Source organism: Pseudomonas sp. KnCO4 (assembly GCF_045344305.1).
Lineage (GTDB): Bacteria > Pseudomonadota > Gammaproteobacteria > Pseudomonadales > Pseudomonadaceae > Aquipseudomonas > Aquipseudomonas anuradhapurensis.
Genome location: NZ_CP174199.1, coordinates 4977622 through 5034808, shown reverse-complemented (window position 1 = coordinate 5034808; position 57187 = coordinate 4977622). Strand labels below are relative to the sequence as shown.

General features: G+C 63.4%; 50 protein-coding genes, 2 tRNA genes and 1 pseudogene (2 of these 53 running past the window's edge). 37 read left to right on the top strand and 16 right to left on the bottom strand.

Going from position 1 to position 57187, the window contains the following annotated elements:
- Nucleotides 1-1521, top strand: partial view of a DNA topoisomerase IV subunit A gene (gene parC / locus ACJA3S_RS23300; RefSeq protein ID WP_406820140.1) — the 3' portion only. 738 nt of this gene lie to the left of the window's left edge; the window shows 1521 of its 2259 coding nt (coding positions 739-2259); its start codon lies beyond the left edge, outside the window; its stop codon occupies nt 1519-1521.
- Nucleotides 1522-1693: 172 nt separating this feature from the next.
- Nucleotides 1694-2404 carry a membrane integrity-associated transporter subunit PqiC gene (locus ACJA3S_RS23295; protein WP_406820139.1) on the top strand — a complete coding sequence of 237 codons (711 nt, stop codon included), beginning with the start codon at nt 1694-1696 and terminating at the stop codon, nt 2402-2404.
- A 202-nt stretch (nt 2405-2606) separates the two neighbouring features.
- On the opposite strand, the gene ACJA3S_RS23290 is transcribed toward ACJA3S_RS23295, so the two are convergent.
- Complete coding sequence (locus ACJA3S_RS23290; protein WP_406820138.1) at nt 2607-4064, bottom strand: histidine kinase; 1458 nt, start codon at nt 4062-4064, stop codon at nt 2607-2609.
- Between the two features lie 134 nt (nt 4065-4198).
- Here ACJA3S_RS23290 and serB point away from each other — a divergent pair, with 134 nt between their 5' ends.
- The gene (gene serB / locus ACJA3S_RS23285) at nt 4199-5413 is read left to right on the top strand and encodes a phosphoserine phosphatase SerB (RefSeq protein WP_406820137.1); all 1215 of its coding nucleotides are present in this window, start codon (nt 4199-4201) and stop codon (nt 5411-5413) included.
- 148 nt (nt 5414-5561) lie between these two features.
- Here serB and asd read toward each other — a convergent pair whose 3' ends face one another.
- From asd to ACJA3S_RS23270, 3 genes are read right to left on the bottom strand one after another with little or no spacing between them, the layout of a single operon-like run.
- Nucleotides 5562-6431, bottom strand: a complete 870-nt coding sequence (gene asd, locus ACJA3S_RS23280; RefSeq protein ID WP_406822299.1) for an archaetidylserine decarboxylase — start codon at nt 6429-6431, stop codon at nt 5562-5564.
- Nucleotides 6422-7240, bottom strand: coding sequence for a rhodanese-like domain-containing protein (locus tag ACJA3S_RS23275; protein ID WP_406820136.1), 819 nt, complete (start codon nt 7238-7240; stop codon nt 6422-6424). Before ACJA3S_RS23275 ends, asd begins: the two co-directional genes overlap by 10 nt.
- A gap of 44 nt (nt 7241-7284) precedes the next feature.
- Nucleotides 7285-8820, bottom strand: a complete 1536-nt coding sequence (locus tag ACJA3S_RS23270) for an HDOD domain-containing protein (protein WP_406820135.1) — start codon at nt 8818-8820, stop codon at nt 7285-7287.
- Nucleotides 8821-8950: 130 nt separating this feature from the next.
- Between ACJA3S_RS23270 and motA the strand changes: the two genes are divergently transcribed.
- Together motA and motB are read left to right on the top strand one after the other, a co-directional pair.
- Nucleotides 8951-9802 carry a flagellar motor stator protein MotA gene (gene motA / locus ACJA3S_RS23265; RefSeq protein WP_406820134.1) on the top strand — a complete coding sequence of 284 codons (852 nt, stop codon included), beginning with the start codon at nt 8951-8953 and terminating at the stop codon, nt 9800-9802.
- Nucleotides 9803-9805: 3 nt separating this feature from the next.
- Nucleotides 9806-10819 carry a flagellar motor protein MotB gene (motB, locus tag ACJA3S_RS23260; protein ID WP_406820133.1) on the top strand — a complete coding sequence of 338 codons (1014 nt, stop codon included), beginning with the start codon at nt 9806-9808 and terminating at the stop codon, nt 10817-10819.
- 176 nt (nt 10820-10995) lie between these two features.
- Here motB and rsgA read toward each other — a convergent pair whose 3' ends face one another.
- On the bottom strand, nt 10996-12027 hold the full coding sequence (gene rsgA, locus ACJA3S_RS23255; protein WP_170033024.1) for a small ribosomal subunit biogenesis GTPase RsgA: 1032 nt from the start codon (nt 12025-12027) through the stop codon (nt 10996-10998).
- Between the two features lie 145 nt (nt 12028-12172).
- On the opposite strand from rsgA, the gene orn reads away from it, so the two are divergent.
- Both orn and ACJA3S_RS23245 read left to right on the top strand, forming a co-directional pair.
- Nucleotides 12173-12715 (top strand): oligoribonuclease, encoded by a 543-nt coding sequence (gene orn, locus ACJA3S_RS23250; protein WP_406820132.1) that lies wholly within the window; start codon nt 12173-12175, stop codon nt 12713-12715.
- A 100-nt stretch (nt 12716-12815) separates the two neighbouring features.
- A complete protein-coding gene (locus tag ACJA3S_RS23245) occupies nt 12816-13427 on the top strand; it encodes a trimeric intracellular cation channel family protein (RefSeq protein ID WP_170033022.1) in 612 nt (203 codons plus the stop codon).
- Nucleotides 13428-13566: 139 nt separating this feature from the next.
- On the opposite strand, the gene queG is transcribed toward ACJA3S_RS23245, so the two are convergent.
- The gene (queG, locus tag ACJA3S_RS23240; protein ID WP_406822298.1) at nt 13567-14631 is read right to left on the bottom strand and encodes a tRNA epoxyqueuosine(34) reductase QueG; all 1065 of its coding nucleotides are present in this window, start codon (nt 14629-14631) and stop codon (nt 13567-13569) included.
- Nucleotides 14632-14696: 65 nt separating this feature from the next.
- On the opposite strand from queG, the gene ACJA3S_RS23235 reads away from it, so the two are divergent.
- From ACJA3S_RS23235 to ACJA3S_RS23170, 14 genes and pseudogenes are all read left to right on the top strand, one after another.
- On the top strand, nt 14697-15557 hold the full coding sequence (locus ACJA3S_RS23235) for an NAD(P)H-hydrate dehydratase (RefSeq protein ID WP_170033021.1): 861 nt from the start codon (nt 14697-14699) through the stop codon (nt 15555-15557).
- A 2-nt stretch (nt 15558-15559) separates the two neighbouring features.
- A complete protein-coding gene (gene tsaE, locus ACJA3S_RS23230; RefSeq protein WP_406822297.1) occupies nt 15560-16018 on the top strand; it encodes a tRNA (adenosine(37)-N6)-threonylcarbamoyltransferase complex ATPase subunit type 1 TsaE in 459 nt (152 codons plus the stop codon).
- Nucleotides 16019-16029: 11 nt separating this feature from the next.
- A complete protein-coding gene (locus ACJA3S_RS23225) occupies nt 16030-17460 on the top strand; it encodes an N-acetylmuramoyl-L-alanine amidase (protein ID WP_186686448.1) in 1431 nt (476 codons plus the stop codon).
- Nucleotides 17457-19355 (top strand): DNA mismatch repair endonuclease MutL, encoded by a 1899-nt coding sequence (gene mutL, locus ACJA3S_RS23220; RefSeq protein WP_406820131.1) that lies wholly within the window; start codon nt 17457-17459, stop codon nt 19353-19355. The genes ACJA3S_RS23225 and mutL overlap by 4 nt, the downstream gene beginning before the upstream one ends.
- A 1-nt stretch (nt 19356) precedes the next feature.
- Nucleotides 19357-20328, top strand: coding sequence for a tRNA (adenosine(37)-N6)-dimethylallyltransferase MiaA (gene miaA, locus ACJA3S_RS23215; protein WP_406820130.1), 972 nt, complete (start codon nt 19357-19359; stop codon nt 20326-20328).
- A gap of 94 nt (nt 20329-20422) precedes the next feature.
- Complete coding sequence (gene hfq, locus ACJA3S_RS23210; RefSeq protein WP_015272006.1) at nt 20423-20683, top strand: RNA chaperone Hfq; 261 nt, start codon at nt 20423-20425, stop codon at nt 20681-20683.
- Between the two features lie 12 nt (nt 20684-20695).
- Nucleotides 20696-21997 (top strand): ribosome rescue GTPase HflX, encoded by a 1302-nt coding sequence (gene hflX, locus ACJA3S_RS23205; RefSeq protein WP_170033016.1) that lies wholly within the window; start codon nt 20696-20698, stop codon nt 21995-21997.
- Between the two features lie 96 nt (nt 21998-22093).
- Complete coding sequence (gene hflK / locus ACJA3S_RS23200) at nt 22094-23275, top strand: FtsH protease activity modulator HflK (RefSeq protein ID WP_170033015.1); 1182 nt, start codon at nt 22094-22096, stop codon at nt 23273-23275.
- Nucleotides 23275-24144, top strand: coding sequence for a protease modulator HflC (gene hflC / locus ACJA3S_RS23195; RefSeq protein ID WP_406820129.1), 870 nt, complete (start codon nt 23275-23277; stop codon nt 24142-24144). Before hflK ends, hflC begins: the two co-directional genes overlap by 1 nt.
- A 300-nt stretch (nt 24145-24444) precedes the next feature.
- Nucleotides 24445-25632 carry an ATP phosphoribosyltransferase regulatory subunit gene (locus ACJA3S_RS23190; protein ID WP_406820128.1) on the top strand — a complete coding sequence of 396 codons (1188 nt, stop codon included), beginning with the start codon at nt 24445-24447 and terminating at the stop codon, nt 25630-25632.
- 56 nt (nt 25633-25688) lie between these two features.
- Entirely contained in the window at nt 25689-26981 is a 1293-nt protein-coding gene (locus tag ACJA3S_RS23185; RefSeq protein ID WP_170033012.1) for an adenylosuccinate synthase, read from the top strand.
- A 629-nt stretch (nt 26982-27610) separates the two neighbouring features.
- Nucleotides 27611-28303 (top strand): annotated as a pseudogene (locus tag ACJA3S_RS23180) (methyl-accepting chemotaxis protein); the annotation flags it as partial.
- A 21-nt stretch (nt 28304-28324) separates the two neighbouring features.
- Nucleotides 28325-29209, top strand: coding sequence for a methyl-accepting chemotaxis protein (locus tag ACJA3S_RS23175; protein WP_406822296.1), 885 nt, complete (start codon nt 28325-28327; stop codon nt 29207-29209).
- Between the two features lie 173 nt (nt 29210-29382).
- Complete coding sequence (locus ACJA3S_RS23170) at nt 29383-29853, top strand: DUF2867 domain-containing protein (RefSeq protein ID WP_406820127.1); 471 nt, start codon at nt 29383-29385, stop codon at nt 29851-29853.
- A gap of 32 nt (nt 29854-29885) precedes the next feature.
- Here ACJA3S_RS23170 and ACJA3S_RS23165 read toward each other — a convergent pair whose 3' ends face one another.
- The 4 genes from ACJA3S_RS23165 to ACJA3S_RS23150 all read right to left on the bottom strand — a co-directional run bounded on the left by ACJA3S_RS23165 (nt 29886) and on the right by ACJA3S_RS23150 (nt 32957).
- Nucleotides 29886-31451: an iron ABC transporter permease gene (locus ACJA3S_RS23165; RefSeq protein ID WP_170033009.1), complete on the bottom strand. Its 1566-nt coding sequence runs from the start codon at nt 31449-31451 to the stop codon at nt 29886-29888.
- On the bottom strand, nt 31451-32464 hold the full coding sequence (locus ACJA3S_RS23160) for an extracellular solute-binding protein (RefSeq protein ID WP_170033008.1): 1014 nt from the start codon (nt 32462-32464) through the stop codon (nt 31451-31453). Before ACJA3S_RS23160 ends, ACJA3S_RS23165 begins: the two co-directional genes overlap by 1 nt.
- A gap of 231 nt (nt 32465-32695) precedes the next feature.
- Nucleotides 32696-32782 (bottom strand) — tRNA-Leu (locus ACJA3S_RS23155).
- Between the two features lie 88 nt (nt 32783-32870).
- Nucleotides 32871-32957: transfer RNA gene (locus tag ACJA3S_RS23150), tRNA-Leu, on the bottom strand.
- 271 nt (nt 32958-33228) lie between these two features.
- On the opposite strand from ACJA3S_RS23150, the gene rnr reads away from it, so the two are divergent.
- The 8 genes from rnr (at nt 33229) to ACJA3S_RS23110 (ending at nt 42976) form a co-directional block, all read left to right on the top strand.
- On the top strand, nt 33229-35805 hold the full coding sequence (rnr, locus tag ACJA3S_RS23145) for a ribonuclease R (protein ID WP_170033006.1): 2577 nt from the start codon (nt 33229-33231) through the stop codon (nt 35803-35805).
- Complete coding sequence (gene rlmB, locus ACJA3S_RS23140; RefSeq protein ID WP_170033004.1) at nt 35802-36548, top strand: 23S rRNA (guanosine(2251)-2'-O)-methyltransferase RlmB; 747 nt, start codon at nt 35802-35804, stop codon at nt 36546-36548. Before rnr ends, rlmB begins: the two co-directional genes overlap by 4 nt.
- Before the next feature lie 309 nt (nt 36549-36857).
- Nucleotides 36858-37283 (top strand): 30S ribosomal protein S6, encoded by a 426-nt coding sequence (gene rpsF / locus ACJA3S_RS23135; protein WP_013974420.1) that lies wholly within the window; start codon nt 36858-36860, stop codon nt 37281-37283.
- 28 nt (nt 37284-37311) lie between these two features.
- Nucleotides 37312-37542: a 30S ribosomal protein S18 gene (rpsR, locus tag ACJA3S_RS23130; RefSeq protein WP_003249563.1), complete on the top strand. Its 231-nt coding sequence runs from the start codon at nt 37312-37314 to the stop codon at nt 37540-37542.
- A 33-nt stretch (nt 37543-37575) separates the two neighbouring features.
- A complete protein-coding gene (locus ACJA3S_RS23125) occupies nt 37576-38439 on the top strand; it encodes a hypothetical protein (RefSeq protein ID WP_406820126.1) in 864 nt (287 codons plus the stop codon).
- A gap of 20 nt (nt 38440-38459) precedes the next feature.
- A complete protein-coding gene (gene rplI, locus ACJA3S_RS23120) occupies nt 38460-38906 on the top strand; it encodes a 50S ribosomal protein L9 (protein ID WP_003249568.1) in 447 nt (148 codons plus the stop codon).
- Between the two features lie 113 nt (nt 38907-39019).
- Nucleotides 39020-40417, top strand: a complete 1398-nt coding sequence (gene dnaB, locus ACJA3S_RS23115) for a replicative DNA helicase (RefSeq protein WP_170033000.1) — start codon at nt 39020-39022, stop codon at nt 40415-40417.
- A 258-nt stretch (nt 40418-40675) separates the two neighbouring features.
- Nucleotides 40676-42976: a YgiQ family radical SAM protein gene (locus ACJA3S_RS23110; protein ID WP_406820125.1), complete on the top strand. Its 2301-nt coding sequence runs from the start codon at nt 40676-40678 to the stop codon at nt 42974-42976.
- A gap of 150 nt (nt 42977-43126) precedes the next feature.
- On the opposite strand, the gene ACJA3S_RS23105 is transcribed toward ACJA3S_RS23110, so the two are convergent.
- Nucleotides 43127-43714, bottom strand: a complete 588-nt coding sequence (locus tag ACJA3S_RS23105) for a TIGR00730 family Rossman fold protein (RefSeq protein ID WP_406820124.1) — start codon at nt 43712-43714, stop codon at nt 43127-43129.
- Nucleotides 43715-44063: 349 nt separating this feature from the next.
- Between ACJA3S_RS23105 and azu the strand changes: the two genes are divergently transcribed.
- Nucleotides 44064-44510 carry an azurin gene (gene azu / locus ACJA3S_RS23100; RefSeq protein WP_406822295.1) on the top strand — a complete coding sequence of 149 codons (447 nt, stop codon included), beginning with the start codon at nt 44064-44066 and terminating at the stop codon, nt 44508-44510.
- A 112-nt stretch (nt 44511-44622) separates the two neighbouring features.
- Here azu and nadE read toward each other — a convergent pair whose 3' ends face one another.
- Entirely contained in the window at nt 44623-45450 is an 828-nt protein-coding gene (gene nadE / locus ACJA3S_RS23095; protein ID WP_406820123.1) for an ammonia-dependent NAD(+) synthetase, read from the bottom strand.
- A 3-nt stretch (nt 45451-45453) separates the two neighbouring features.
- On the bottom strand, nt 45454-46659 hold the full coding sequence (pncB, locus tag ACJA3S_RS23090) for a nicotinate phosphoribosyltransferase (RefSeq protein ID WP_406820122.1): 1206 nt from the start codon (nt 46657-46659) through the stop codon (nt 45454-45456).
- A 524-nt stretch (nt 46660-47183) separates the two neighbouring features.
- On the opposite strand from pncB, the gene ACJA3S_RS23085 reads away from it, so the two are divergent.
- From ACJA3S_RS23085 to ACJA3S_RS23060, 6 genes are all read left to right on the top strand, one after another.
- Nucleotides 47184-48320: a branched-chain amino acid ABC transporter substrate-binding protein gene (locus tag ACJA3S_RS23085; protein ID WP_406820121.1), complete on the top strand. Its 1137-nt coding sequence runs from the start codon at nt 47184-47186 to the stop codon at nt 48318-48320.
- Between the two features lie 154 nt (nt 48321-48474).
- The gene (locus tag ACJA3S_RS23080) at nt 48475-49389 is read left to right on the top strand and encodes an ABC transporter permease subunit (RefSeq protein ID WP_317409451.1); all 915 of its coding nucleotides are present in this window, start codon (nt 48475-48477) and stop codon (nt 49387-49389) included.
- A 2-nt stretch (nt 49390-49391) separates the two neighbouring features.
- Nucleotides 49392-50693: a high-affinity branched-chain amino acid ABC transporter permease LivM gene (gene livM, locus ACJA3S_RS23075; RefSeq protein ID WP_406820120.1), complete on the top strand. Its 1302-nt coding sequence runs from the start codon at nt 49392-49394 to the stop codon at nt 50691-50693.
- On the top strand, nt 50690-51565 hold the full coding sequence (locus ACJA3S_RS23070) for an ABC transporter ATP-binding protein (RefSeq protein ID WP_406820119.1): 876 nt from the start codon (nt 50690-50692) through the stop codon (nt 51563-51565). The genes livM and ACJA3S_RS23070 overlap by 4 nt, the downstream gene beginning before the upstream one ends.
- The gene (locus ACJA3S_RS23065; RefSeq protein WP_400612069.1) at nt 51562-52278 is read left to right on the top strand and encodes an ABC transporter ATP-binding protein; all 717 of its coding nucleotides are present in this window, start codon (nt 51562-51564) and stop codon (nt 52276-52278) included. The genes ACJA3S_RS23070 and ACJA3S_RS23065 overlap by 4 nt, the downstream gene beginning before the upstream one ends.
- A 593-nt stretch (nt 52279-52871) precedes the next feature.
- Nucleotides 52872-53639 (top strand): SDR family oxidoreductase, encoded by a 768-nt coding sequence (locus tag ACJA3S_RS23060; protein WP_406820118.1) that lies wholly within the window; start codon nt 52872-52874, stop codon nt 53637-53639.
- A gap of 233 nt (nt 53640-53872) precedes the next feature.
- Here ACJA3S_RS23060 and ACJA3S_RS23055 read toward each other — a convergent pair whose 3' ends face one another.
- From ACJA3S_RS23055 to ACJA3S_RS23045, 3 genes are all read right to left on the bottom strand, one after another.
- The gene (locus ACJA3S_RS23055; protein ID WP_406820117.1) at nt 53873-54970 is read right to left on the bottom strand and encodes an AGE family epimerase/isomerase; all 1098 of its coding nucleotides are present in this window, start codon (nt 54968-54970) and stop codon (nt 53873-53875) included.
- 93 nt (nt 54971-55063) lie between these two features.
- A complete protein-coding gene (locus ACJA3S_RS23050; RefSeq protein ID WP_170032980.1) occupies nt 55064-55696 on the bottom strand; it encodes a TetR family transcriptional regulator in 633 nt (210 codons plus the stop codon).
- A 122-nt stretch (nt 55697-55818) separates the two neighbouring features.
- On the bottom strand, nt 55819-56361 hold the full coding sequence (locus ACJA3S_RS23045; RefSeq protein WP_406820116.1) for a phage infection protein: 543 nt from the start codon (nt 56359-56361) through the stop codon (nt 55819-55821).
- Between the two features lie 341 nt (nt 56362-56702).
- Here ACJA3S_RS23045 and ACJA3S_RS23040 point away from each other — a divergent pair, with 341 nt between their 5' ends.
- A protein-coding gene (locus tag ACJA3S_RS23040) for an AsmA family protein (protein ID WP_406820115.1) crosses the window boundary here: on the top strand, nt 56703-57187 show its beginning. It continues 1582 nt past the right edge of the window; the window shows 485 of its 2067 coding nt (coding positions 1-485); the start codon lies at nt 56703-56705; the stop codon falls past the right edge of the window.

The window sequence follows — 57187 nt, the reverse complement described above, 5'->3', positions numbered from 1 at the left end:
CGCATGCGTGCGGTGTACCGCGTGGAAGACGGCGATATCGTCGTCACCGCGCTGCCACACCAGGTTTCCGGGGCCAAGGTACTGGAGCAGATCGCTGCGCAGATGCAGGCCAAGAAGCTGCCGATGGTCGCCGACCTGCGCGACGAGTCGGACCATGAGAACCCGTGCCGCATCGTCATCATCCCGCGCTCCAACCGCGTGGATGTCGACGAGTTGATGCAGCACCTGTTCGCCACCACCGACCTGGAAAGCACCTACCGGGTCAACGTCAACATCATTGGCCTGGACGGCCGCCCGCAGTTGAAGAACCTGCGGGCGCTGCTGCTGGAGTGGCTGGAGTTCCGCACCGCTACCGTTCGTCGCCGTCTGCAGCACCGTCTGGACAAGGTGGAGAAGCGCCTGCACCTGCTGGAAGGTTTGCTGACCGCGTTCCTCAACCTGGACGAGGTGATCCACATCATCCGTACCGAGGACCAGCCCAAGCAGGCGCTGATCGCCCGTTTCGAGCTGACCGAGATCCAGGCCGACTACATCCTCGAGACTCGCCTGCGGCAACTGGCGCGCCTGGAAGAGATGAAGATCCGTGGCGAACAGGACGAGCTGCTGAAAGAGCAGGCCAAACTGCTGGCCCTGCTGGGTAGCGATGCCAAGCTGCGCAAGCTGGTACGCAGCGAGCTGATCAAGGATGCCGAAACCTATGGCGACGACCGCCGCTCGCCGATCGTCGAGCGCGCCGAGGCCAAGGCGTTGTCGGAAAACGAGCTGATGCCGACCGAGCCGGTCACCGTGGTGCTGTCGGAAAAGGGCTGGGTACGCTGTGCCAAGGGCCACGACATCGACGCCACCGGCCTGTCGTACAAGGCTGGCGACGGCTTCAAGGCCGCAGCCACCGGGCGCTCCAACCAGTATGCCGTGCTCATCGACTCGACCGGCCGCAGCTACTCGTTGGCCGCCCACAGCCTGCCGTCGGCGCGGGGCCAGGGTGAGCCGCTGACCGGCCGCCTGACGCCGCCAGCCGGGGCTACGTTTGAATGCGTGCTGTTGCCGGATGACGATGCGCTGTACGTGGTGGCCTCGGACGCCGGCTACGGCTTCGTGGTCAAGGGCGAAGACTTGCAGGCCAAGAACAAGGCCGGCAAGGGTTTGCTCAGCCTGCCCAACGGTGCCAAGGTGATGACCCCGCGGCTGGTCGCCAATCGCGAGCAGGACTGGTTGGCGGCAGTGACCACCGAAGGCCGTCTGCTGGTGTTCAAGGTCAGCGACCTGCCCCAGCTGGGCAAAGGCAAGGGCAACAAGATCATCGGGGTGCCAGGCGATCGGGTGGCCAGTCGTGAAGAATTTGTTACCGATCTGGCGGTGATTGCCGAGGGTGCGACACTTGTATTGCAAGCCGGCAAGCGTACCCTATCCCTGAAAGCGGACGACCTCGAACATTACAAGGGCGAGCGTGGACGGCGCGGCAACAAACTGCCGCGAGGGTTCCAACGAGTCGACGGATTGCAGGTGGAAGTGCCGGCATAACCGGTTGAAATGTCTGGAGCGGCAATTTCAGCGCCGTTCCGGGCAGAAATGCTGGAGTCGGACGGTTATTTCGCGGATGATATGGCCCTTGCGGTGCCGGCGTGGCCGTGTGCCCGTTTGAATTTATATGTATCACTGCGGTTGGCCTGTTGGCGACCGCCTGGATGGGATGATGAAACTTCTGCGCCTTCCATTTGCGCTGTTGATGACTGGCCTGCTGGGCCTAGGCGGGTGCACCATGCACCAGCCGGTTGCCCTGTACCAGCTTGACAGTGGTGATCCTGGCCAGCCTTCGCAGAGTGCAGGCATGGCAGTGGTGCTCGGCCCGGTATCGGTGGCCGATTACCTGCAACGCGAAACATTTCTGCAGCGTCAGGCCGACGGTAGCCTGAGTTCGGCGACCGACGGTCGTTGGGCCGGTAGCCTTTCGGCAGATATCGACCAGCTGCTGGTGCGCCAGCTTGCCTGGCGCCTGGACAGCCAGCGCGTGGTGCTGGCGCCGGCGACCGCCGGTTTCACTCCGGACGTGCAGGTGCTGCTGTCGATCACTCGCCTGGACTCGGGCAAGGACCAGCCGGCCATCCTGGATGCCCAGTGGCGCCTGCTGGACCGCCGTGGCCATGTACGCGACAACCGCATCGTTCACCTCGAGCAGCAGCACGAGGGCAGCGAGGCGTCGCAGGTGCAGGCGCAGGGCCAGTTGCTGCAGAAGCTGGCCGAGCAGTTGAGCACCGCAGTGAAGCCGTTGGCCAACCAGCCTGCCATTGCCGAAGAGGCGCCGAAGAAGGCAGCTGCACCGGTGCAGGTGAAAAAGGCGCCGGAGAAGTCCAAGATCCCGATGGCTGCACCGATTCGTACCGATATGGAAGTCTACCGGTTCTGATCGAACTGCCAGCCGCAAAAAAGCCCGCATCGTTGCGGGCTTTTTTGTGGCTGCAAGGTTGGCGCCGTCCTGTAGGAACGGCCTTGTGTCGCGATGGGCTGCGCAGCAGCCCCATATTCAGTGGTGTCGCAAAGATTGCTGGGGCTGCTGCGCAGCCCATCGCGACACAAGGCCGCTCCTACAGGGCGTCAGCCTGAGCCGGTCAGGCCCGGCGCTCGTGCATCCGCGCCAACTGCCGTTCCAGCATCGACGGGTAGGGCTCCATCAACCGTTCCACGCAACAGGCGCCTTCCGGGCTGGCAATCGGGCGAATACGGGCGCGCTGGCGAATCAGCGTGTCGTCGCTGATCTGGCGCTCCACCAGCAACAGGTTGCGGCTATGTTGCGACAGCGCCAGCGCGTCCTGGGCCTTCTCGGCCATCAGCAGGTCCACCAGTTCCAGCCCTTGCAGGTCGTTACCCAGGGCCAGGCCCAGTTGCAGCTGCAAGGTGATGCCGCTGTCCGCCACTTCGATCTGCAGGGCATGGCCCAGGGCGCGCAGCAGCTCGCCGCAGCAGATGGCGTTGGTCAGGTAGTCCTCGCCGCAGTCGCGGCTGTGGAACAGCACCAGGGTGCTGCCGTCGTTGAGCGTGTGGGTTTCACCGTCGTAGAGCGAAGCAGCGTGCTCCAGGCAATCGCGGTAGCGCTCGGTCAGCTCGGTCAGGCGCGTGCGTGGCAGGCGGCGCAGTTGTTCCTGCGACCCCAGCTGCACGGCCAGCACGGCACTGTACTGCGGCTCGTCGGACTCGACGACCGAGGCCTTGGGCATGTTGTCGTCGTCGAGCAAGTCGGCGAAGGCCTCGTCGTCATCCTCGTGCGCCTGGGTGGCAACCCTGGCACGTGGGGCGGCCTTTGCCGCCGGGGCATCGCCGTGCAGGTCATCGAACGGCTCGTCGTCGTCTTCCTCTGGCTCCGGCTCGGGTGGCGGTGGTGGGGCCAGGCGCGCATGCAACTGGCGCGCGATATCACCGATCTCGTCCTGGCGCTCGGTGGCCGGCGTGTAGGGTTGCGGGTCCCGCAGCCACACCCGCAGCTGCAGCAGCGGCAGGGTGATGAAGCGGCCCTGGCGCAGGCTCAGGGTCAAGGCCAGCACCAGCAGGATGGCGGCAAGGATGCCCATGCTCTGCAAGCTGATCAGCATCGGCTGCTGGAACTGGCTCATGTCCAGGCTGATACGCAGTTGCCCGGCGGTCACGTCCTGGAAGGTGATCTTGGTCTGGTACAGGCCCTCGGCCTCGCCCAGCAGGCTGTTGCGCGGGCGCTGGCCGGCTTCGGCGAGGATGCGGTTGTCCACGCTGTAGATGGCGGCATGCGCCACCAGCGGGTTCTTCACCAGGTTGCCCAGCAGCACATTGAGGCTGAGGATATCGTTGGCTACCAGCAGCTCGGTCGCCGAGGTGGCGGTCTGGGTGGTCAGGCTCTGGCCCAGGGCATCGGCCTGCTCGTGCATGGCCTGCTTGAACTGCAGGCCCATCACGCAGGCGTAGATCACCAGCGCCAGCGCCACCAGGAAGATGTTGGTGCAGGCGATACGCAGTGCCAGTGGCACGCGACGTTGACTCAGGGCGCGATAGATCATCAGGAAGAAGTTGTCTGGTTTGACGGGCGTGGGCCGGTTCACTGAGCTCGGCTCTTAATGGCATGAAAGTGTGGGGAGTATAGCGAGCCGGGTTTTGTCGGCAAAGTATCGTTGGCGCCCGATGGTCACGGAAAATCGGTAGAATGCGCATTTTTCATCGAAGTCGGAGCCAGGTTGTGCGCGAAATCGTCCTGATCAACATCACCGGTGAGGACCGTCCCGGTCTCACTGCGGCCATCACCGGCGTCCTGCTGCAGGGCGGTGTGAGTATCCTCGACATTGGCCTGGCCGTCATGCACGGCACCCTGTCGTTCGGCATCCTGGTCGATATCCCGGACAACGAAGTGGCTACCGCCCTGCTGCAAAGCGTGCAGGCGAAGGCCCACGAACTGAACCTGCAGGCCCGCTACACGCCGATTTCCGAGGCGGACTACCAGCACTGGGCCGACGGCCAGGGCGAGGCGCGCCACATCGTCACCTTGCTCAGCCGCAAGATCACCCCCGAACAACTGCAGCGGGTGAGTGCGGTGATCAGCCAGTACGGCCTGACCATCGAGCGTATCGAGCGCCTGTCGGCCCGCGTGGCGCTGGATGCCCACGTCGGCAAAGGCAAGGCGGCCATCGAGATTTCCGTGCGTGGCGTGCCGAGCGATGGCCAGGCCCTGCGTGCCGATTTCTTCGCCCTGGCCGAGGAACTGAGCATCGACATTGCCTTCCAGAAGGACGACCTGTTCCGTCGCAACCGTCGCCTGGCAGTGTTCGACATGGACTCGACGCTGATCGAGGCCGAAGTCATCGACGAACTGGCCAAGGCTGCCGGGGTCGGCGAGCAGGTGGCGGCCATCACCGAGCGCGCGATGCGCGGCGAGCTGGATTTCCGTGCCAGCTTCAAAGAGCGCATGGCACTGCTCAAGGGCCTGGATGTGGGTGTATTGGACGAGATCGGCGCGTCGCTGCGCCTGACCGAGGGGGCCGAGAACCTGTTCGCTGAACTCAAGCGCCTGGGTTACAAGACCGCGATCCTGTCCGGTGGCTTTACTTACTTTGCGCGCCAGGTGCAGGCGCGCCTGGGCATCGACTACGTGTTCGCCAACGAGCTGGAAGTGGTCGATGGCAAGGTCACCGGGGTGGCCGTGGAACCGATCGTCGATGCCCAGCGCAAGGCCGAGCTGCTGCAGAAGCTGGCCAGCGAAGAAGGCCTGGAGCTGGAGCAGACCATCGCCGTGGGCGATGGCGCCAACGACCTGCCGATGCTGTCGCTGGCTGGCCTGGGCGTGGCGTTCCGCGCCAAGCCGCTGGTACGCCAGTCGGCCAAGCAGGCGATTTCCACCCTGGGGCTGGATGGGGTGTTGTACCTGCTGGGTGTACGTGACCGCGACGCGCGCGGCTGATCCGAGGGGCTTGGGGCTGCTTCGCAGCCCATCGCGACACGAGGCCGCTCCTACAGGATTTTCGCAGTTTCAGACTACTGCACTGTCCTGTAGGAGCGTCCTCGTGTCGCGATAGGGCCGCAAAGCGGCCCCAGGTGCTATCAGGCAATCAAGCCTGCGCAGGCATCGCCAACTGTTGCCCCATGCGCACCGCAGAGCCGGCACCCAGCGTCTCGGCCCATTTCACCTGCTCTGGCCCGAACAGCACGATGGCGGTCGAACCCAGCTTGAAGCGGCCCAGCTCGGCGCCTTTTTCCAGGTGGATTGGCGCGCGGCTGGCTTCGTCGTAACGGAAGGTCTTCAGTTCGCGCTTGGGCGGCGTCACCAGCCCGGCCCACACGGTTTCGATCGAGGCGACGATCATCGCCCCCACCAGCACCACGGCCATCGGCCCGCGTTCGGTATCGAACAGGCACACCACGCGTTCATTGCGGGCGAACAGCTCGGGGACGTTCTCGGCGGTGGTCTGGTTGACCGAGAACAGGCGGCCCGGCACGTAGATCATTTCACGCAGGGTGCCAGCCAGCGGCATGTGTACGCGGTGGTAGTCCTTGGGCGACAGGTAGATGGTGGCGAACTCGCCGCCCATGAACGGTGCGGCCATCGCCGGGTCGCCGCCCAGCAGTTCCTGGGCGCTGAAGCCGTGGCCCTTGGCCTGGAAGATGCGGCCGTGCTCGATCGGGCCAAGCTGGCTGACGGCACCGTCGGCCGGGCACAGGATGGCGCCGGGGGTTTCGTCCAGTGGGCGTGCGCCTGGCTTCAGGGCACGGGTGAAGAACGCGTTGAAGTGCTCGTAGGCGCTCAGGTCTTCGACCAGGGCTTCGGCCATGTTCACCTGGTAGCGCTTGGCGAACCAGGCGGTAAAGGCATTCTTGAACCAGCGCACACGGCATTCGGCGATGCAGCCGGCCAGGCGCGACAGCAGATGGTGCGGCAGCAGGTACTGGCTGATGATGAACAAACGGGATTTCATGCAGATTCCTTAACTACAGGCGTGTCCGGGTGGTTGCCCCATTCGCTCCACGAGCCGGCATAGGCCTTGACGCGTGGGTAGCCGAGGGCCTTGGCCACCAGGTAGGTGAAACCGGAGCGGCGGTGGGATTGGCAATGGGTGATCACTTCCTTGTCGGGGGTGATCCCCAGGTTCAGCAGGACTTCGGCGATGTCCGGGCGGATGCGCAGGTGGTCGTTGAGGTCCATGCCGGCTGTCCATTCGAAGTTGATCGCGCCAGGAATATGGCCACCCCGAGCTGCCAGCACTTTCTCGCCGCGAAATTCCTGCGGGCCACGGGCATCCCAGATGACCAGGTCGTGCGCGCCCAGGCGGCTTTGCAGGTACTCACGGGTGGCGGTGGGCGCCGTGTCGATGCGCAGCTGCACAGGGGAATTAACGCTGTCGGGCACCTCGGTGGAGAGCTTGTCGGCCGGCCAGGCCTGGATGCCGCCATTCAGGTAGTGATAGTGCTTGTGGCCGATCACATCGAGCAGCCAGATGAAGCGCCCGGCCCAGCCGCCGCCTTCGTCGTCGTACACCACGTATACCGCGTCGTCGCGGTGGCCGAGTTCACTGAACAGCTTCTCCAGATCGGCCTGGGCCGGCAGCAAGCCGGGCGCAGGCGGCTGGCCGAGCTGGGTACGCTTGCCTTCGACGTAGCGTGCGCCGGGGATATGCCCGCTGACATAGCGATTGCTGCTGCTCAGGTCGACCAGGATCAGCTGTTTCGAATCCAGGCGTGGCAGCAGGTCTGCGGCTTCGATCACCAACGGCAGGCCGGAAAAGTCAGTCATCCACGGTCTCCAGTGTGGAAAGAGGGGCGATTGTAGCGCAAGGCTCAGGCCTTGCGGTTGGCGAACACCGACAGCGCCCGCTCGGTGCATTGTGCTGTCTTGCCGAAGGCTTGCACGCTGACATCGGCCAATGGTCGGCTGCCTTGGTCGGCTACCACCAGCATCAACACCTGGTCATTGACCGCCAACGAGCGTAGCAGTGCGTGCTCGCTGTTGAACAACGCCCGCAGCGGGGCCGGCAGCAGCGCCGAGAGCTGGCTGTGGTTTTCCGGGGTGATGCGCAATTGGCCGGCCTGGGCCAGCAGCTTTTGCAGCAGTTTGTTCTCCGACACCTGCAGGGCAAGCGCCCCGGCCTCCTTGGGCAGGCCGGCAAACTGTTGCACACGCAGCTGATCGCTGGCCTTGTCCAGGCTCAGCAGCAGTACGCGCTGCATGCCGCAGGCCAGCAGGGCTTCGAGGGCCTGGGTGGCCAGGTGCACGCTGTTGGTGAACGGGCTGGGCTGGGCCAGCAGGTGCTGGCACAGCTTGCGCCAGCGCGTCAGTTCGTCGTTGCTGGGCGGTGGCGGTGCCAGCATGTCCGGGTGCGGACGGCGCTGGTGCCAAGGCCAGATCAGCGCTTCGGCCGGGTGGAACAGGGCGTGCTGGGCGTGACGGCGCGCACTCGCCGCAGCCTGCTGGTGCACCTGCTGCTGCACGTCTTCCAGCGAGGTCTGCAGGTACAGCGCGGTCAACAGCTGCCAGCGCAGCAGGTGCGGGTTGTCCCAGCCCACCTGCGCCGCCAGGGCCAGGTTGTTGGCCAGCAGCACGGTGTTGGCCGGCTGGTTGAACCAGCGGCGCAGGCCGGGCTCGGCGTCCAGGCGATGCTGTTGGCTGAGCAGGTCCGGGGCGCGGGCGATGGCAAGCACCTGGGCCAGTTGTTCGCGTTCGTCCAGCAGCAGGTGGTAACCCTGGGTCACCCATTGTGGCAGGCGCCAGTACTCTGCCATGGCCTGGCACAGCGTGAGGATGCGCACGCCAAACAGCTCCTGCTCGACATGGGCGGCGTCTTCGCCCTTGTGGATAACCCGCAGTTCCCAGGTGTCGAGCAACTTGGGATAGGCCAGCGCCAGCGGCCAGAGTGGCGACAGGAACAGCAGGCTGCCCCAGTGGATTTCCTGCCACAGCCGTGCCAGGCGGCTGGCGAACAGGCCGCTGGCCTGCTGCGAGGCGTGCTGGCTGATCAGCAGGAACTGGGACAGTACCGCTGGGATCTCTTCGACGGGCACCGCCGGCAGGCGCTTGAGCAGCTGTTCGCTGCGCTCCAGGCCGAGGCGGTTGAGGGCGATTTCCAGGCTTTCGGCCGGTTCGGCCAGGCTGGCATTGGTGGGGTGATTGGCTTCGCGCATCACCGACAGCACCAGTGCCGGGCTATCCTGCATCAGTTCGGCGATATCGCGCAGCGAGCGGCGGCTATCGTGGATGGCGTTCATGACCCGGTCGTAGCTGTGCTTCGGCACGGGGATGCGAATACTCTCGAGCAGCTTTACCCAGGCCTCTAGCGTACGTGGGGCCTGAGCGGGCACCTTGGTTTCAATTGTCATTTTGACATCAGTCCGAACTGGCTTTTCGCAATGAGTGGCTATAGTCTGGCGCAGTTCTGCCGACAAGTAGAAGAAGAGTTTTCAGGCTCCCGTCTCTTCCCCTGACCACGACAGCAAGTGCTTTGAACCTATGGCTAAAATTATCGGCATCATCGTCGTATTCGCGAGCGTGCTCGGCGGATACGTACTCTCCCACGGTAAGATCGCGGCACTGATCCAGCCGTTCGAAGTACTGATCATCGGCGGTGCGGCCTTCGGTGCATTCCTGCAGGCCAACCCTGGCCACATGACCATGCACGTCATCAAGAAGTCGATGAAGATGTTCGGCTCGCGCTTCAGCCATGCCTTCTACCTGGAAGTGCTGGGCCTGGTGTACGAGATCCTCAACAAGAGCCGTCGTGAAGGCATGATGGCCATCGAGGCCGACATCGAGGATGCCGCAGCCAGCCCGATCTTCGCCAAGTACCCGACAGTGCTGGGCGACGAGCGCATGACCGCATTCATCTGCGACTACCTGCGCATCATGTCCACCGGCAACATGGCGCCGCACGAGCTCGAAGGCCTGTTCGACATGGAGCTGTTGAGCATGAAGGAAGAGCTGGAGCACCCGTCGCATGCGGTGAATGGCATCGCCGACGGCATGCCAGGGTTCGGTATCGTTGCGGCGGTACTGGGTATCGTGGTGACCATGGCCTCGCTCGGCGAGGGTGACCAGGCCTCCATCGGCCTCCATGTGGGTGCGGCGCTGGTAGGTACCTTCTTCGGTATTCTGGCGGCCTACGGCTTCTTTGGTCCGCTGGCCAAGTGCCTGGAGCACGATGCCAAGGAAGAACTGAACCTCTACGAATCGATCAAGGCTTCGCTGGTGGCCTCGGCCTCGGGCATGCCGCCTTCGCTGGCGGTGGAGTTCGGGCGCAAGGTGCTGTACCCCAAGCACCGCCCAAGCTTTGCCGAACTGGAACAAGCGGTTCGCGGTCGCTGAGTCATGGAGAACAATCAGCCCATCATCGTCAAGCGCGTCAAGCGCTATGGCGGCGGCCATCACGGCGGCGCCTGGAAAATCGCCTTTGCCGACTTCGCCACGGCGATGATGGCGTTCTTCCTGGTGCTGTGGTTGTTGTCCACGGCCACGCCGGAACAGAAGATCGCCATCGCTGGCTACTTCAAGGACCCGATCGGCTTCTCGGAAAGCGGTACGCCCTACATCATCGACCTGGGTGGCTCGCCGCAGCTGGCGCCGGAAAAGACCATCAACCCCGAAGCCAAGTCCGAGCCGACGCCCGATACCAGCATCCAGCTGGACAAGGACCAGGTCGAGACCATGGCCGAGCAGGTCGAGCGTGAGCGTCTGGAGTTGTTGCTGCAGGAGTTGCAGAACAAGGTCGAGGAAAACCCGCAGCTGCAGAAGTTCAAGGACCAGATCCTGTTCGAGATCACCCAGGACGGCCTGCGCATCCAGATCATGGATGCCGAGAACCGGCCAATGTTCGACATCGGCAGCGCGCGCCTGCAGCCGTACTTCGAAGACATCCTGCTGGCCATGGCCGACACCATCAAGGCAGTGCCGAACAAGATCAGCATCAGCGGCCACACCGATGCCAAGCCGTATGCAGGCAGTGGTGAGTTCGGCAACTGGGAGCTGTCGGCCAACCGCGCCAACGCCGCGCGTCGTGCACTGGTAGCCGGTGGCTATCCGGATGGCCAGGTGGCGCGGGTGGTGGGGTATGCCTCGTCGTCGCTGTTCGACCGCAACAACCCGTTCAACCCGGTCAACCGCCGCATCGACATCATCGTGCTGACCAAGAAGGCCCAGCGCAACATCGAGGGTGAGCAGGGCGCGCCAGAAGCACCGGCTGCCGAGCCTACACCTCCGGCCGCTGCGGCACCGGCTGTGCCAGGGGGGACCGAGCAGGCACCCATGCAGCCGCGTGAACTGCGCCAGAAGCTGAACATCTTCGAAGAGGGCACGTTGAAGATGGATGAGACCAAGGAGCAGTAAACCCTACAGGATCGCGCTGTAGCTGAAGCAAGCGCGGAACCTGTGGGAGCGGTCTTGCCCGCGATCACGGGCGAAGCCCGTGCCAACCACCGCGGTGCCCGCTTCGCGGGCACGCCCGCTCCCACAGGATTGGCGTGGCCCTTGAGCCTTGTGTAGTACCTGCGGGAGCGGGCAGGTCAGTAGGCGTCTTCCGGCAGGCTGGCGATGATCGAGCGGTAGCTGCTCATGCGTTGCGGCTTGATGCGCCCCTCATCCAGCGCCTTGAGCAGCGCACAGCCCGGTTCGCGATCATGCTTGCAATCGCGGAAGCGGCAGGTGCCGAACAGGTCGCGGAACTCAATGAAGCCATCTTCCACATCGCTGCGGCTGACGTGGCCGAGGCCGAATTCGCGGATGCCCGGTGAGTCGATCAGGTCCCCGCCGTTAGGGAAATGGTACAGCCGCGCGGTGGTGGTGGTGTGGGTGCCCTGGCCAGACCATTCCGACAGGTCGCCGACGCGGGTACCGGCGTCCGGCAGCAGGCTGTTGACCAGCGACGACTTGCCCACCCCCGACTGGCCGACGAATACGCTGATGTGGCCGTCGAGCATCTGCTGCAGGCGTTGCATGCCGTCACCTTGGTGTGCCGATACTTCCAGCAGCGGGTAGCCCAGCTCGCGGTAGACCTCCAGCAACGCCTGCAGGCCCGGGCCGTTCTGCTCATCGATCAGGTCGGCCTTGTTCAGCAGCAGCAACGGGCGAATGCCGGCGTGCTCCGCCGCGACCAGGTAACGGTCGATCAGGTTGGGGTGCGGTTCGGGGGCGGGAGCGAAGACGATCACGATCAGGTCAACGTTGGCCGCCACCGGCTTCAACTGGCCGTGGTTGTTCGGCCGACACAGCTCGGTGCTGCGCGGCATCTGCGCGACGATCACGCCGATGCCCTGGTTGCCCGCGCGCCAGACCACCCGATCGCCGGTGACCAGTGCCGGCAGGTTGGCGCGCAAGTGGCAGCGGAACACCTGGCCTGCGGCTTCGCCGTCCTGGGCCTCCACTTCTACTTGTACACCGAAGTGCGCGATCACCAGGCCCAACTGCTCCGGCCCCAGGTCGCCACCCTCCAGTTCCTGCAACACGTGTTGCTCGCGTTTGGCCGCACGCGCGGCGCGCTCGTTCTGGATTTTTTCGATGCGCCAGTTCTGGCGGCGGTTGAGCTGGCGTTTGGCCATGAAGGTTCCGTGCGTGGTGGGGCGAGTTGAAAACGGCAGGCAGTTTAGCACGCCAGGCAGCGGATCATTTGACCGGCCTTCGTGCCGTGAATGGGCGTGCCCTGGCCACTACGCTACTATGAACGCCTATACGAGGAGCCCCTGCATGCAAAACCCACAGAACCTGATCTGGATCGACCTGGAAATGACCGGCCTGGATCCGGACAGCGACGTCATCATCGAGATGGCCACCATCGTTACCGACAGCGAGCTGAACACCCTGGCCGAAGGGCCGGTGATTGCCATCCACCACAGTGATGAAGTGCTGGCACGCATGGACGAGTGGAACACCCGCACCCATGGCGCTTCGGGCCTGACCCAGCGCGTGCGCGAGAGCAAGGTGGGCATGGCTGAAGCCGAGGCGCAGACCATCGCCTTCCTCGAACAGTGGGTGCCAAAAGGCAAGTCGCCGATCTGCGGCAACAGTATCTGCCAGGACCGCCGCTTCCTCTACCGCCACATGCGCAACCTGGAAAAATACTTCCACTACCGCAACCTGGATGTCTCGACCTTGAAGGAGCTCGCTGCACGCTGGGCGCCATCGGTGCGTGACAGCTTCAAGAAGGGCAACACCCACCTGGCGTTGGACGATATCCGCGAATCGATCGCCGAGCTGCGTCACTACCGCGAACACTTCATCAAGCTGTGAGTCGAAAAGGCGCAGATATTGTATCTGCGCCCCCTTTTGGTGCCATGTGCAACTGGTTAGACTGCGCGCCTTTCTCGCCCGCCCGCACGGACCCTGCACCATGTTGTTGATGCTCTACCTCATCGCCATCACCGCCGAAGCCATGACCGGCGCGTTGTCTGCCGGCCGCCGCGGCATGGACTGGTTCGGCGTGGTGCTGATCGCCTGCGTCACCGCCCTGGGTGGCGGCTCGGTGCGCGACGTGCTGCTTGGGCATTACCCGCTGACTTGGGTGAAGCACCCGGAATACCTGGTGTTGACCAGCTGTGCGGCGTTGCTGACCATTTTCATCGCGCCGATGATGCGCCGCCTGCGCTCGCTGTTCCTGGTGCTCGATGCCTTGGGGCTGGTGGCCTTCACCCTGATTGGCTGCATGACTGCGCTGGAAATGGGGCAGGGCATGCTGGTGGCATCGCTCAGTGGGGTGATTACCGGGGTGTTTGGCGGGATCCTGCGGGATATCTTCTGCAATGACATTCCCTTGGTGTTCCGTCGCGAGTTGTACGCCAGCGTCTCGTTTGCAGCGGCCTGGTTCTACCTGGGCTGCGTGTACTTCAAGGTGCCGGCGGAGCAGGCGATGTTGCTGACGTTGTTTGGCGGCTTCCTGTTGCGCCTGCTGGCGATCCGTTTCCACTGGGAAATGCCCAAGTTCCACTACAACGACCAGCAGTAACGCAGTTCTGGCACAACCTGGCCCCTGTGGGAGCGGGCGTGCCCGCGAACACCGGCAGAGCCGGTGCCATCCACCGCGTTGCCTGATTCGCGGGCACGCCCGCTCCCACAAGGGTGGCGTAAGCTCTGGGGCTGGTCCGCTATTGAGCGCCGTGCTGCGCCAGCGCCCACTCCACGTGTTCGCGCACCAGTGCCGAGGCATCCTCGCGCCGCGCCTTCAGCGCCTCGATCACCGGGATGGTCGACGGCGCATTGCCCAGCCCCACCGCCAGGTTGCGCAACCAGCGCTCGTACCCGGCCCGGCGCAGCGGCCCGCCCTCGGTCTTGCGCAGGAAGGTCCGTTCATCCCACAGGAACATCTCGGCCAGTTCGGCGTTTTCCAGGCCATGGCGTGGCTGGAAGTCCTGCTCCTGGCTGGGCCTGGCAAAGCGGTTCCACGGGCAGACGATCTGGCAATCATCGCAACCGAACACCCGGTTACCCATCTTGGCGCGCAGTTCGACCGGGATCGGTCCCCTCAGCTCGATGGTCAGGTAGGAGATGCAACGCCGCGCATCGAGCACATAGGGCCCGACGAAGGCCTGGGTCGGGCAGATGTCCAGGCACGCCTGGCAGCGCCCGCAATGCTCGCTGGCAGTGGCCTCGTCCACCGGCAGCGGCAGGTCGACGAACAGTTCGGCGAGGAAGAAGTAGCTGCCTGCCTTGCGGTTGAGCAACAGCGTGTTCTTGCCGATCCAGCCCAGCCCGGCCTGCTCGGCCAGGGCCTTTTCCAGCACGGGGGCGCTGTCGACGAAGGCGCGGTAGCCGAACGGGCCGATGGCTTCCTGGATGCGGTCGGCCAGGAACTGCACGCGTTTGCGCACCAGCTTGTGGTAGTCCCGACCCAGGGCATAGCGTGACACGTAGGCTTTTTCCGGCTGCGCCAGGCGCTGCGCCATCTGCGTGTCGCCGGGCAGGTAATCCATGCGCAGCGATACCACACGCACCGTGCCGGGGATCAGTTGCTCCGGGTGTGCGCGTTTGCTGCCATGGGCGCCGAGGTATTCCATCTCGCCCTGGTAGCCGGCATCGAGCCAGCGTTGCAGGTGATGTTTGTGTTCGCCAAGGTCGACCCCGGCGATGCCTACATGGGCAAAACCGAGTTCTTGGCCCCAAACCTTGATGGATTGGGCCAGTTGGGCGAGGTCAGGCGTACAAGCGGGCATGGATGGGCAAGGCATAACGGGCTCAGGTGCGTATAATTCTGCCAGACATTGGAGCCTTTGACCGCATGCCGCAGACCAAACACCCCAGCCATGCCCCACAACTGCTCAGCAGCGTGAGCGTCGCCCGCCTGCCGGCGCGGCAGGCGCAGGCCCACAAAGGCGACTTCGGCCATGTGCTGGTGGTCGGTGGCGACCTCGGTACCGGGGGCGCCGCGTTGCTCAGTGCCGAAGCCGCGCTGCGCTGCGGTGCCGGCCTGGTCAGTGTGGCAACCCGCCCTGAACACGTTGCTGCCGGCCTGACCCGCATGCCCGAGGCCATGTGCCTGGGGGTCGAGTCGGCCAACCAGTTGATGGCGGTGCTGGAGCGTGCTTCGGTGCTGGTGGTCGGCCCCGGCCTGGGCCAGGCGGCCTGGGGCCGCAGCCTGCTGTCGGCGGTGGCCAATGCCGAGCGCCCGCAGGTGTGGGATGCCGATGCCCTGAACTTGCTGGCGCGCACCCCGCTGGCCCTGCCCAGTGGCAGCATTCTCACCCCGCACCCGGGGGAAGCGGCGCGGCTATTGGGGATTTCCACCGAGGCGGTGCAGGTCGACCGCCAGGGCGCCGCGCGCAAGCTGGCGCGGCGGTACAACAGTGTCTGCGTGCTCAAGGGCGCTGGCACGCTGGTCGCCGACCCGGCCGGGCAGTTGCTGCTGTGCGAACGTGGCCACCCGGCCATGGCCGGTGCCGGCCTGGGCGATGTGCTGACCGGCGTGCTGGCGGCGCTGTTGGCCCAGGGCCTGGATGCCTGGCAGGCCGCTGGGCTGGGGGTATGGCTGCACGCCTGTGCGGGCGAGCGCCTGGGCGTCAAAGGTAGAGGCCTGGCCGCCAGCGATCTGGCACCGGTCATTCGAGAGTTGTTGGAGGAGCATTCTGCGTGTCTGGCTTAAACCTGTTTTTGGCCGATGAAGCGGCCACGGTCGCCTTCGGCGCACAACTGGCCGAGGTGACCGGCGGTCACGGCGTGATCTTTCTGGAGGGTGACCTGGGCGCGGGCAAAACCACGCTGTCGCGTGGCCTGATCCGTGGCCTGGGCCATACTGGTGCAGTGAAAAGCCCGACCTTCACCGTGGTCGAACCCTACGAAATCGGTGAGGTCCGAGCTTTCCACTTTGACCTGTACCGCCTGGTCGATCCGGAAGAGCTGGAATTCATGGGGATTCGTGATTATTTCGAGGGCGACCCGCTGTGCCTGTTCGAGTGGCCACAAAAGGGTGCGGGCGTTTTGCCAAAGCCTGACCTGACCATTACCATAAGCCCCCAAGCGGGCGGACGCTCGCTGAACCTTTCGCCGCAGGGGGCTCGCGGCGAGGCCTGGTGCGTGGCACTGGCCGAACATCATAAACAGTAAGTGGGGTAGGTATGCGCATACGCGCACTGGTCGCCATCGTTGGGCTGCTGCTGACAACGGTGACCGTTGACGCTCTGGCCGTCACTCAAGTCAAGAGCATGCGCCTGTGGCGCGCGCCAGACAACACGCGGCTGGTCTTCGACCTGTCTGGCCCCGTGCAGCATAGCGTCTTCACCCTGAGCGCACCGGATCGCCTGGTTATCGACATCAATGGTGCGACCCTGGCCGCGCCGTTGAACGTGGCCACCTCCAACACGCCGATCAGCAGCGTGCGTTCGGCCCAGCGCACCCCGACCGACCTGCGTGTGGTGGTCGACCTGAAAAAATCGGTCACCCCAAAAAGCTTCACCCTGGCGCCCAATGCCCAGTACGGCAACCGCCTGGTGGTCGACCTGTACGACCAGGAAGCCGACGCCATCGCCGCCAGTGCGCCAACCCCGCCGCCGACGCCGGTGCAAGCGCCTGCAACCACGCCAGCCGTGCCGGTTACCCCGGCCCAGCCTGCCATCAAGCTGCCGCCGGTGCCCAACGGCAAGCGCGACATCGTGGTGGCCATCGACGCCGGCCACGGCGGCGAAGACCCGGGCGCTTCCGGCTCGCGTGGCCAGCATGAGAAGGACATCGTGCTGCAGATCGCCAAGGAACTGCAGCGCCAGATCAACAGCGAAAAAGGCTTCCGGGCCGAGCTGACCCGCACCGGCGACTATTTCATCCCGCTGCGCAAGCGCACCGAGATCGCCCGCAAGAAGGGCGCCGACCTGTTCATCTCGATCCATGCCGATGCCGCGCCGTCCCGTGCCGCCTTCGGTGCCTCGGTATTCGCCCTGTCCGACCGCGGCGCCACCTCCGAAACCGCACGCTGGCTGGCCGACACGGAAAACCGTTCCGACCTGATCGGCGGGGCCGGTAACGTCAGCCTCGACGACAAGGACCGCATGCTCGCCGGGGTATTGCTCGACCTGTCGATGACCGCCACGCTCAGCTCCAGCCTCAATGTCGGGCAGAAGGTGCTGGGCAACATGGGGCGTATCACCTCGCTGCACAAGCAGCGTGTGGAACAGGCCGGCTTCATGGTGTTGAAGTCGCCGGACATTCCATCGATCCTCGTTGAAACCGGGTTCATCTCGAACAACAACGAAGCCGCCAAGCTTGCTACCGCGAGCCACCAGCAGGCTCTGGCCCGTTCGATCCACACCGGTGTGCGCCAGTACTTCCAGCAGAACCCGCCGCCTGGTACCTACATTGCCTGGCTGCGCGACACCGGCAAGATCGCCGCAGGCCCGCGTGAGCACACGGTCCGCCCTGGCGAGACCTTGGCGATGATCGCGGTTCGCTACCAGGTCAGCGTGACCAGCCTGCGCAACGCCAACAGCCTCAAGAGCGATGAGCTGAAGGTTGGCCAGCGCCTCGATATCCCTGCCACCACATTGGCCGCGCAATGAGTGGTGGCTCCCGCATCCAGCTGCTCAGCCCGCGGCTGGCCAACCAGATTGCCGCCGGCGAGGTTGTCGAGCGGCCGGCTTCGGTCGCCAAGGAGCTGCTGGAGAACAGCCTGGACTCCGGTGCCCGACGCATCGATGTGGAGGTGGAGCAGGGCGGCGTCAAGCTGCTGCGGGTGCGTGACGATGGCAGCGGCATTTCCGCCGATGACCTGCCGCTGGCCCTGGCCCGCCACGCCACCAGCAAGATCCGCGAACTGGAAGACCTCGAAGGGGTATTGAGCCTGGGCTTCCGCGGTGAGGCCCTGGCCTCGATCAGCTCGGTGGCGCGCCTGACCCTGACCTCGCGTACCGCCACTGCGAGCGAAGCCTGGCAGGTGGAAACCGAAGGCCGCGACATGACTCCCCGGGTGCAGCCAGCGGCGCATCCGGTCGGCACGTCGGTGGAAGTGCGCGATCTGTTCTTCAACACCCCGGCGCGGCGCAAGTTCCTCAAGGCCGAAAAGACCGAATTCGACCACCTGCAGGAAGTCATCCGGCGCCTGGCACTGGCGCGCTTCGATGTCGGCTTCCACCTGCGTCACAACGGCAAGAGCGTCCTCAGCCTGCACGAAGCCCACGACGAAATCGCCCGTGCACGGCGGGTAGGCGCCATTTGCGGCCCGGGCTTCATGGAGCAGGCACTGCCGATCGACGTGGAGCGCAACGGCCTGCGCTTGTGGGGCTGGGTCGGCCTGCCGACCTTCTCGCGCAGCCAGGCCGACCTGCAGTATTTCTTCGTCAATGGCCGTGCGGTGCGCGACAAGCTGGTCGCCCACGCCGTGCGCCAGGCCTACCGCGACGTGCTGTTCAATGGCCGGCACCCGACCTTCGTGCTGTTCCTGGAGCTGGAGCCCAACGGCGTCGACGTCAACGTGCACCCGACCAAGCATGAAGTGCGTTTCCGTGAAGGGCGCTCGGTGCACGATTTCCTCTATGGCACCCTGCATCGCGCCTTGGCCGACGTGCGCCCGGAAGACCAGCTGGCCGCGCCTGCCGCCGTGCCGGAGATCATCCGCCCCAGCGGGCCGCTGGCCGGTGAATTCGGCCCACAGGGCGAAATGCGCCTGGCCTCGCCGGTGCTCGAACAGCCACGCGCCCCGCAGCAGTCATATGCCGGTGGCGGCAGCGGCGCAGGTTACCAGTACCAGTACACCCCGCGCCCCGCGCAAGCGCTGCCGGCCGCCGAGGCGCAGGCGGTGTATCGCGAGTTCTACAAGCCGCTGGAGGAAGGCGTGGCCGCGGCGTCGACGCTGCCCGAAAGCCACGGCGATATCCCCCCGCTGGGCTACGCCCTGGCCCAGCTCAAGGGCATCTACATCCTGGCCGAGAACGCCATCGGCCTGGTGCTGGTGGACATGCACGCGGCCCACGAGCGCATCATGTACGAGCGCCTGAAGGTGGCCATGGCCAGCGAAGGCCTCAGTGGCCAGCCGCTGCTGGTGCCCGAGACCCTGGCCCTGAGCCAGCGCGAAGCCGACTGCGCCGAAGAGCACGCGCAATGGTTCCAGCGCCTGGGCTTCGAACTGCAGCGCCTGGGCCCCGAGACCTTGGCAATTCGCCAGATTCCGGCCTTGCTCAAGCAGGCCGAGGCCAACCGCCTGGTGCAGGATGTGCTCGCCGACCTGATGGAGTACGGCACCAGCGACCGTATCCAGGCGCACCTGAACGAGCTGCTCGGCACCATGGCCTGCCACGGCGCCGTGCGCGCCAACCGGCGCCTGGCGATCCCCGAGATGAACGCCCTGCTGCGCGACATGGAAAACACCGAGCGCAGCGGCCAGTGCAACCACGGCCGTCCCACCTGGACCCAGATGGGCCTGGACGACCTGGACAAACTCTTCCTACGCGGTCGATGACATGAGCGGCAAGCCCCCTGCAATATTCCTGATGGGCCCGACGGCAGCCGGCAAGACCGACTTGGCCATCGAGCTGACCAAGGTCCTGCCCTGTGAACTCATCAGCGTCGATTCGGCCCTGGTCTACCGCGGCATGGACATCGGTTCGGCCAAGCCTTCGAAGGAAATCCTCGCCGCCCACCCGCACCGGCTGATCGACATTCGCGATCCGGCCGAGAGCTACTCGGCTGCGCAGTTCCGGGCCGATGCCCTGGAGGCCATGGCTGAAATCACTGCCCGCGGCAAGATCCCCTTGCTGGTCGGCGGCACCATGCTCTATTACAAGGCATTGCTCGAGGGGCTGGCCGACATGCCGGCCGCCGATGCTGCGGTACGTGCCGAGCTGGAAGCCCAGGCCGAGGCCCTGGGCCTGGCCGAACTGCACCGCCAGCTGGCGGAGGTCGACCCGGAGTCGGCGGCGCGCATCCACCCCAACGACCCGCAACGGTTGATCCGCGCGCTGGAGGTGTACCGGGTGAGCGGCGAGAGCATGACAGCCCATCGCCAGCGTCAATTCGCGGAAAGTCGCGGCGCAGACGCAGGCGCTGGCGGACATTTGCCCTATACTGTCGCAAGTTTGGCGATTGCTCCTACAGATCGTCACATTTTGCATCAGCGAATTGCGTTACGATTTTCGCAAATGTTGGAACAGGGCTTTGTCGATGAGGTCCGATCGCTGCGAGCCAGAAGTGACTTGCACGCGGGGCTGCCGTCTATACGGGCAGTGGGGTATCGGCAAGTCTGGGACTACCTCGACGGCAAGCTGACTGAGAATGAGATGCGTGAACGCGGTATCATCGCTACCCGGCAGCTGGCCAAGCGGCAGTTCACCTGGTTGCGTGGCTGGCCTGAAGTGCATTGGCTTGACAGCCTGGCCTGCGACAATCTGTCCCGCACCTTGAAATACCTTGGGGCCATCTCCATATTGAGCTGAGTCCCTGCTGATTGCCGTCTATTCTTGCGAAGGGGCGGCCTAATTTATCGATTTTCTTGATTTTCTATTATTGATCCTTACAGGAGTGCGGCATATGTCAAAAGGGCATTCGCTACAAGACCCTTACTTGAACACCTTGAGAAAAGAAAAGGTCCCGGTATCCATCTACCTGGTCAACGGGATCAAACTGCAGGGCTCGATCGAATCCTTCGACCAGTTCGTGGTACTGCTGAAGAACACCGTCAGCCAGATGGTCTACAAGCACGCCATCTCGACCGTGGTTCCTGCACGTCCGGTTCGCCTGCCAAGCCCGTCCGATTCCGATCACGGCGACAGCGAGCCAGGCAACGCCTGATAGGAGCCTGCATTGTTCTTTGAGCGCCACGGTGGTGGTGAGCGGGCGTTGCTCGTTCACTTGGAAGGTCAGAACCCTGAGGCGCGCGAAGACCCGCAGGAGTTTCAGGAGCTGGCATTGTCGGCCGGTGCCGACATCGTCTCGCTGGTCACGGTGTCCAGGCATCAGCCTTCCGCCAAATACCTGATTGGCACTGGCAAGGTCGAGGAGTTGCACGACCTGGTCCATGCCGAACAGGTAGACCTGGTGATTTTCAATCACACCCTCACGCCCAGTCAGGAGCGCAACCTCGAACGTGTGTTCGAGTGCCGTGTGCTCGATCGTACCGGGCTGATCCTCGACATCTTCGCCCAAAGGGCGCGTACCCATGAAGGCAAGCTGCAGGTCGAACTGGCCCAGCTCGAGCACATGAGCACGCGGCTGGTTCGCGGCTGGACCCACCTTGAACGGCAGAAGGGTGGTATCGGCCTGCGCGGCCCGGGTGAAACCCAGCTCGAAACCGACCGCCGCCTGTTGCGGGTACGTATTCGGCAGATCAAGTCACGCCTGGAAAAGGTGCGCAGCCAGCGTGAGCAGGCGCGTCGCGGGCGCAAGCGCGCGGATATCCCGTCGGTGTCGCTGGTGGGTTATACCAACGCCGGCAAATCCACGCTGTTCAATGCCCTGACCGCATCCGAGGTGTATGCCGCGGACCAGCTGTTCGCCACCCTCGACCCGACCCTGCGCCGGCTCGAACTGAACGACCTGGGGCCGATCGTGCTGGCTGACACCGTGGGTTTCATTCGCCACCTGCCGCACAAGCTGGTCGAGGCATTTCGGGCTACGCTCGAAGAGTCGAGCAACTCCGACCTGTTGCTGCATGTGATCGACGCCCATGAGCCAGAGCGCATGGAGCAGATCGAGCAGGTACTGGCGGTGTTGGGCGAGATTGGTGCCGAAGGGTTGCCGATCCTCGAGGTGTATAACAAACTCGACTTGCTCGAAGATGTCGAGCCGCAGATCCAGCGCAATGCCGATGGCAAGCCTGAGCGGGTCTGGGTATCGGCACGCGATGGGCGTGGCCTGGAGCTGGTCGGCCAGGCGATTGCCGAGTTGCTGGGGGATGATCTGTTTGTCGGTACCCTGTGTCTGGAGCAGCGTTTTGCTCGCTTGCGCGCGCAATTCTTTGCCCTGGGTGCCGTGCAGAGTGAAGCGCATGATGAAGAAGGGCGCAGCCTGCTGAGCGTGCGACTGCCCAGGGTGGAACTGAATCGCCTGGTCAGCCGCGAAGGCATGGAGCCGCAAGTGTTTGTCGAGCAACACACTTTGCAATAAATGCTCGTCGAGGTCGCCGGGCAGCAGTGACAGGCATTCTGTAGCATTGGACGGCGCGCCGTGGGCGCGTCTTTGCTTTATCAGATGGAGAGCGCTATGGCTTGGAACGAGCCGGGTGGCAACTCGAACAATCAGGATCCCTGGGGCGGCCGCCGTGGTGGCGGTGGCGGCGGTGGTGACAAGAAAGGTCCGCCGGATCTGGACGAGGCCTTCCGCAAATTGCAGGACAGCCTGAACGGCATGTTCGGCAGTGGCAAGAAACGTGGCGGCGGCGACCGCAATGTCGGCAAGGGCGGTGGCCTGGGCCTGCTGGGCATCGGCCTGGCGGTACTGGCGGCCATCTGGCTGTACAGCGCCGTGTATGTCGTCGACGAGCAGGAGCAGGCCGTGGTGCTGCGCTTCGGCAAGTACTATGAAACGGTCGGTCCTGGCCTGAACATCTACTTCCCGCCGATCGATCGCAAGTACATGGAAAACGTCACGCGTGAGCGTGCCTACACCAAGCAGGGCCAGATGCTGACCGAAGACGAGAACATCGTCGAGGTGCCGCTGACTGTGCAGTACAAGATCAGCAACCTGCAGGACTTCGTGCTCAACGTCGACCAGCCTGAGGTGAGCCTGCAGCACGCGACCGAAAGCGCCCTGCGCCACGTGGTGGGTTCCACCTCGATGGACCAGGTGCTGACCGAGGGCCGCGAGCAGATGGCCGTGGATATCCGCGAACGCCTGCAGCGCTTCCTCGACAACTACCGCACGGGTATCACCGTTACCCAGGTCAACGTGCAGAGCGCGGCAGCCCCGCGTGAGGTGCAGGAAGCCTTCGACGACGTGATCCGTGCCCGTGAAGACGAGCAGCGTGCGCGCAACCAGGCCGAGTCCTACGCCAACGGCGTGGTGCCGGAAGCGCGTGGCCAGGCCCAGCGCATCATCGAGGATGCCAACGGTTATCGTGACGAAGTCATTGCCCGTGCCAAGGGTGAGGCCGACCGCTTCACCAAGCTGGTTGCCGAGTACCGCAAGGCACCTGACGTGACCCGTCAGCGCCTGTACCTGGAGACCATGCAGGAGGTCTACAGCAATTCGAGCAAGGTCATGGTGGCAACCAAGGACGGGCAGAACAACCTGCTCTACCTGCCGCTGGACAAGATGGTCGAAGGCAGCCGCAACCCGTCCGCGCCAACCACCAGCGTGTCGCCATCGGTCAACGATGCGGCCGCCCGTGCGGCGCAGGACCTGCAACAGCAACAGCAGCCGCTGCGCACTAGGGAGAGCCGCTGATGAGCAACCGATCGCTGATCGCCCTGATCGCCGCCGTGGTCCTGGCCATCGTTGCCTGGAACAGCTTCTATATCGTGTCCCAGACCGAGCGTGCGGTACTGCTGCGCTTCGGTAAGGTAGTCCAGGCGGATGTCCAGCCGGGCCTGCACGTGAAGATTCCGTACGTGAACCAGGTACGCAAGTTCGACGCCCGCCTGATGACCCTCGACGCCCCGACCCAGCGGTTCCTGACCCTGGAAAAGAAAGCGGTGATGGTCGACGCCTACGCCAAGTGGCGCGTCAAGGATGCCGAGCGCTTCTATACCGCTACCTCCGGCATGAAGCAGATTGCCGACGAGCGTCTGTCGCGTCGTCTGGAAAGCGGCCTGCGTGACCAGTTCGGTAAACGTACCCTGCACGAGGTGGTTTCCGGTGAACGTGACGCGCTGATGGCTGACATCACTGCATCGCTCAACCGCATGGCCGCCAAGGAGCTGGGTATCGAGGTGGTCGACGTACGCGTCAAGGCCATCGACCTGCCGAAGGAAGTCAACCGCAGCGTGTTCGATCGCATGAGCACCGAGCGTGAGCGTGAAGCCCGCGAGCACCGCGCCAAGGGTAACGAGCTGGCTGAGGGTATCCGTGCCGATGCCGACCGTCAGCGTCGTGTACTGCTGGCCGAGGCCTATCGCGAGGCAGAGGAAACCCGCGGTGACGGCGACGCCCAGGCGGCCGCCATCTACGCCAAGGCCTACACCCAGGACGCCGATTTCTATGCGTTCTACCGTAGCCTGCAGGCCTACCGCGAGAGCTTCTCGAGCAAGAGCGACGTGCTGGTCCTGGACCCGAAGAACGAGTTCTTCCGCTTCCTGGACAAGAGCAAGCCGTGATGCTCAGGCCCTGATTCCAATGCAGCGGCCCCCGCCTGGCAGCTAAAACGCCTGGCGGGGTGCATCCTGATGGAAAAGGGGTGTATGATGAGGCAGCCGGGAAATTTCCCGGCTTTTTTGCGTCTGCAAGGTTGATTGGCAAACCGCCAGTTGACGGTTTGGTCAGGTCGCATGGCAATTCGAGGGTATCGGGTACGGTGGCTGCGCTGGGATCAGTGCTGCCCGCTGCTGTGCGCGATACCGGCTTTACTGACGGCTCGCCTGCTGGCAAGCCACCCGGACCAGAGGGGAAATGGCGTAATGGCAACGGTAGACCGCTGGCTGCTGCCAGATGGCATCGAGGAAGTACTGCCACCTGAAGCTGCGCGCATCGAAATCGCGCGCCGCCAGGTGTTGGACCTGTTCCAGAGTTGGGGCTACGAACTGGTCGTCACCCCGCATATCGAGTACCTGGAGTCGCTGCTCACCGGCGCCGGCCAGGACCTGGATCAGCGCACCTTCAAGGTGGTGGACCCGCAGTCCGGCCGCCTGATGGGCTTCCGCGCCGACTTCACCCCGCAGGTGGCACGCATCGATGCTCACACCTTGCGCCGTGAAGGCCCGAGCCGCCTGTGCTATGCCGGTAGCGTGCTGCACGCCCAGCCGCGTGCCCTGTCCACCTCGCGCAGCCCGATCCAGCTGGGTGCCGAGCTGTACGGCGATGCCAGCCCTACCAGCGATGTCGAAGTCATCAGCCTGATGCTCGCCACGCTGCAACTGGCCGATGTACCGGATGTGCACATGGACCTCGGCCACGTCGGTATCTACCGCGGCCTGGCCCGTGCTGCCGGGCTGTCTGGTGCGGTTGAGCAGCAGCTGTTCGACGCCCTGCAGCGCAAGGCCGTCGATGAGGTCCAGGCGTTGACCGCCGACTTGCCAAAGGACCTGGGCAACATGCTGCGCGCGCTGGTCGAGCTGTGCGGTGGTCGTGAAGTGCTGGCCGAGGCCCGCGTGCGCCTGGGCCGTGCCCCGGCCAGCGTGCTGGCGGCCCTGGACGACCTGCTGGCGATCGCCGATCGCCTGGCATCGCGCTTCCCCGACCTGCCGCTGTACTTCGACCTCGGCGAACTGCGCGGTTACCACTACCACACTGGCGTGGTGTTTGCCGTGTTCGTGCCTGGCGAAGGCCAATCGATCGCCCAGGGCGGGCGCTACGACGACATCGGCGCTGACTTTGGCCGGGCGCGCCCGGCTACCGGTTTCTCCACGGATTTGAAGACCCTGGTCACACTGGGGCGAGCGGAGGTCGTATTGCCAGCTGGCGGCATCTGGATGCCGGACAGTGGCGATGCGGCCCTCTGGCAGCAAGTCTGCCAGTTGCGCAACGAGGGCCAGCGTGTGGTCCAGGCTCTGCCTGGCCAGCCGTTGAGTGCTGCCCTCGAAGCGGATTGTGATCGGCAATTGATTCAGCAAGACGGGCGCTGGCAGGTTCTGCCGCTGACCCAGTGAGTTTCTGCGTCGGCAACAGGCCGACAACCAAGTTTGCGTGAATGAGGACCAATGTAATGGGTAAGAATGTCGTCGTCCTGGGCACCCAGTGGGGTGATGAGGGCAAAGGCAAGATCGTCGATCTGCTGACCGAACATGCTGCCGCCGTAGTGCGCTACCAGGGTGGCCACAACGCGGGTCACACCCTGGTGATCAATGGTGAAAAGACCGTTCTGCACCTGATTCCCTCGGGCATCCTGCGTGAAGGCGTACAGTGCCTGATCGGCAACGGCGTGGTCGTTGCACCGGACGCGCTGATGCGTGAGATCACCAAGCTGGAAGAGAAGGGCGTACCGGTGCGTGAGCGCCTGCGCATTTCCCCGGCTGCGCCGCTGATCCTGTCGTACCACGTGGCCCTGGACCAGGCCCGCGAAAAAGCCCGTGGCGAAGCCAAGATCGGCACCACCGGCCGTGGTATCGGCCCAGCCTATGAAGACAAGGTCGCACGTCGCGGCCTGCGGGTCGGCGACCTGTTCCACCGCGAGCGTTTCGCTGCCAAGCTGGGTGAGCTGCTGGACTACCACAACTTCCAGCTGGTGAACTACTACAAAGAGCCGGCCATCGACTTCCAGCAGACCCTGGACGAGTGCATGGCCTACGCCGAACAGCTCAAGCCGATGATGCTCGACGTCACTGCCGAGCTGCACAACCTGCGCCGCGCCGGCAAGGACATCATGTTCGAAGGCGCCCAGGGTTCGCTGCTGGACATCGACCACGGTACCTACCCGTACGTTACCAGCTCCAACACTACCGCTGGCGGTATCTCCACCGGTTCCGGCGTTGGCCCGATGTACCTCGACTACATCCTCGGTATCACCAAGGCCTACACCACTCGCGTGGGTTCCGGCCCGTTCCCGACCGAACTGTTCGACGAGACTGGCGCTACCCTGGCCAAGCGTGGCCACGAGTTCGGTTCCACCACTGGCCGTGCCCGTCGTTGCGGCTGGTTCGATGCCGTCATCCTGCGTCGCGCCATCGACGTCAACAGCATCTCGGGCATCTGCCTGACCAAGCTGGACGTACTGGACGGCCTGGAAACCATCAACATCTGCGTCGGCTACAAGAACGAGAATGGTGCCGTCATCGACGCGCCTTCCGATGCCGACAGCTACATCGGCCTGGAGCCGGTGTACGAAGAGATGCCAGGCTGGAGCGAGTCGACCCTGGGCGCCAAAACCCTGGAAGAACTGCCAGCTAATGCGCGTGCCTACATCAAGCGCATCGAAGCGCTGATCGGTGCTCCGATCGACATCATCTCCACTGGCCCGGACCGCAACGAAACCATCGTGCTGCGTCATCCGTTCGCCTGATCTGCCTTCCAGGTTGATCTGACGCCGTGGTCCTGAAAGGGGCCGCGGCGTTTTCATTTGTGCTTTCCTGCACCGGCCTCTTCGCGGGCTTGCCCGCTCCCACAGAGCCTCCACAAATTTCAGAATGTGCGGGGTCCCTGTGGGAGCGGGCAAGCCCGCGAAGAGGCCGGTACAGGAAACCCCATTGCTAAACCTTGGCGCTTATCCCTGCTGCCTCCGGCACAACCCTTGCTGTAAGAAGTTTCTGAAGATGCCATCAAAGTAGTGGCGCCAGAATACACGAGGGTTACACCGTGTCTGCCATCCTCTCACTGTTACGAAGCCGCCTTTTGCGGCCTGTGTTTGTTGCCCTTGGTATCGCTCTTTTGGTGCAGGTGTTGGTGGCCGTTGCGCTCACCCGCAGCACGGTCACGGCCCTGGAGGCCGAACTGGGCGAGCGCCTGGGCAACGACAGTCGCGAACTCGCCGGCGACCTCGAACAAGCCGGACAAGATGTCCGCTCGGGCCTCGACAGCCTGTCCAGCAGCACTCGCCAGCGCCTGAGCGCCGGCTTGTCGGCGCGCCTGCAAAGCGAACAGCAGCAACTGCGCAGTACCCTGGAAAAGAACCTCAAGGACTCCGCCAACGATATGGCCGAGCTGCTCGCCTCGGTCGCCCCGCGCGCGATCTGGGATAACGATGTGCCAGTGCTATCGGACTTTGCCCGCCGTGCCCAGCGCAACCCCAACGTGTTGTTCGTGGTTTATGACGATGCCCAAGGCCAGCACCTGACCCGCTATCTGAACCGGCAAAACCCGATCAACCAGGCGCTGATGGACAAGGGGCAGGGCGAGCGTGCGCTGGACAAGGTGATCGATGCCGCCCGGCATGACCCGGCGGTGTATTTTGTCGAAGCTTCGATCAGCCCCAATGGTGCGGAAATCGGCAAGGTGGTGATGGGGGTGTCCACCGCCGGCATCGACCAGGAACTGAAAGCCCTCGACCAGCGCTTCGCAGCCCTGATTGCCAGCGGCGAGCAGCTGGTTGGCGACAGCCTGGTCGGTGCGGCGGCCGACAGTGGCAAGACCCTGCGAGAGCGCCTGGAAAAGGCCCAAGGCAGTGCTGCTGCCATGCAGGCCAACACCGCCCAGACCGTGCGCGATGCCGCCGCCGAGCTGCGTTGGCGGATCGGCCTGGGCCTGGTGCTGGTGGGGCTGGGCGTTCTGTTGGTGGTGGCCGTGGTGCTTGGCCGGCGGGTGCTGAGCAAGTTGCGCCTGTTGATTGCTGCGCTCGACGACCTGGCGGCCGGCGAAGGTGACCTCACCAAGCGCGTGCCGCTGGACAGCCGCGACGAAATCGGCGACATGGCCTCGGCGGTAAACCGCTTTGTCGACAAGCTGCAACCCATCGTGCGCGAGGCCGGCGAGGTGGCCCAGCGTACCGGGGTCGAGATCGGCGCGATGGCCCAGCGCAACGCAGGCGCCGATGCTGCCGCTGCGTTGCAGCGCGATGAAGTGGCGGCCAGCCTGCGCGACCTGTCGAGCATGGCTGATGAGGCCCAGGCCGAAAGCCAGGCGATGCAGGCGGCGCTGCAACAAGTCGTGGATATCCGCCAAGCCACCGATGAAAACAGCCGCACCTCGACCCAGCTGGCGGGCTTGATCGAGAACCTGGCCGAGCAAGTGGAGACCGGCTCGCAGGTGATCGAGCGGCTGGCCAAGCAGAGTGAACAGATTGAAGTGGTGCTGACGGTGATCCACGGTATTGCCGAACAGACCAACCTGTTGGCCCTCAACGCTGCCATCGAGGCTGCCCGGGCAGGCGAGACCGGGCGCGGGTTCGCCGTTGTGGCTGATGAAGTGCGGGCGTTGGCGAGCAAGACGCAAAGCTCCACCGGCGACATCCAGGCGCATATCGCCGCCTTGCAGAAAGGCGCCAAGGAAGCCGTGGCGACCATCAGCCAGGCCGGGCTCAAGGCCAGCGAAGGGCTGCTGGTGCTGCGCGACAACGAACGCCGCCAGCAGTCGGTGCAGGTGGCGGTCGAGCAGGTGCATGCGGCGATCGGCCTGGCGACCCGGGCCGCTGAACAGCAGGCCCATGGTGCACAGGCGGTACGGGGGCGAGTGGAGAACATCCATGCACAGGCCGAGCGCTCGGCCGAGGTGGTGATGCAGACCACGGCCAGCAGCAAGGTGCTGGATGACCTGGCCGCGCAACTGCGGGCAAGCCTTGGCCAGTTCCGAGCCTGATGCGGTCGCTGTAGGAGCGGCCTTGCGTCGCGATGGGCTGCGCAGCAGACCCAGGATATCGGCTCAAACGCACAAATTGCCGGGGCTGCTGCGCAGCCCTTCGCGACACAAGGCCGCTCCTACAAGGGCGGCGTTGCTATGATGGTGGCGACAGATGACAAAGGGAGTTGTTCATGTCTGCCCAACTGGTCGCCGCCCCGGCGGAGCTGGACTTTCTTCATTGCGATGGCATCGTCGTCACTGCGCCAATGACCGCCTTCCAGGCCTACTGCGCCATGACCTCGCACGTCCCGGGCTGGCTGGCCGTGGCCTTCCGCTTGCGCGATGGCATCTCGCGGCGGTTCCATGTTGCCGCCATCCACGGTTTCTCATCACGCAGCCCCGAGCAGGTGCCGGCAGTGGGCGAGCTTCTGGATTTCTTCACTGTCGAGGCGATCAGTGACCAGCAACTGGTCCTGACTTCGCGCGACACGCACCTGGCGGTAATGGTGAGCCTGGACCTGGCTGAAGCAGGGCAGGGGCGGCAACACTTGCGCGTAACCACCTCGGTGCAGTGCTTCAACAGGTTCGGCCGCCTCTACATGCTGCCGGTCGGCAAGGCTCACGGGCCTATCGTGCGGCGCATGCTGCGCAACATCGCCTGAAGGCTGCTTCGCGGGCAAGCCCGCGAAGCAGGTTACGCCTTGTTCAGATACATCCGCGTAGTCAGCAGGTAAACCGGCAACCCTGACACCACGATCAGCAGTGCCGCGTAAGGCGCTGCTGCCGCGAACTCGACGTTGGCGGTATGGGCCCACACCTCGGTGGCCAAGGTGGTCATGCCGGTAGGGCTGAGCAGCAATGTCGCGGTCAATTCCTTCATGGCATCCAGAAACACCAGCGCAAAGGCCGCTGCCATGGCCGGGAAGATGATCGGCAAGGTCACCCGGCAGAACGCGGCAAAGCTGTTCGCGCCCAAGGTGCGTGCGGCTTCCTCCAGCGTCGGCGAAGCCTTGTTCAGCGCAGTACGCACAGGCGACTGGGCCAGTGGCAGGAACAGCAGCGCGTAGGCGAGCAACAACAAGGCCGTGGTCTGGTACAGCGCCGGTACATAGTGCAGGGCGAAGAACACCAGGGTCAGGGCAATCACCAGGCCGGGTAGGGCGTGCAGCAGGTACGGCAGGCGTTCGGCCCAGATTGCCAGGCGGCCTTTGTAGCGCACCACCAGGAAGCTGATCGGCAGGGCCAGGAGCACGCAGAAGCCGGCACCGCCAAGCGACACCGAAAGCGAGGTGAACAGCGCCTTGGAAATGGCCGCTACCGGGAAGGCCGCTGATGAACCCACGCTCAGCCAATAGCCGAGCATGGCCAGCGGAATACCGCTGCCCAGCACTGCCAGGGCGACACAGAACAGCTGGGCCAGTACGGCCCAGCCGCGTAGCCGCACCGGCTGCGCGCGGCGTGCCACGCCCTGGCCGATGCGCACGTGGCGGGCCTTGCCGCGCACGCGCAATTCCAGCCACAGCATCACCAGGCACAGCGCCAGCAGTACAGCCGAGAGCATGGCCGCATTGGCATTGCTGAACTCCAGTTCGAACTGCTGGTAGATCGCCGTGGTGAAGGTCTGCAGGCCGAGAATCGACAGCGCGCCGAACTCCACCAGCATGTGCAGGGCAATCAGCAGCGCACCGCCGAGCATCGATGGCCACAGCAGCGGCAGGGTGACCTTGACGAATACACCCCAGCGGCTGCAGCCGAGGGTGCGTGCCGACTCCTCCAGCGAGGTATCGAGGTTGCGCAGGGTCGCCGCCACCGGCAGGAACACCAGCGGGTACTTGGACAGGGCCATGACCAGGATCGCCCCGCCCAGGCCTTCGAAGTCCGAGCTCAGCGATACCCAGGTGAAGCTGCTGACGAACGACGGTACGGCGAACGGCAGGCACAGCACCACGCCCCACAGCCTGCGCCCGACCAGGTTGCTGCGCTCCAGCAACCAGGCCAGGGCCAGGCCGACCACCATGCAGGCCAGCGTCACCCCGACCATCAGCATCAGGGTGTTGCGCATCAGCCCCCAGACAAACGGCCGCCACAGCAGGTGCAAGGCTTCGCGCCAGCCGGCTTCCCAGGCTTTGATGGCGACATAGGCCAATGGCAGCAAGCTCATTGCCACCAGGAACAGCACAGGCAGCACCACCCAGACGGAAGGGCGCTTGCGGCGCGGCACGAAGCGTACCGGTACCGGCTCGGACAGGGCGGCAGTCATCAGAGCAGGCCGACCTCGCGTTCAAGCTCGATGGCTTCCTCGGCATTGCCCAGGTCCGCCGGCGAGATCTTTGGCGGGCGCAGCTCTTCGAACGGCTTCAGGCCACGGTCGGAAACCATGCCCTTGTGCAGCGGGTACTCGGCGGTGGTCTGGGTGATCACGCGCTGGCCTTCTTCGCTGGCCATCCAGTTGAGCAGGGCCTGGGCTTCCTTCGGGTGCTTGCTGGCCTTGACCGCTGCAGCGCCGGAGATGGTTACCAGGTTGCCGGCATCGCCGTCGGCCAGGTAGTACAGCCTGGAGTCGAGCTTGCCGCGCTCGCGTTCCAGTGCATACCAGTAGTAGTTGTTCACCAGTACGGCAGCGACTTCGCCTTTTTCCACGGCCTTCAGGGCGACCATGTTGTTGGTGTAGGTCTTGCCGAAGGCTTTCAGGCCGGTGAGCCATTCTTCGGTGGCTTCGCGCCCGTGCATCTTCAGGATAGCCACGGCCTGTTCCTGGAATGCGCCGCTGGTGGGTACATAGCCGACGCGGCCATCCCATTCAGGGCCGGCAAAATCCATGACGGTGGTTGGCAGGTCCTTTTCGTCGATCTTCTTCGGGTTGTACACGACGACGCGGGTACGTGCAGTGACGCCCATCCAGGTGCCGTTGGCGCCAACGTACTCCTTGGGCAGCATGTTCAGCGTGGCATCGTCGATCTTCGCCAGCAGGCCCAACTCGCCCAGGTTGTTCAGCGGCGGCGACTCTTCGGTGTAGATGATGTCGGCCGGCGAGCGGTCGCCTTCCTCGATGATCTGGCTGGCCAGCTGGTTGCTGCTGCCCTTGCGAATATTGATGTGGATACCGGTCTTGGCCTCGTAGGCCTTGGCGATGGCTTCGCCGATTTCCTTGTGCTGGCCGTTGTACATGGTCAGGGTGACCGGTGCATCTGCCATGGCGGCCGGAGCGCCGATGACCAGGCTCAGCACGGCGGCGGCCAAGGTACGCATCAGCGGTTGCGGGCGGATCGTCATGCGGGTACTTCCTCGCTTACGGCTACATATTTGGAAACAATGGTAAACGAAATCGTTTCTCAAGTGGCCGGATGAGGAGAAATTCATGGGCAGACTTTGGGCGGAGTTGGAAGATGGCCGTCGATAGGAGGGCTGTGCCTGTGAGATCGAGCTATTTCGGCGAGCGAGGAGGGGGCGATACAAAAATCGCAGGCAAGAAAAAACCCACTAGCAAGCTAGTGGGTTTTTGTATGGTGCCCAGGAGAAGACTCGAACTTCCACGACCGTTAAGTCACTGATACCTGAAACCAGCGCGTCTACCAATTCCGCCACCTGGGCAAAGCTTTACATCATCTGCAGAAGGCGACTATCGTTCGCTTTCACACAGTAGTAACAGATCCTTGGTCATCTGTTACTTGAAAATATTTGGTGCCCAGGAGAAGACTCGAACTTCCACGGCCGTTAAGCCACTGATACCTGAAACCAGCGCGTCTACCAATTCCGCCACCTGGGCACACATTCGAGATTAAAAGATGCTTTACAGCGTCGTTCATCTCTACTACAACTTCGGGGTTGTCCGTCGTTGTGGTGCGCACTATACGGACGGTCCGGGGGGCTGTAAACCCCCTGAGCAAAAAAAATTTCAAAAAATTCAACTTGTTGATTCCGCAGGCCTATTCCTGCCCGCCGGAGGTGCCGGTGGGGCTGTCCAAGGCTGACATTTCCGGTTTCAATACGCCTATGCCAGAATTCCTATCTATATACCCCAAGGTGAACCCCTTCTGATGGCCGATTGGCAATCCCTCGATCCCGAGGCCGCTCGCGAAGCGGAAAAATACGACAACCCCATTCCCAGCCGTGAGCTGATCCTGCAGCGCCTTGCCGACCGTGGCGAACCGGCCGCGCGCGAGGAGCTGGCGGCCGAGTTCGGTCTTCACGACGAAGACCAGATCGAAGCCCTGCGCCGCCGCCTGCGCGCCATGGAGCGTGACGGCCAGCTTATCTATACCCGGCGCGGCACTTATGCCCCGGTGGACAAGCTGGACCTGATCTGCGGCCGCGTCTCCGGCCACCGTGACGGCTTCGGCTTCCTGATCCCCGATGACGGCAGCGAAGACCTGTTCCTCAGCCCGGCGCAGATGCGCCTGGTGTTCGATGGCGACCGCGGCCTGGCCCGCGTGTCTGGCGTCGATCGCCGTGGCCGCCGCGAAGGCGTGCTGGTCGAGATCATTTCCCGTGCCCACGAAAGCGTGGTCGGCCGTTACTTCGAAGAAGGCGGCATCGGCTACGTGACCCCGGACAACCCGAAGATCCAGCAGGAAGTGCTGGTGACCGCCGGGCGCAATGGTGGCGCGAAGATCGGCCAGTTCGTCGAGATCAAGATCACCCACTGGCCAACCCCGCGCTTCCAGCCGCAGGGCGATGTGGTCGAAGTCATCGGCAACTACATGGCACCGGGCATGGAAATCGACGTTGCCCTGCGCAGCTACGACATCCCGCACGTCTGGCCCAAGGAAGTGATCAAGGAAGCGCGCAAGTTCCGCTCCGAAGTCGAAGAGAAGGACAAGGAGAAGCGTGTCGACCTGCGCCACCTGCCGTTCGTTACCATCGACGGCGAGGACGCCCGCGACTTCGACGATGCGGTGTATTGCGAACCACTGGGCAAGCTGCGTCTGTTCTCCGGCGGCTGGCGCCTTTATGTGGCCATCGCCGACGTGTCCAGCTACGTGCGCCTGGGCTCGGCCCTGGACGTCGAAGCCCAGCAGCGCGGCAACTCGGTGTACTTCCCCGAGCGCGTGGTGCCGATGCTCCCCGAGGAACTGTCCAACGGCCTGTGCTCGCTGAACCCGCATGTCGATCGCCTGGCCATGGTCTGCGAAATGACCATGAACAAGGCCGGCCAGATGGTCGACTACCAGTTCTATGAAGGTGTCATCCACTCCCACGCCCGCCTGACCTACAACAAGGTCAGCAGCATGCTCGAGCACTCCCGCACCCGTGAGGGCAAGGCGCTGCGCGAGGAGTACAAGGCAGTCGTGCCGGACCTGAAGAACCTGTACAACCTGTACAAGGTGCTGGTAGCTGCCCGCCACACCCGGGGCGCGATCGACTTCGAGACCCAGGAAACCCGCATCATCTTCGGCGACGAGCGCAAGATCGCGGAAATCCGCCCGACCGTGCGCAATGATGCCCACAAGCTGATCGAGGAGTGCATGCTGGCGGCCAACGTGGCCACCGCCGAGTTCCTGCAGAAGCATGGCGTGCCTGCGTTGTACCGCGTGCACGACGGCCCGCCGCCGGAGCGCCTGGAAAAGCTGCGCGCCTTCCTCGGCGAGCTGGGCCTGACCCTGCACAAGGGCAAGGACCCGTCGCCGAAGGATTACCAGGCCCTGCTGGCAAGCATTGCCGGGCGCCCGGACTTCCACCTGATCCAGACCGTGATGCTGCGTTCGCTGAGCCAGGCGGTGTACAGCACCGAAAACAACGGCCACTTCGGCCTGAACTACGAGGCGTACACCCACTTCACCTCGCCGATTCGTCGTTATCCGGACCTGCTGGTGCACCGCGCCATCCGCAGCATCATCCGGTCCCGGGTCGATACCCCGCATGTCAAGCGTGCCGGCGCCATGAGCATCCCCAAGGCGCGTATCTACCCGTATGACGAGAACACCCTCGAGCAACTCGGCGAGCAGTGCTCGATGACCGAGCGCCGGGCCGATGAAGCCACTCGTGACGTGGTCAACTGGCTCAAGTGCGAGTTCATGAAAGACCGCGTGGGCGAGACCTTCCCGGGCGTGATCACCGCAGTGACCGGGTTCGGCCTGTTCGTCGAACTGACCGACATCTATGTAGAAGGCCTGGTGCACGTCAGTGCGCTGCCGGGTGACTACTACCACTTCGACCCGGTGCACCACCGCCTGTCCGGCGAACGCACCGGGCGCAGCTTCCGCCTGGGCGACACGATCGAGGTCAAGGTCATGCGCGTCGACCTGGACGAGCGCAAGATCGATTTCGAAGTGTCGGAAAGCACCCTTGCCGCGCCGATCGGCCGCAAGCAGCGTGGCGCCGCACCGGCTGCCGGCCAGGCCGAGCAGGCCCCGGTCGAGGCCAAGGCCACGCCGAAGCCGCGCAGCCGCAAGAGCGAGACCGCCGAGGCGTACTTCCCGAAAGACGCCGTGCAGCGTAACGCCGAAGTGCGCAAGAGCCGCGAAATGAAAAAGGCGCTGATGAGCGAGGCGCGCAGCAGCGGCCATGCCGGCAGCAAGTCGGACAAGGGTGGCAAGGCCTCTGGCAAGCCGACCAAGCACCGTAAAGGGCCGTCGAAGTCCGGCGCGCCACGCAAGAGCAAGAACAAGTCATGAGTCAGCTGGAAAAGATCTACGGCGTGCACGCCGTGCAGGCATTGCTGCAGCACCATCCGAAGCGGGTCAAGCAGATCTGGCTGTCGGAAGGGCGCAGCGAGCCGCGCATCCAGGCGTTGCTGGCGCTGGCCGCAGAAAACCGCGTGGCGGTTGGCCAGGCCGAGCGTCGCGAGCTGGATGCCTGGGTCGAAGGCGTGCACCAGGGCGTTGTTGCCGAGGTGAGCCCAAGCCAGGTGTGGGGCGAGTTGATGCTCGAGGAGCTGCTTGAGCGTAGCGAAACGCCACCGCTGATCCTGGTGCTGGACGGCGTCACCGACCCGCATAACCTCGGTGCCTGCCTGCGTACCGCCGATGCGGCCGGTGCCACGGCGGTGATCGTGCCCAAGGACAAGTCTGCAACCCTGACCCCGGTGGTGCGCAAGGTGGCCTGCGGGGCGGCGGAAGTGATCCCGCTGGTGGCGGTGACCAACCTCGCGCGCACCCTGGAGAAACTGCAGCAGCGTGGCCTGTGGGTGGTCGGTACCGCTGGCGAAGCCGAGCAGGAGATCTACCAGCAGGACCTGACCGGGCCGCTGGTGATGATCATGGGCGCGGAAGGCAAGGGCATGCGCCGGCTGACCCGCGAGCATTGCGATTTCCTGGTGAAGCTGCCGATGGCCGGTAGCGTCAGCAGCCTGAACGTCTCGGTGGCGACCGGGGTTTGCCTGTTCGAGGCCGTGCGTCAGCGGCAGGCCAAGCGCTGATCGACAGCCTGTACCGGCCTCTTCGCGGGCACGCCCGCTCCCACAGGTAATCTGCAATGCCAAAGGCTGCGCTGAACCTGTGGGAGCGGGCGTGCCCGCGAATGGGGCCTTGCACATTGTGAATATGTTTCTGGCTGTTCAAATAATCGCCAATTTCCTTGCTTGTGTGTCCCGCCTTCTCTACAATTGCGCCCCTTGCCGAGCTGGCAGGTGCGCATGTGCCTCTACTCCCTGGCAAGACACACCAGTGTCATTCACTCCTTGTCTGACCAGATCCACTGGCAGACTACTAACCCGTAAGGAGCATTCATGCGTCATTACGAAATCATCTTCCTGGTTCACCCGGACCAGAGCGAGCAAGTCGGCGGCATGGTTGAGCGTTACACCAAGCTGATCGAAGAAGATGGTGGCAAGATCCACCGCCTGGAAGACTGGGGCCGTCGTCAACTGGCCTACGCAATCAACAATGTTCACAAGGCTCACTACGTGATGCTGAACGTTGAGTGCACTGGCAAGGCCCTGGCCGAGCTGGAAGACAACTTCCGCTACAACGATGCCGTTATCCGTAACCTGGTCATCCGTCGCGACGAAGCCGTTACCGGCCAGTCCGAGATGCTGAAGGCTGAAGAAAACCGCAGCGAGCGCCGTGAGCGTCGTGAGCGTCCTGAGCATGCTGAATCCGCCGACGGCGACGACAGCAATGACAGCGACTCCAGCGATAACGCTGACGAGTAATCCACGGACCTTTAGAGGAGCCTATTAAATGGCACGTTTCTTCCGTCGTCGTAAATTCTGCCGCTTCACTGCTGAAGACGTGAAAGAGATCGACTTCAAAGATCTCAACACCCTGAAAGCTTACGTATCCGAAACCGGCAAGATCGTTCCAAGCCGTATCACCGGTACCAAAGCTCGTTATCAGCGTCAGCTGGCTACCGCTATCAAGCGCGCCCGCTTCCTGGCCCTGCTGCCCTACACCGACAGCCACGGCCGCTGAGACCGGGTCGTCGACAAGCAGTAAGGGATTAGCATGCGAGCGTTAGCAAGTTTCATCATGCGCGGTCGTGTGCAGGCCACCCTGGTGGTGGTCATCAGTGCGGTATTGCCGCTGCTGTTCTGGTTGAGTGCCGCTGCCGGCAGCCTTGTGCTGCTGCGGCGTGGGTTCAAGGATGCTACTACGGTCATCGCCGGCGGCCTGCTGGCCGGGCTGGCCGTGTGGGTCATGGGCGATCCGATCACCTTCCTGGTGATCGCGGGTGCCCTGGGCCTGGCTGCGCTGCTGCGCGCCGAGCATCCCTGGAGCCGGGTGTTGCTGGTCAGTGCCGTGTTCGCCGTGGCTTTCAGCCTCGTGCTCGATCTGGCGCTGGCGCAAACCTTCGACGGGCTGGCCAAGGCGTTTGCCGAAGCCATGCCGCAAATCGAAGGGCAACCGGTGCTTTCCGGTGAGCTGATCCGCCCTGTGCTGGTCGCTTCCACAGCAGTGACGGTGCAATTGTTCAGCGTGTTGGCCCTGGTGCTGGCGCGCTACTGGCAGGCAGCGTTGTACAACCCTGGAGGCTTCGGTCGCGAGTTTCGCGCCCTGAAGTTGCCGAAACAGACCACGGCGGTCTTGGTGGCAGTGATGGTGGTGGCCCCGTTCATCGGGCCGCAGTTCATCGTCCTGGCATCGGCCTCGAGCCTGGTACTGGTGCTGGCCGGCATCGCCTTGATGCACGGGCTGGTGGCACAGGGCCGACTGGCCGGTTTCTGGCTGGTGGGGATGTACGTGACGTTGCCGCTGATCATGCAGCTGATTTATCCGTTGCTGGTGGTTTTGGCCATTGTCGACAGCCTGATTGATTTTCGCGGTCGCAAGTCCCCCAAGGGGAATGACTCCGCGAACGGTGAAGGTTAAAAGTTAAGAGGTTTTACCAAATGGAACTGATCCTGCTGGAAAAAGTCGCTAACCTGGGCAACCTGGGCGACAAAGTAAAGGTTAAGGCTGGTTACGGCCGTAACTTCCTGCTGCCATTCGGCAAGGCCACCGTTGCCAACGCCGCCAACCTGGCTGCGTTCGAAGAGCGTCGCGCCGAGCTGGAAAAAGCAGCCGCTGACAAGAAAGCTTCGGCTGAAAGCCGCGCTGCCCAACTGGCCGAGCTGGAAGTGACCATCACTGCCACCGCTGGCGACGAAGGCAAGCTGTTCGGTTCGATCGGCACCCACGACATCGCTGACGCCCTGACCGCCTCCGGCGTTGAAGTGGCCAAGGCTGAAGTTCGTCTGCCGAACGGCACCATCCGTCAGGTTGGCGAATACGACGTAGCCGTGCACCTGCACAGCGACGTTGAAGCCACCGTACGTGTGGTCGTCGTAGCTGCCTAAGCTGCGCTGACTGGCTGGCTCCTCGTGAGCCGGGCGGTTAACATCGGGCACGGTCCTGTTTTTGACAGGCCGTGCCCTTTGTCTTTTTCATCCTCAAGAATTCTTTCGTGGCCATGAACGAGATCACCACCCCCGAACAGCTTGACCTGCAAACCGCAGCCCTGAAGGTGCCGCCGCATTCCATCGAGGCCGAACAGGCCGTGCTCGGTGGCCTGATGCTGGATAACAACGCCTGGGAGCGGGTACTGGACCAGGTATCGGACGGCGATTTCTACCGGCATGACCACCGCCTGATCTTCCGTGCCGTGCACAAGCTGGCGGACGCCAACCAGCCCTTCGACGTGGTCACGTTGCATGAGCAGCTGGACAAGGAAGGCTTGTCTTCGCAGGTCGGCGGCCTGGCGTACCTGGCCGAACTGGCCAAGAACACCCCGTCGGTGGCCAACATCAAGGCGTACGCTGCGATCATTCGCGAGCGTGCCACCCTGCGTCAGCTGATCAGCATCAGTACCGACATCGCCGACAATGCGTTCAACCCGCAAGGGCGCAATGCCGAAGAAATCCTCGACGATGCCGAGCGGCAGATCTTCCAGATCGCCGAGGCGCGGCCGAAAACCGGCGGCCCGGTAGGGGTCAACGAACTGTTGACCATGGCGATCGACCGTATCGACACGCTGTTCAACTCCGACAGCGACATCACCGGTGTTTCCACCGGCTTCACCGACCTGGACGAGAAGACCAGCGGCCTGCAGCCGGCCGACCTGATCATCGTTGCCGGCCGTCCGTCGATGGGCAAGACCACCTTCGCCATGAACCTGGTGGAGAACGCCGTACTGCGTACCGACAAGGCGGTGCTGGTGTTCTCCCTCGAGATGCCAGGTGAGTCGCTGATCATGCGTATGCTGTCGTCGCTGGGCCGTATCGACCAGACCAAGGTGCGTTCCGGCCAGCTGGACGACGACGACTGGCCGCGCCTGACTTCGGCGGTGAACCTGCTCAACGACCGCAAGCTGTTCATCGACGATACCGCCGGCATCAGCCCCTCGGAAATGCGTGCGCGCACCCGGCGCCTGGCCCGTGAACACGGCGAAATCGCCATGATCATGGTCGACTACCTGCAGCTGATGCAGATCCCCGGTTCGGCCGGTGACAACCGTACCAACGAGATTTCGGAGATCTCCCGCTCGCTCAAGGCCCTGGCCAAGGAATTCAACTGCCCGGTGATCGCCCTGTCGCAGCTGAACCGTTCCCTGGAACAGCGACCGAACAAACGCCCGGTGAACTCCGACTTGCGTGAGTCCGGTGCGATCGAGCAGGACGCCGACGTGATCATGTTCGTCTACCGTGACGAGGTGTATCACCCCGAGACCGAGCACAAGGGCGTGGCGGAAATCATCATCGGTAAACAGCGTAACGGCCCCATCGGCTTCGTACGCCTGGCATTCATCGGCAAGTACACCCGCTTCGAGAACCTTGCACCGGGCATGTACAACTTCGACGACGACGAATAACCGGGCCCGTGCAGGAGCGGCCTTGTGTCGCGATCGGGCGCGAAGCGGCCGCAAAACCGGCGAACCAGGTTATCGCTGGCAAATTGCGGTCCCCTGGCTTGCGGCCTGTGTCGCGCCTGATCGCGGCACAAGGCCGTTCCAACAGCGCGACCTTGCTCATCGGTATCCATGAATCCGACAACCATCGTCGGATTTGGTCAAAATTTGTGCTATATTCCGCGCCCGCGATTTTCCTGCACACCAGAACCGGTCACTGACATGCAAGCAGCCAAACCACTCTACGACTATCCCAAGTACTGGGCCGAATGCTTCGGGCCAGCACCTTTCCTGCCGATGAGCAGGGAGGAGATGGATCTGCTCGGCTGGGATTCCTGCGACATCATCATCGTGACCGGCGACGCTTACGTCGACCATCCATCGTTCGGCATGGCCATCATCGGCCGCCTGCTGGAAGCCCAGGGCTTCCGCGTGGGCATCATCGCCCAGCCGAACTGGCAGTCGAAAGACGACTTCATGAAGCTCGGCGAGCCGAACCTGTTCTTCGGCGTGGCTGCGGGCAACATGGACTCGATGATCAACCGCTATACCGCAGACAAGAAGATCCGTTCCGACGACGCCTACACTCCCGGCGGCCTGGCCGGCAAGCGCCCGGACCGCGCCAGCCTGGTCTATAGCCAGCGCTGCAAGGAAGCCTACAAGCACGTGCCGATCGTGCTGGGTGGCATCGAAGCGTCACTGCGCCGGATCGCCCACTACGACTACTGGCAGGACAAGGTGCGCCATTCGATCCTGATCGACGCCAGCGCCGACATTTTGCTGTTCGGCAACGCCGAGCGCGCAGTAGTCGAAGTGGCTCAGCGCCTGGCCAGCGGCGAGAAGATCGAAAGCATCACCGACGTGCGCGGTACTGCCTTCGTGCGTCGCGACACCCCCGAGGGCTGGTACGAGATCGACTCCACGCGCATCGACCGCCCGGGCCGCGTGGACAAGATCATCAACCCGTACGTCAACACCCAGGACACCCAGGCCTGCGCCATCGAGCAGGCCAAGGGCGAGGTGGAGGACCCGAACGAAGCCAAGGTGGTGCAGATTCTCGACAGCCCGCGCATGACCCGTGACAAGTCGGTCATCCGCCTGCCATCGTTCGAGAAAGTGCGTAACGACCCGGTGCTGTATGCCCACGCCAACCGTGTGCTGCACCTGGAAACCAACCCCGGCAACGCTCGCGCCCTGGTGCAGAAACATGGTGAAGTGGATGTGTGGTTCAACCCGCCACCCATTCCCATGACCACCGAGGAAATGGACTACGTGTTCGGCATGCCGTACGCCCGCGTGCCGCACCCGGCCTATGGCAAGGAGCGCATCCCGGCCTACGAGATGATCCGTTTCTCGGTGAACATCATGCGCGGCTGCTTCGGTGGCTGCACCTTCTGCTCGATCACCGAGCACGAAGGCCGCATCATCCAGAACCGCTCGCACGAGTCGATCCTGCACGAGATCGAGGAGATGCGCGACAAGGTACCGGGCTTCACCGGCGTGGTCTCCGACCTGGGCGGCCCGACCGCCAACATGTACCGCATCGCCTGCAAGAGCCCTGACATCGAGAAGCACTGCCGCAAGCCGTCGTGCGTGTTCCCTGGCATCTGCGAGAACCTCAACACCGACCACAGCTCGCTGATCGAGCTGTACCGCAAGGCGCGTGCCCTGCCGGGGGTGAAGAAGATCCTGATTGCCTCGGGCCTGCGCTACGACTTGGCCGTGGAGTCGCCGGAATACGTCAAGGAGCTGGTCACCCACCATGTCGGTGGCTACCTGAAGATCGCCCCGGAGCACACCGAGCGTGGCCCGCTGGACAAGATGATGAAGCCGGGCATTGGTACCTACGACCGCTTCAAGCGCATGTTCGAGAAGTTCTCGAAAGAGGCGGGCAAGGAGCAGTACCTGATCCCGTACTTCATCGCCGCGCACCCGGGCACCACCGACGAAGACATGATGAACCTGGCCCTGTGGCTGAAGGGCAACGGCTTCCGCGCCGACCAGGTGCAGGCGTTCTACCCGTCGCCGATGGCCTCGGCCACGGCCATGTACCACTCGGGCAAGAACCCGCTGCGCAAGGTGACCTACAAGAGCGAAGGCGTGGAAATCGTCAAGAGCGAGGAGCAGCGACGCCTGCACAAGGCGTTCCTGCGCTACCACGACCCGAAGGGCTGGCCGATGCTGCGTGAAGCGTTGCAGCGCATGGGCCGCGCCGACCTGATCGGGCCGGGCAAGCACCAGCTGATCCCGTTGCACCAGCCGCAGACCGACAGCTACCAGAGCGCGCGCCGCAAGAACTCGACCCCGGCGGGCAGCCACAAGGTGGGCAAGGAGCAGAAGATCCTTACCCAGCACACCGGCCTGCCGCCACGTGGCAGTGATGGCAGCAAGCCGTGGGACAAGCGCGAAAAGGCCAAGGCCGAGGCGTTTGCGCGAAACCAGCAGGCGGCCAAGGAGCGCAAGGAAGCGGGCAAGGGTGGCAAGGGCAACAAGAAGCCGCGTCAGCCAGTTATCCCGCGTTAACTGGCGATTTTGGGGCTGCTTTGCAGCCCATCGCGACACAAGGCCGCTCCTGCACCGACCGCGAGCACCCGGAACTGTAGGGTTTGCACACTCATTGTAGGAGCGGCCTTGTGTCGCGATGGGCCGCAAAGCGGTGCCAAAATCTCAGGTTCAGTCAGGTTTCCTGTCGACCCACTTCGGCGCCACCGGCGCGACGAAGCTGTCCATCCCGTCCAGCAGCTCGTCAGGCTGCTGCCCCAGCAGCAACATCGCCCGATGCTGCGGCCGCACGAAGCCTTGTTCGACGATATGGTCGAGGAACCCGCCCAGCTTCTCGTAGAAACCATTCACATCGAGCAGGCCCAGCGGCTTGGCGTGATAGCCCAGTTGCCCCCAGGTCCATGTTTCGAACAATTCTTCCAGCGTGCCCAGCCCACCCGGCAGGGCAATGAACGCATCGCTCAGCTCGGCCATGCGTGCCTTGCGCGCGTGCATGCCGTCGACCACTTCCAGGCGGCTGAGACCCTTGTGGCCGATTTCGGCATTCATCAGGCTTTGCGGGATGATCCCGATCACTTCGCCGCCGGCCGCCATGGCCGCGTCGGCAACGGTGCCCATCAGGCCAACCGCGCCACCGCCATAGACCAGGGTCAGGCCGCGGCGGGCAATCGCCTGGCCCAGCGCAACGGCCGCTTCACGATAGGCAGGGTTGGCGCCGATGCTGGCGCCGCAGAACACACAAACGGAACGTACGGGCATTGCTCATCTCCAGTCACTCAGGCTGACAGGGTAAGGCCCATGCAATGCAGTTCCAAGGCAGGTTTCATTCCGGGCGGGAGAATTCGCAGATTGCACCGGTGGCGCCATGGGCGTAGGCCGCCAGCAGGCTGTTCATCAGGCTACCAAGGGTCATTTCGTATTGCTCCTAAATGAGAGGTTGTCCCATCGTCCAATAAAAGGGCATGATGTGCTCTTGAATTGGTTGTATACAATCGATTGAACAATTCTACTGGCTGGCCGCTTGACAGCCCCTTGACCCATATCAGCAAGGGGCTGAACGGTTTCAGGCAGTCTCGCAATTGATAAAACCCTGCCAAGGAGATTCATGATGTTTGCGAAAGCTGTAGCGGTATCCCTGCTGACCCTCGCCAGCGCCTCTGTCTTCGCAGCCGAGTGCTCGGTAACTGTCGACTCGACCGACCAGATGTCCTTCAACACCAAGGAAATCGTCATCGACAAGAGCTGCAAGCAATTCACTGTGAACCTGGAGCATTCGGGCAAGCTGCCGAAGAACGTCATGGGCCACAACATTGTCATCAGCAAGGCAGCTGATATGCAGCCGATCGCTAGCGAAGGCCTGAGCGCTGGTATCGATAAGGCCTATCTGAAAGAGGGTGACGAGCGTGTCATCGCTCACACCAAGATCATTGGCGCGGGCGAAAAAGATTCTGTGACCTTTGATGTGTCCAAGTTGGCAGCTGGCACAGACTACGGCTTCTTCTGCTCGTTCCCGGGCCACATCTCGATGATGAAAGGCACGGTCGTCGTCAAGTAATCAAAGCTGTGTAGGCTGTTCGGGCCTATTCGCGGGCTTGCCCGCTCCCACAGGTACACCACAATGCTCAGCAACTGGTGTACCTGTGGGAGCGGGCGAGCCCGCGAAGCTTTTAAGGGGCGAACGGCAGTTCGCGCTTGTGCTGGGTCTTGCGGTAGGTAGCGACGATGATGTCGAACGCTTCCTGGTCAACCGGCAGCCCATGCAGGAAGGCATCGATCTGCTGGTAGGTCACGCCATGGGACGCTTCATCCGGCTTGCCCGGCTCGAGGTCTTCCAGGTCTGCGGTCGGCACCTTCTCCACCAGTGATTCCGGCGCTCCAAAGCTGCGCGCAATCGCCCGCACCTGGTTTTTCACCAGCCCGCTCAGCGGCGCCAGGTCGCATGCCCCATCGCCGAACTTGGTAAAGAAGCCCATCACCGCTTCGGCAGCGTGGTCGGTGCCGATCACCAGGCCCCCGCGTGCACCGGCCAGGGTGTACTGGGCAATCATGCGGGTGCGTGCCTTGACGTTACCGACGACGAAATCCACCAAGGTCGGCGAACCGTTCTTCAGTTCCTTCACTTCGCCAGCCAGGGCTTTTACCGCCGGGGCGATATCGATGGTGTGTACTTCATCGGCCTTGATCACCTCCAGGCAGGCCTGGGCGTCGTGTTCATCATGCTGGACATGGTAAGGCAGGCGCACCGCGATGAAGGTATAGGCCTTGTCACCGGTCTCGGCACGCAGCTCGTTGATGGCACGTTGGGCGAGCAGGGCCGCGGTCAGCGAGTCGACGCCGCCGCTGATGCCCAGCACCAGGGTCTTGAGCCGGGCGTTGGCCAGGCAATCCTTGATGAACGCCACGCGCCGGGCGACTTCGGCCTCGAGCGCGGCGGCGTCGGCGAACGGCGGCTGTACCTTCAGCGCCTGGGCAATCTCTTGCTGAACCGCTTGCATGGGTTACTCCTTGCTGGGGACTTTGAATACGTGGCGCATATAGGCGACGAAGTTCTCGTCGCGGCATTGGGTCTTGGCGGCTTCGTCGGAAATCTTCGCCACTGGCGCGCCATTGCAGTCGGTCATTTTAAGCACGATGCTCATCGGCGCCACGCCCGGGATGTCACAGGTGAGGTTGGTGCCGATGCCAAAGCTCACGTTGATGCGACCGCGCAGCGCGCGGAAGATTTCCAGGGAACGGGTCAGGTTGAGACCATCGGAGAACACCAGGGTCTTGGTCATCGGGTCGATACCCAGTTTCTGGTAGTGGGCGATGGCCTTTTCTGCCCAGGCCACCGGTTCGCCGGAGTCATGCCGCAAGCCGTCGAACAGCTTGGCGAAGTACAGGTCGAAATCGCCGAGGAAGGCATCCATGGTGATGCAGTCGGTCAGGGCGATGCCGAGCAGGCCGCGGTACTCGCGCACCCAGCAGTCCAGCGCGGCGATCTGGCTGTCGATCAGCCGCGGGCCGAGTTGCTGGTGGGCCATGATCCATTCGTGAGCCATGGTGCCCAACGGCTTGATATCCAGTTTCCATGCCAGATCGACGTTGCTGGTGCCGACGAAGCGGGCCGGGAAGTCGTCGCGCAGTACGCGCACCACTTCTTCCTGCACCCGGCTGGAAAAGCGCCGGCGAGTGCCGAAGTCAGCCACTTGCAGTTCGGCCAGTTCCTCGGCGCTGGCATGCGCGCGCAGCCAGTCGAACTTGCGGTATAGCTGGTCGCGCGCTTCGGCCAGGCGCATGCGGGGGTGCAGGTGGCGGTTGCGCACTTCGCTGATGATCGCCAGCAATGGCACTTCGAACAGAATCACGTGCAGCCAGGGGCCTTTCAGGCGCAGGAACAGTTGATCGTTCTCTATCCCCAGGCGCACGTAACGCAGGTTGAAGCGGAACAGGCGCAGAAAACGCAGGAAGTCAGGCTTTAGGAAGCTGATGCGTTCGAGGAAGGCCAACTGGCCGTCATCCAGGGTCAGGTCGCTGAGCTTTTCCAACTGCTGACGGATCTCGCCAAGATAGGGGCGCAGGTCCTCGCCGTTGCGGCAGCGGAATTCCCATTCGACGTCGGCGTCCGGGTAGTTGTGCAGCACGCCCTGCATCATCGTCAGTTTGTAGAAGTCGGTGTCGAGCAGGTTGTGCACGATGCGCTCGGCGAATGCGCTCTCGCTCATCAAAGGGGCTCCGGAAGCGGCGAATGGCGGACATTGTGCCAGCCTTTTGCGGCTTGTTGGGCCTGTACCGGCCTCTTCGCGGGTAAACCCGCTCCCACAGGTACTGCACCGCCCTTGAGCCTAGTGGGGACTCTGTGGGAGCGGGTTCACCCGCGAAGAGGCCGGAACTGCCAAAACCGCGTGTTTTTCCGTGCACCCGCCAGCCTTGAAACGGTGCCGCCTGTAGCAGTCGCGCACCAGCAGTGTGCAGTTCGGTGACGTCCGCTGTTACAGGCCGGTTGCACGTAAACACTTGGCAGGGTTGCAATGATGGCACCCAGCGGTTGCTCCTTGTCTGTACGTGTGGTGGCGCCCGCCGCGCGGCAGACGGTTGCACGCTCAATAAAGAAAAGGCCGTCGGTCGCCTGCAGACGGCCTCTACGGTGTGTTTTTGCGGAAGACAAAACCGATGGCACGGCCCTTGCTCTGAGCACAGTGCTGAGAAGTTGTAGTGCCAACCAAAAAAACTCTAGGAGCACCACCTCATGTCGCAGACGTTTTACAAGAAAGGTTTCCTGGCTCTGGCCGTAGCTACGGCACTGGGTGTTTCTTCGTATGTTCAGGCCGACGTCAAGATCGGTGTAGCGGGCCCGATGACCGGGGCAAACGCAGCGTTTGGCGAGCAGTACATGAAAGGTGCGCAAGCAGCGGCCGACAAGATCAACGCCGCCGGTGGCGTGAATGGCGAGAAGATTGTCCTGGTCAAGGGCGATGACGCCTGCGAACCGAAGCAGGCCGTGGCCGTGGCCAACCGCCTGGTCGACCAGGACAAGGTGATCGGCGTGGTCGGACACTTCTGTTCTTCCAATACCATCCCGGCTTCCGAGGTGTACGACGAGGCTGGGGTCATTGCCATCACCCCAGGCTCTACCAACCCGCAGGTGACCGAGCGCGGCCTTTCAGCGATGTTCCGCATGTGCGGGCGTGACGACCAGCAGGGTATCGTCGCTGGCGACTACATCGTTGACGTGCTCAAGGGCAAGAAGGTCGCGGTGCTGCACGACAAGGACACCTACGGCCAGGGCCTGGCCGACGCGACCAAGGCGCAGCTGGAAAAACGCGATGTCAAGCCGGTGCTGTACGAAGGCCTGACCCGTGGCGAGAAGGACTTCAGCGCGGTGGTCACCAAGATCCGCTCCACCGGTGCCGACGTGGTGTACTTCGGTGGCCTGCACCCGGAAGCCGGCCCGCTGGTGCGCCAGCTGCGCGAGCAGGGCCTGAAGGACGTCAAGTTCATGTCCGATGATGGCATCGTCACCGACGAACTGGTGTCCACCGCAGGCGGCGCGCAGTACGTCGACGGCGTGTACATGACCTTCGGTGCCGACCCGCGCCTGCTGCCGGACAGCAAGGCGGTGGTGGAGGAGTTCCGCAAGAATGGCACCGAGCCGGAAGGCTACACCCTGTACGCCTACGCTTCGCTGCAGGCCCTGGCCGCTGCTTTCAACGGCGCCAAGTCGAACAAGGGCGAAGACGCTGCCAAGTGGCTCAAGGCCAACCCGGTGCAGACCGTCATGGGCGAGAAGAAGTGGGACAGCAAGGGTGACCTGACCGTGTCCGACTACGTGGTCTACCAGTGGGATGCCCAAGGCAAGTACCACCAGCTGGAAAAACAAAAATAACAACGGCCCACGGCCCGGGCTCAGGCCCGGGCCCAAGCCCCGCGGTACCTGTCTTTATCCGTAGATCTGCACAGTACTGCGCTGCGAGGGCCGCCTAGTCGCAAGGCCCGCCGTGGTCGGCGCTCGTGCAATCTCAATCAGGTGAGATTGCGTTATGGATGGTATTTTCCTGCAGCAACTGGTCAACGGCCTGACCCTCGGGTCGGTCTATGGCCTGATCGCCATCGGCTACACAATGGTCTATGGCATCATCGGCATGATCAACTTCGCGCACGGCGAGGTGTACATGATTTCCGCGTACCTCGCGGCAATCAGCCTGGCATTGCTGGCTTACTTCGGTATCGAGTCGTTCCCCCTGCTGATGCTGGGCACCCTGTTGTTCACCATCGTCGTCACCGGCGTGTACGGCTTCACCATTGAACGCATCGCCTACAAACCCCTGCGCAACTCCACCCGGCTGGCACCGCTGATCAGTGCCATCGGCATTTCGCTGATCCTGCAGAACTACGCGCAGATCAGCCAGGGCGCCCGCCAGCAAGGCGTGCCGACCCTGCTCGAAGGCGCCTGGCGCGTCGACGTGGGCACCGGTTTCGTACAACTGACCTATACCAAGATCTTCATCCTGGTGGCCGCATTCGTGGGCATGGGCCTGCTCACCTACGTGATCAAGTACACCAAGCTTGGCCGCATGTGCCGGGCTACCCAGCAAGACCGCAAGATGGCCTCGATCCTCGGCATCAACACCGACCGGGTGATCTCCTACGTGTTCGTCATCGGTGCGGTGATGGCCGCCCTGGCTGGCGTGCTGATTACCATGAACTACGGCACCTTCGACTTCTACGCCGGCTTCATCATCGGCATCAAGGCGTTCACCGCCGCGGTGCTCGGCGGGATCGGCTCGCTGCCTGGCGCCATGCTCGGCGGGATCATCCTGGGTATTTCCGAGTCGCTGTTCTCCGGCCTGATCAACTCCGACTACAAGGACGTGTTCAGCTTCTCGCTGCTGGTGATGATCCTTATCTTCCGCCCACAAGGCCTGCTGGGTCGCCCGCTCGTGGCTAAGGTGTGAACATGTCCATTGCCAAAACTGCCGTTGTTTCCGAAACCAAGGGTTTCGACCTTAAACGCAGCCTGCTGGAGACCATCGTCGCCGGCCTGCTGGCACTCATCGTGTTTGGCCCGATCGTTGGCGTGGTCCTCGATGGCTACAGCTTCAATGCCGAGCCGCGTCGCGTGGCCTGGCTGGTCGGCGGGGTGATGCTGGGGCGCTTCCTGCTCAGCCTGTACCTGCAGACCGCCGCCGGTACGCGCATGCTGCAGGGCTTCGAAAGCGGTGGCTCGGGCGTGCACGTGCGCGCGCCGGACTACGTGTCGCGCCTGCGCTATATCATCCCGGCGCTGGTGGTGATTGCCATCGTCTTCCCGATCTTCGCCAACAAGTACCTGTTGACCGTGGTCATCCTTGGCCTGATCTACGTGCTGCTCGGCCTCGGCCTGAACATCGTGGTCGGCCTGGCCGGCCTGCTCGACCTCGGCTACGTGGCGTTCTATGCCATCGGCGCCTACGGCCTGGCGCTGGGCTACCAGTACCTCGGCCTGGGCTTCTGGAGCGTGCTGCCGCTGGCGGCCATCGCAGCGGCGCTGGCGGGCTGTATCCTCGGCTTCCCGGTGCTGCGGATGCACGGTGACTACCTGGCGATCGTGACCCTGGGCTTCGGTGAGATCATCCGCCTGGTACTGAACAACTGGCTGTCGTTCACCGGTGGCCCGAACGGCATGCCGGCGCCGTCGCCGACCTTCTTCGGCCTGGAGTTCGGCCGCCGGGCCAAGGACGGTGGGGTACCGATCCACGAGTTCTTCGGCTTCGAATACAACGCCAACCTCAAGTTCGTGTTCATCTACGCGGTGCTGTTCATGGTCGTGCTGGCGGTGCTGTACATCAAGCACCGCCTGACCCGCATGCCGGTCGGCCGGGCCTGGGAAGCACTGCGCGAGGACGAGATCGCCTGCCGCTCGATGGGCCTGAACCATGTGTTGGTGAAACTCTCGGCGTTTACCCTGGGCGCCTCTACTGCTGGCCTGGCGGGGGTGTTCTTCGCGACCTACCAGGGCTTCGTCAACCCGTCGTCGTTCACCTTCTTCGAGTCGGCACTGATTCTTGCCATCGTCGTGCTCGGCGGCATGGGCTCGACCGTGGGCGTGGTGATCGCGGCCTTCGTCCTGACCGTGGCGCCAGAGCTGCTGCGCAGCTTCTCGGAATACCGGGTGCTGCTGTTCGGTGTGCTCATGGTGTTGATGATGATCTGGCGACCGCGTGGGCTGATCCGCATCAGCCGTACCGGTGTGACCCCGCGTAAAGGAGTGGCGCCATGAGCGACGATATCATTCTCTCGGTCGACAACCTGATGATGCAGTTCGGCGGCATCAAGGCACTCAGCGATGTCAGCCTGAAAGTCAGGCGCAACCAGATCTTCGCCCTGATCGGCCCCAACGGCGCCGGCAAGACCACGGTGTTCAACTGCCTCACCGGCTTCTACAAGGCCAGCGGCGGGCGCATCGAGCTGAATGTGCGCGACAGCCACACCAATGTCATCCAGCTGCTCGGCGAGCGCTTCCAGGCGGCGGACTTCGTCTCGCCGGCGCGCTTTGCCAACCGCCTGTACTACAAGATGTTCGGCGGTACCCACCTGGTCAACCGCGCCGGCCTGGCACGCACCTTCCAGAACATTCGCCTGTTCAAGGAAATGTCGGTGGTGGAAAACCTGCTGGTGGCCCAGCACATGTGGGTCAACCGCAACCTGCTGGCCGGGGTGCTCAACACCAAGGCCTACCGCAAGGCCGAAAGCGATGCGCTGGACCATGCGTTCTACTGGTTGGAGGTGGTCGACCTGGTCGATTGCGCCAACCGCCTGGCCGGTGAATTGTCGTACGGCCAGCAGCGCCGCCTGGAAATCGCCCGGGCCATGTGCACGCGGCCGAAGATCATCTGCCTGGACGAACCGGCGGCTGGCCTGAACCCGCAGGAAACCGAGGCCCTCAGCCGCATGATCCGCGTGCTGCGCGACGAGCACGACATCACCGTGGTGCTGATCGAGCACGACATGGGCATGGTCATGAGTATTTCTGACCATATCGTGGTGCTCGACCACGGCAACGTGATTGCCGAAGGCGCGCCGCAGGATATCCGCCACAACCCGACGGTGATCGCCGCCTACCTGGGTGCCGATGAAGAGGAACTGGTATGACTGCACCCATTCTCGAACTGAAGGACCTGGACGTGTTCTACGGGCCGATCCAGGCGCTGAAAAAGGTGTCGATGCACATCAACGAGGGCGAGACAGTCAGCCTGATCGGCGCCAACGGTGCCGGCAAGTCGACCTTGCTGATGTCGATTTTCGGCCAGCCGCGGGCGGCGTCGGGGCAAATCGTCTATCGCGGTACCGACATTACCCGCAAATCGTCGCATTACATCGCTTCCAACGGCATCGCCCAGTCGCCGGAAGGGCGCCGCGTGTTCCCCGACATGACCGTCGAGGAAAACCTGATGATGGGCACCATCCCTATCGGCGACAAGCATGCCGACGAAGACATGCAGCGCATGTACGAGCTGTTCCCGCGGCTGAAGGAGCGGCGTAACCAGCGGGCCATGACCATGTCCGGTGGCGAGCAGCAGATGCTGGCGATTGCCCGGGCGCTGATGAGCCGTCCGAAGTTGTTGCTGCTGGACGAGCCATCGCTGGGGCTGGCGCCGATCGTGGTCAAGCAGATCTTCTCGACCCTGCGCGAACTGGCCAAGACCGGGATGACCATCTTCCTGGTGGAGCAGAACGCCAACCATGCACTGAAACTCTCGGACCGGGCCTATGTGATGGTCAACGGGCAGATTCGCATGACCGGCACGGGGCAGGAGCTATTGGTTAACGAGGAAGTGCGCAACGCTTATCTGGGCGGTCATTGAGTGGTATCCGGGGCTGCAAACGCAGCCCCGTTCGCTATGTGGACAACCTGTTTCACATCCTTCCAGAAATACTCCACAAGCGCGTCGCAAGCCATTGTTTGCACAGGCTGATGTTTTCCACGGTTAATGTGGAGCCGCCTGTGGAAAACATGGTGGCACCTGGCGCGGGCCCTTGAACCGCAAGGGTTGCAGCTGCATGGTTATTTTTTGATCAGAAGCCTTCTGTGGGTGATTTTCACTGCTCTGGCGAGGCCTGCAGCCTCGCCCAGCGCAGCGAACAGCCTGTGGATAACTCTGTGAAAAACCCTTGGACAGACCGCTGCACGCGGCATGCTTGAAAGCCTTGCGCCATCACCTTGAAGATATCCACCGACCCCGCCACGCTGAAAGGGTTCCGCCCAGCAGACAAGTTGCCCCCAATCGATGGGGAAAGCCTTGTGGATAACATGCGCATAGCTGGCGCCGCGCCCTCTGCAGCAAGGGTTTGCCGGTTATGAACAAAAAATGACCAGGGGCCTCGACGGCTTGCTGCCAGCGCCCGGCGCGGGCATGCTGCAAAGCTGCCGATGACAACCTACCGTGAGGAACAGAGCATGACGTCCACCGTATTCATCACTGGCGCGACTTCCGGTTTCGGCGAGGCCACTGCTCGCCGCTTTGCCGAGGCCGGCTGGAAACTGGTCCTCACTGGCCGTCGCAAGGAGCGCCTGGACGCCCTGTGCGCCGAGCTGGCAGCCAAGACCGAAGTGCATGGGCTGGTGCTCGACGTGCGGGATCGCAAGGCCATGGAGCAAGCCATCGCCAACCTGCCGGCAGGCTTCGACAAGTTGCGAGGGCTGGTCAACAACGCCGGCCTCGCGTTGGGCGTGGATGCGGCGCAGAACTGCAGCCTGGACGACTGGGAAACCATGGTCGATACCAACATCAAGGGGCTGATCTACACCACCCGCCTGCTGCTGCCACGCCTAATCGCCCATGGCCGCGGCGCCTCGATCCTCAACGTGGGCTCGGTGGCAGGCAACTACCCGTACCCGGGCAGCAACGTGTATGGCGGTACCAAGGCGTTCGTCGGCCAGTTCTCGCTGAGCCTGCGCTGCGACCTGCGCGGCACCGGGGTGCGCGTGAGCAACATCGAGCCGGGCCTGTGCGAGAGTGAATTCTCGCTGGTGCGCTTCGGCGGTGACCAGGCCAAGTACGATGCGACCTACGCCGGTGCCGAGCCAATCCAGCCGCAGGACATCGCCGAGACCATTTTCTGGATCCTCAACCAGCCGGCGCACATCAACATCAACAGCCTGGAGCTGATGCCGGTTAGCCAGGATTGGGCAGGGTTCTCGATCGACCGGTCAGCCAAGGGTTGAGTTGCCACCTGGTCGGCTAGTGCGCCTGAGCCGCGCCCCAGATGGTGGACAGGTGTCCGACATCTGGGGCGCAGCTCAGCCCTTTGTAGGAGCGGCCTTGTGTCGCGAAAGGGCTGCAGAGCAGCCCCGGCAATTTGTGCATATACGCTGAAACCCCGGGGCTGCTCTGCAGCCCTTTCGCGACACAAGGCCGCTCCTACAGGGGCAATGCGCATCTATGGGCCGCTGCAGCGTCAGCCCAGGCGTTGCAAGCCTTCCAGGCACGTCGCCAGGTGGTAGGGGGTGGTCGAAGGCATATCATGGCGGCTGACCGCTCCCTCGCCGTCCCGACACTCATACCAGCCCGCTTGTCGCAGGAACCGCGCTTGCAGCGCCTGCAACTGCCCCGCCAGCTTCGCCTCGCCGCCTACGCGCAACACCAACGCCCGCAGGTATTCCGCCTGCGCCCAGATGCGCTGGGTGGCATCCAATACCTGGCCATCCACAGCCAGCATCGCCAGCACTGCCCCATCCTTCACCCCGTACTGCTCGGCAAAGCCGAACGCCCGGTCGATGGAGGCATGCAGCGGCGTGTCACGCAGCAGCGGCGAGGTGTGCAGCAGGTAGAACCACTCGAACTGGTGCCCTGGTTCGAACCAGTTATCCACAGCGCCACGGGGTTTTTCCAGCATCAGGCCATGGGCCGGCTCGATGAAGTGCGCCTGCAGGGCATCGCACAGCTGCAGCAGCGACTGCCGGGTATGTTCGTCTTCACGTACTGCCAGCACTTGCAGGAACGCTTCGGCCAGATGCATCTGTGGGTTCTGCAGCGGGCCGCTGCCCAGGTCGGCCCAGTCTTCGCCCAGGCTGGCTTCGTACAAGCCATCGTCACGGGCGAACTGCTGGTCGATGATGTCCAGCGCTGCATTCAAGGTGGACTCCACCAGGCTTTCGCGCACCTTGCCCCAGTAGTGCGCGCAGGCGAACACGATGAAGGCGTGGGTATACAGGTCCTTGCGCCGGTCCAGCGGCTTGCCCTGGGCGTCGATACTGTAGAACCAGCCGCCGTGTTCGGCGTCGTGGAAGTGCTTCTGCAACGAGCGGAACAGGGCGGCTGCCCGTTCGGCGGCACCAGGCTGCCCGATGCGGCTGCTGAACAGGTACAACTGGCGCGCGCAGGCCATGGCCCGGTAGCGCTGCACCGGCAAGGGCCGCTGCTCGGCGTCCAGGGCTTCGTAGGGCAGGGCCATGTCGGCGTTCCAGCCCGGGCCTTGCCACAACGGCACGATGCGTTCGGCGAAATGCTGGATGAAGCGGGCCAGTTCGGGCAGGGTGTGGCGGGGGTTGGACATTTAGGCGCTCGTCGCTGTCGGGCAGGGCGCCATGGTAGCAGAACTGGGGTTTTCGGTAGCCTGTGCTGGCAAAGAGGCCTATACAGGCAACGATCAGCCGGGGTTACCCAACCCTTGCCAATGCCGCGCGCCGACGAAGATGAAGCGCAACTGCTGGGTGATCTTTTCCTGCGGCGTCAGCGCCTGTGGATAACCTGGCTCCGGGCTGTCGATCAGTTCCGGCAGGGTGGCGAACACGGTCTTCACCACCAGGTCGGCCATCACCGCCAGCGCCGCACCGTCCAGATGCTGCCAGCGTTTCATCCGTGCGAGGTCGGTGGCCAGGTCGTCGCTGATGTCCTGGCGCAGGCGGGCAATGGCCTGGCGGACTGCCTGCGAACCGCCGTACTGCTCGCGGGCGAGGAACAGGAACTGTGCGCGGTGGGCGGCGACCACGTCGAGGAAGATGCGCACCGAGGCATCGGTAATGCCGCCCAGCTCGAATTCGTTGTGGCGCACCAGGCGGATGGTCTGGCGGAACGTGGCGTCGACCTCGGCCACCAGGGCCAGGCCCAGGGCGTCCATGTCGGAGAAATGCCGGTAGAAGCCGGTGGGCACGATGCCGGCGGTCTTCGCCACTTCGCGCAGGCTGATACTGCCGAAACCACGGCCACTCTCCATGAGCTGGCAGGCGGCATCAAGCAGGGCCTGGCGGGTCTGTAGCTTCTGTTCGGCGCGCGGCAGCATGGTGCGAGCTTCTGTGACGGTGAGGCTGGGCACTCTAGTGAAAAAAACAAAGCCCGGTCAATGGACCGGGCTTGGAGGGGAGGCGGTGTTGCGACAGTGATTGTTCTTTTCGGCCATGGTGATCAGCTCACACGGCTGATTTCGACCAGGCGATCAGAACCACCTTCGGCAACGTGGCCAGTGCGTTCGATCAGGCGATCGGAACCACCTTCGGCAACGCGGCCAGTGCGTTCGATCAGGCGATCGGAACCACCTTCGGCAACGCGGCCAGTGCGTTCGATCAGGCGATCGGAACCACCTTCGGCAACGCGGCCAGTGCGTTCGATCAGGCGATCGGAGCCACCTTCGGCAACGCGGCCAGTGCGTTCGATCAGGCGATCGGAGCCACCTTCGGCAACACGGCCAGTGCGTTCGATCAGGCGATCGGAGCCACCTTCGGCAACGCGGCCAGTGCGTTCGATCAGGCGATCAGAACCACCTTCGGCAACACGGCCGGTGCGTTCGATCAGGCGATCGGAACCACCTTCGGCAACAGTCTTCAGCGGCTGGGCAATTTCGGCAGCGCTGGAGCGCGATTCGGCGGTCAGGTGTTGCTCGTCGGCTGGCAAGGCAAAAGCGTTGGCAGCCAGAATGGACAGGGTCAGGGTCAGCAGGTGGCGTTTCATGATTTCGGTGCTCCTCTCGGGGGCTGGAAAGTGGGTACGGAGCCAATGCTACGCCGGGTAACGCTAGAGAGAAGTTCATACGGGTAATGGTAACAATCGACCATATTGATAGAGACCTTGAGCGGCTCTAGCACAGGCTTTATGGCTTGGATGATGGCTTTTTGAAATTGCTCTCGGCCGGTTACACACCCAGCCTGACGCGACGAATTGCTGAACAAATGGCCAGGAAAAACTTCGTTATCATGGGCCAACCATAAAACCCCACGGGTTTTCATCAGTCCGAGATATTGAATGCCCCCGCTGCGCCTGTTTCTGTGCCATACCGCAAGGAGAATCACGCAATGACGCGTCCCGCCAGAATCCTCGTCTGGACTTTCACCAGCCTGCTGACCTTGCTGGCGATCCTGGTGGTGATCATCGCCACCTTCGACTGGAACCGCGTCAAACCCCTGCTCAACGACAAAGTCTCAGAAGCCCTGCAGCGGCCCTTCGCGATCAATGGCAACCTTGCCGTCGAGTGGCGCACCGAAGCAGAAGAGGGCGGCTGGCGTGCCTGGGTACCTTGGCCGCATTTCATCGCCGAGGACCTGAGCCTGGGCAACCCGGCCTGGCTCGACGAGCAGAAGATGGTTGGCCTGGAACGCGTGACGTTCCGTCTGGCGCCGCTACCGCTGCTGTTCCGGCAGATCGAGATTCCGCGTATCGACCTGACCAGACCCACTGCCAGCCTGACCCGCCTGGCCGATGGTCGCGCCAACTGGACGTTCGATTTCGGCCCCAAGGATGACAACGCCGAACCTTCGAAATGGCAGCTGGATATCGGTGC

Bases quoted from the DNA above. Each gene is read 5' to 3' on its own strand.
- ACJA3S_RS23295 (WP_406820139.1), top strand. From the start codon at position 1,694: ATGAAACTTCTGCGCCTTCCATTTGCGCTGTTGATGACTGGCCTGCTG.
- ACJA3S_RS23275 (WP_406820136.1), bottom strand. From the start codon at position 7,240: ATGACTGACTTTTCCGGCCTGCCGTTGGTGATCGAAGCCGCAGACCTG.
- ACJA3S_RS23270 (WP_406820135.1), bottom strand. From the start codon at position 8,820: ATGACAATTGAAACCAAGGTGCCCGCTCAGGCCCCACGTACGCTAGAG.
- motA (WP_406820134.1), top strand. From the start codon at position 8,951: ATGGCTAAAATTATCGGCATCATCGTCGTATTCGCGAGCGTGCTCGGC.
- motB (WP_406820133.1), top strand. From the start codon at position 9,806: ATGGAGAACAATCAGCCCATCATCGTCAAGCGCGTCAAGCGCTATGGC.
- rsgA (WP_170033024.1), bottom strand. From the start codon at position 12,027: ATGGCCAAACGCCAGCTCAACCGCCGCCAGAACTGGCGCATCGAAAAA.
- orn (WP_406820132.1), top strand. From the start codon at position 12,173: ATGCAAAACCCACAGAACCTGATCTGGATCGACCTGGAAATGACCGGC.
- ACJA3S_RS23245 (WP_170033022.1), top strand. From the start codon at position 12,816: ATGTTGTTGATGCTCTACCTCATCGCCATCACCGCCGAAGCCATGACC.
- queG (WP_406822298.1), bottom strand. From the start codon at position 14,631: ATGCCCGCTTGTACGCCTGACCTCGCCCAACTGGCCCAATCCATCAAG.
- ACJA3S_RS23235 (WP_170033021.1), top strand. From the start codon at position 14,697: ATGCCGCAGACCAAACACCCCAGCCATGCCCCACAACTGCTCAGCAGC.
- ACJA3S_RS23225 (WP_186686448.1), top strand. From the start codon at position 16,030: ATGCGCATACGCGCACTGGTCGCCATCGTTGGGCTGCTGCTGACAACG.
- mutL (WP_406820131.1), top strand. From the start codon at position 17,457: ATGAGTGGTGGCTCCCGCATCCAGCTGCTCAGCCCGCGGCTGGCCAAC.
- miaA (WP_406820130.1), top strand. From the start codon at position 19,357: ATGAGCGGCAAGCCCCCTGCAATATTCCTGATGGGCCCGACGGCAGCC.
- hfq (WP_015272006.1), top strand. From the start codon at position 20,423: ATGTCAAAAGGGCATTCGCTACAAGACCCTTACTTGAACACCTTGAGA.
- hflK (WP_170033015.1), top strand. From the start codon at position 22,094: ATGGCTTGGAACGAGCCGGGTGGCAACTCGAACAATCAGGATCCCTGG.
- hflC (WP_406820129.1), top strand. From the start codon at position 23,275: ATGAGCAACCGATCGCTGATCGCCCTGATCGCCGCCGTGGTCCTGGCC.
- ACJA3S_RS23190 (WP_406820128.1), top strand. From the start codon at position 24,445: ATGGCAACGGTAGACCGCTGGCTGCTGCCAGATGGCATCGAGGAAGTA.
- ACJA3S_RS23185 (WP_170033012.1), top strand. From the start codon at position 25,689: ATGGGTAAGAATGTCGTCGTCCTGGGCACCCAGTGGGGTGATGAGGGC.
- ACJA3S_RS23175 (WP_406822296.1), top strand. From the start codon at position 28,325: ATGGCCTCGGCGGTAAACCGCTTTGTCGACAAGCTGCAACCCATCGTG.
- ACJA3S_RS23170 (WP_406820127.1), top strand. From the start codon at position 29,383: ATGTCTGCCCAACTGGTCGCCGCCCCGGCGGAGCTGGACTTTCTTCAT.
- ACJA3S_RS23165 (WP_170033009.1), bottom strand. From the start codon at position 31,451: ATGACTGCCGCCCTGTCCGAGCCGGTACCGGTACGCTTCGTGCCGCGC.
- ACJA3S_RS23160 (WP_170033008.1), bottom strand. From the start codon at position 32,464: ATGACGATCCGCCCGCAACCGCTGATGCGTACCTTGGCCGCCGCCGTG.
- rnr (WP_170033006.1), top strand. From the start codon at position 33,229: ATGGCCGATTGGCAATCCCTCGATCCCGAGGCCGCTCGCGAAGCGGAA.
- rlmB (WP_170033004.1), top strand. From the start codon at position 35,802: ATGAGTCAGCTGGAAAAGATCTACGGCGTGCACGCCGTGCAGGCATTG.
- rpsF (WP_013974420.1), top strand. From the start codon at position 36,858: ATGCGTCATTACGAAATCATCTTCCTGGTTCACCCGGACCAGAGCGAG.
- rpsR (WP_003249563.1), top strand. From the start codon at position 37,312: ATGGCACGTTTCTTCCGTCGTCGTAAATTCTGCCGCTTCACTGCTGAA.
- ACJA3S_RS23125 (WP_406820126.1), top strand. From the start codon at position 37,576: ATGCGAGCGTTAGCAAGTTTCATCATGCGCGGTCGTGTGCAGGCCACC.
- rplI (WP_003249568.1), top strand. From the start codon at position 38,460: ATGGAACTGATCCTGCTGGAAAAAGTCGCTAACCTGGGCAACCTGGGC.
- dnaB (WP_170033000.1), top strand. From the start codon at position 39,020: ATGAACGAGATCACCACCCCCGAACAGCTTGACCTGCAAACCGCAGCC.
- ACJA3S_RS23110 (WP_406820125.1), top strand. From the start codon at position 40,676: ATGCAAGCAGCCAAACCACTCTACGACTATCCCAAGTACTGGGCCGAA.
- ACJA3S_RS23105 (WP_406820124.1), bottom strand. From the start codon at position 43,714: ATGCCCGTACGTTCCGTTTGTGTGTTCTGCGGCGCCAGCATCGGCGCC.
- azu (WP_406822295.1), top strand. From the start codon at position 44,064: ATGTTTGCGAAAGCTGTAGCGGTATCCCTGCTGACCCTCGCCAGCGCC.
- nadE (WP_406820123.1), bottom strand. From the start codon at position 45,450: ATGCAAGCGGTTCAGCAAGAGATTGCCCAGGCGCTGAAGGTACAGCCG.
- pncB (WP_406820122.1), bottom strand. From the start codon at position 46,659: ATGAGCGAGAGCGCATTCGCCGAGCGCATCGTGCACAACCTGCTCGAC.
- ACJA3S_RS23085 (WP_406820121.1), top strand. From the start codon at position 47,184: ATGTCGCAGACGTTTTACAAGAAAGGTTTCCTGGCTCTGGCCGTAGCT.
- ACJA3S_RS23080 (WP_317409451.1), top strand. From the start codon at position 48,475: ATGGATGGTATTTTCCTGCAGCAACTGGTCAACGGCCTGACCCTCGGG.
- livM (WP_406820120.1), top strand. From the start codon at position 49,392: ATGTCCATTGCCAAAACTGCCGTTGTTTCCGAAACCAAGGGTTTCGAC.
- ACJA3S_RS23070 (WP_406820119.1), top strand. From the start codon at position 50,690: ATGAGCGACGATATCATTCTCTCGGTCGACAACCTGATGATGCAGTTC.
- ACJA3S_RS23065 (WP_400612069.1), top strand. From the start codon at position 51,562: ATGACTGCACCCATTCTCGAACTGAAGGACCTGGACGTGTTCTACGGG.
- ACJA3S_RS23060 (WP_406820118.1), top strand. From the start codon at position 52,872: ATGACGTCCACCGTATTCATCACTGGCGCGACTTCCGGTTTCGGCGAG.
- ACJA3S_RS23055 (WP_406820117.1), bottom strand. From the start codon at position 54,970: ATGTCCAACCCCCGCCACACCCTGCCCGAACTGGCCCGCTTCATCCAG.
- ACJA3S_RS23050 (WP_170032980.1), bottom strand. From the start codon at position 55,696: ATGCTGCCGCGCGCCGAACAGAAGCTACAGACCCGCCAGGCCCTGCTT.
- ACJA3S_RS23045 (WP_406820116.1), bottom strand. From the start codon at position 56,361: ATGAAACGCCACCTGCTGACCCTGACCCTGTCCATTCTGGCTGCCAAC.